Source organism: Methylomicrobium lacus LW14 (assembly GCF_000527095.1).
Classification (GTDB): domain Bacteria; phylum Pseudomonadota; class Gammaproteobacteria; order Methylococcales; family Methylomonadaceae; genus Methylomicrobium; species Methylomicrobium lacus.
In genome coordinates this window covers 633,193-690,863 of the sequence record NZ_AZUN01000001.1, presented here as the reverse complement: position 1 = coordinate 690,863, position 57,671 = coordinate 633,193, and the positions used below count along the sequence as shown (strand labels likewise).

Genomic DNA, 57,671 nt, shown 5'->3' with positions numbered 1-57,671 from the left:
GTCAGCGCGGAAATTGCGCAGGCCAATATCGCACCGTTCCCCACGCCCGTGGGGATGAACCGGCGGCGATAGAAAATTGAACAAAGCGACCCGCCCGTTCCCCACGCCCGTGGGGATGAACCGTCCGATTTTGAATCTCAATTTGCTTTGGTATCCCGTTCCCCACGCCCGTGGGGATGAACCGGCGAGTGCTAACAACGGGAAAAGCAGACCGGCCCGTTCCCCACGCCCGTGGGGATGAACCGTTTGTGTTTCGCTTCCTCTTTTAATTATGGCCCCGTTCCCCACGCCCGTGGGGATGAACCGAATTTTCCGATGCTATCAATCCACCGCTACCGCCGTTCCCCACGCCCGTGGGGATGAACCGTTCGAGGTTAACCGTGATCCTAACGGCAAAATCCGTTCCCCACGCCCGTGGGGATGAACCGAATGGGAGTCGATACAATGCGCGCGATTCGGTCCGTTCCCCACGCCCGTGGGGATGAACCGTCGATCAAGCTGGAAGAGGCTGCCGCGCGCATCCGTTCCCCACGCCCGTGGGGATGAACCGCAGAAACAAAAACAACAAACAGAACGTATAGCCCGTTCCCCACGCCCGTGGGGATGAACCGGCCGGGACTAAATAGCTCGTCGTAAATCTGATCCGTTCCCCACGCCCGTGGGGATGAACCCTGATCGGCGTGAACGAGCGGCATTTTCGCGCCCCGTTCCCCACGCCCGTGGGGATGAACCGAAACCGGACGACAAGAAGCCGGAAGCCACCGACCGTTCCCCACGCCCGTGGGGATGAACCGATCAGGCTGGAATTTACGATGTTATGGACGCACCGTTCCCCACGCCCGTGGGGATGAACCGATACACAGCGGACGGCGGATTCTTTTGGAGCGCCGTTCCCCACGCCCGTGGGGATGAACCGCGGCGGCCTGCAATTCGTGGCCGAGATAATCGCCGTTCCCCACGCCCGTGGGGATGAACCGGACGCCTACGACCAGCACCTGCGCGAGCAATACCGTTCCCCACGCCCGTGGGGATGAACCGCTGATCGCCAAATCGGTAGAGCGCACGCGGCGCCGTTCCCCACGCCCGTGGGGATGAACCGCAAAAAAATGTATCGCATTCAATCAGAGGAAACCGTTCCCCACGCCCGTGGGGATGAACCGTTCACAACGTCAGTTTTTGACGATTTTGTCACCCGTTCCCCACGCCCGTGGGGATGAACCAGTTGCGATCAGGCGCGGGGTGCATACGCTATCCCGTTCCCCACGCCCGTGGGGATGAACCGGTAGTGTACCGACAGAGTAGCGAGATTTGAGACCGTTCCCCACGCCCGTGGGGATGAACCGAAGTTTCTTGTCCCCACGGAAACTGGCGAATTCCGTTCCCCACGCCCGTGGGGATGAACCGCGATATTCGCATACTCGAACGCAACTCGTGAGCCGTTCCCCACGCCCGTGGGGATGAACCCGGAAGACAGCCGTTACGCAAACGACCTGGCCCCCGTTCCCCACGCCCGTGGGGATGAACCGCCCTGGTCGAACGCGGTCGGCGCGCCGGTGCGCCGTTCCCCACGCCCGTGGGGATGAACCGTCGCATCTAATCAGGTTTCAGTCCGTAGCGGCCCGTTCCCCACGCCCGTGGGGATGAACCGATATTTTCGTCGAACATGGCGGTGAAATCCGCCCCGTTCCCCACGCCCGTGGGGATGAACCGAATGACTTCCTTGTCAATGTTCGACCTGTAAACCGTTCCCCACGCCCGTGGGGATGAACCAGCCGCTGAGTCATTTGTTAGATGTTGCAATTTCCGTCCCCCACGCCCGTGGGGATGAACCGGCACAAGGCCCGAGCAAAAATCCCAGTAGATACCGTCTTGTCATCCATTATGCAAGCGCATAATGGATGACAAGACGGTATCTACACTTGCGATTTCGCGTTAAACGGGATGCCGGTTTTTCTTGAAATATTCAGAAGATCGTCCACCACAGGCTTAATCAACGGAATCCCTTCTTGGCTTCGAATCGCTTCCGCTTCTCGCTCAGGATCGCCGGGGATCAGCGGCCCGCTCGTCCCGGGAGCCGGTTTAGTATTGCGGAAGACGTGAATCCAGTCATCGATTTGTTTCTTGAATTCATCCTTGTCGATGAAGCCGTCGATCTGCATGGCGCCGAAAAAATGGCCGATGCCTTTGCCGACGCTGCGCGCGGGAATTTCTTGCCTAATGGTGAAAGGGGGGGCAAAGGGACCCCAGTTGGCGCCGCTCAGGACGCCGCATAAGATATCGACCATCGAGGCGAGACAATAACCTTTGTGCCCGCCTATTTCTCTATCGAAGCCAAGCGGCAATTGCGCGCCGTCATTGATCATGTCCTGTGGGTGGGTGGTGTCGCGACCCTCTTTATCGATGATCCATCCCCTCGGAACTTCAGTTTTCTTGCGCAGCGCGATTTCGATTTTGCCAAAAGAGACGGCACTGGTGGCCATGTCGATGACAATCGGTGGCTCTTTATAGCCCGGAAAGGCGATGGCCATGGGATTTGTGCCCAGCATTCTTTCCGCTCCCCACAAGGGCGCGACCAGCGCCGTGGAATTAGTCATAGCCCAGCCGATGAGATCTCTTTCGAGAGCTTGCAAAGGATAGTAACCCGCGATTCCGAAGTGGTTCGAATTACAGACACCCACCCAACCGGAGCCGTAAGTCTCGGCTTTCTCCATGGCGATCTCATTCGCCGTGGGTCCCACGATAAGGCCCAACCCATTATCGCCGTCGACAGTTGCCACACTCGCTTTTTCCCGGACGATTTTGATGTTGGGCCTGGGGTTGATGCGGCCCAACTCCAGCATATCCACGTAAGTATGCAGCCTCGCCACGCCGTGAGAGTCGATGCCTCTCAAATCGGACCTGGCCAAAACATCCGCAGCTTGCCTCGCCTCCGCCTCGGGGACACCGAAGTGCATGAAAACCTTGACCGAGAAGTCTTTGAGGTAGTCAGCCGGGAAAAGGTATGAGTCTCTCTCGTCTGTCATGACTTTTTAATCCCGGTATAAAGCTGATTACGGAGACATGATAACGAATAATTTGCTTAAAACTCAAGAAACGGCAAAACTGAGCATGATTGATTATGTGGCCTTTTGCAACGGCCGCCGATCACACTCAACTTTAGGCTATCAATTCCCCGTTGAATTCGAACGGGATTTTTTTAGAAACGCCGTCTGAATAGGTGTCCGGTTTTTGTTGACCATTGCAATCCACTATTCCGATTTTAGTGATTTATACAACTCTAACGCCTTGTTCATCTCATCTGTAGCGCCTTTCATATCACCGTCTTTTACTTTGATTTGCGCTTCAATGAGGCTTTCGGTGGCCTTTTGGGTGATGCCAGGATCTCCCGTTACTTTCTCGGATTCCGCGCGCGCCGCTTTTAAATGTTCGCTGGGCGGCACGAAATCGTTATGCATGATTTCGACTTTAGCCTTTTCAATATGCATAATGGCTTGATTTGGGCTGTGAACTGAACTTTTGGCAGCCTCTTCCGCATTAGCAATAACGCTGATTGAGCCTAAAGAGAAAGCCAGTGATAATATTAACGCTGTGTTTTTGATAATACTCATAAAATAAAGCCTCTGCTGTAATTTCCGGATGCTTCCAGTAATAAATTATGGAAAAATAAACGCCTTTACATAACACACTAACAAATCAATCGTTAATGACTTTGAATTATTCAGCTTACAATTTATTTTTATGAAAATTACCATGCCTAAACCAAACACACAATACGTATAAATACCTAATATGTAAAAACATTAAGCGATATATAACACATCAATAATCAATAACTTATTGATTTGTACAACAAGACTTAGCGTGCGTGAAGTTTTAAACCTTTTCCTGAGTCTATCTGCTCAAATTCAGACGGTTACGCGTCATCGTCCCTGCATTTGCCGCAGCGCTTCCATTTCCTCAAGCAAATCCAGCACCAGCGCGATGCCCGGAAGATTCACCCCCAGATCCTGCTGCAAGCGCATCGCAATCTGCAGCCGTTTCAGCGCTTTGGTGTCAAAGCGCCAGCGATGAATCGAATCCCCATCGGGCTCCAGGATGCCTTCCTCGACCATTTCGATCACCTGTTCCTGGCTGGTTTTGGCATACTCGCAAAGCTCCAGCAGCGTAAACTGGATCGTTTCATCCAGCACAATTCCTGTAATCACCCACAATTCTTTTTTCATCCGTCTATCCCCATGTCTTGGCGTGGATTCATCGGCATCAGTTCGGCCATTTTTTGATACAAGGCTTTTGCCTCCGCGCTGACTGCGGGCGGCGTGACGATTTTTAAGGTGATAAACTGATCGCCCGGCGTCGCGGCTGGCAGGCCGCGACCTTTTAAGCGCAACTGCGCGCCCGACTGCGAACCGGGCGGGATTTTGACTTCGACTCTCCCGCCCAGCGTCGGCACCGGCACCGTCGCGCCCAGGGCCGCCTCCCAGGGCGTTACCGGCAGTTCGATAGCAATATCTTTGCCCTTGGCATGAAACAACCGGTGTTTGTTGAACTCGACCTCGAGGTACAAATCGCCGCTCTGTCCGCCCTGCATCCCCGGCATGCCCTGGCCGCTCAGGCGGATGCGCTGGCCGGCCTGAATTCCGCGCGGAATTTTGATGTTCAACGTTTTCCGGTTCGATACGATGCGCCCCTGCGCATCGACCTCCGGCATGTTCAGCGCAATCAGCCGCACGCCGCCGTGATACGCGTCTTCCAGATCGATCAGGATGCGCGCGTGCTGGTCTTCGCCCCGGCCCTGAAAGCCGCGATGAAACACGCCCTCTTGTGAGGCAAAGCCGCCGCCGAATAAGGTCTCGAAAAAGTCGCTGAAACCGGTAGCACGCCCGCCGGCAAAACCCTTGCCGACATCGAATTCGCGCTGCCAGTCGGGCGGCGGCGTAAAGGGCTGGCCTTCCCGCCAGTTCTGACCGATCCGGTCATAAGCCGCGCGTTTTTTCGGGTCTTTCAGCACCTCATAAGCCTCGCCGACTTCCTTGAATTTGGCTTCCGCGTCCCTCTCCTTGCTCACGTCGGGATGGTATTTGCGGGCCAGTTTGCGGTATGCTCTTTTGATCTCCTCCGGTGTCGCCTTGCGATCGACGCCCATGATCTTGTAGTAATCTTTATATTCCATCGGATCGGCACGGGGGTGGGAAATTCGAATTTGTCATGATACCCTAAACTGATAAAACTATATTGCAAACTGATTGTCTTTATCGCAGGATAGCACGCGTTAAATCGGTCTCGGGTAAAATAAACACAGCACCAAAACGCCGTATTCAGTGAATTTAATCATAATGCCCCATTGACTGAGTCATTCTCATGAAAATAACACCGCTCGATCCTTCCCAACTCTACAAGCCTTGTGATATTTCTGATTTGGCCTTCGCCTCGACCGATGAACTGGAGGACATTGACCTCGCGGTCGGCCAGGAACGCGCGATAGAATCGCTGAAGTTCGGTATCCGGATCGCCAAGAAAGGTTATAACGTATTTGCGATGGCCCCCTCCGGCACCGGTAAACTGACCTCGGTATTGCAGTTGGCCGAACACGAAGCCAGCCGGCAACCGATTCCGGCCGATTGGTGTTATGTGAATAATTTCAACCAGCCGTCCAAACCGAGAGCGATCAAGCTCGCTCCCGGACAAGGCCGAATCTTCCAGTCCGACATGGACAAGTTGGTCGACGAACTCAGCATCGCGATACCGGCCGCATTCGACGGCGATGAATACCGTTCCCGGGTCGGCGAACTGGAAAGCAAGTCCCGCCAGCATGAAATCGACCAGCTCAGTCAATTGCGCGACCAAGCCGCCGAGGCGCATATCATCCTGACCGAAACGCCGACCGGTTATGCATTCGTGCCTTCCGACGACAAAGAGCAGGCGATCAGCCCGGAAGAATTCAATAAATTCGACAAGGACAAACAGCACCAGATTCAGGACACGATTTTCGAGTTTCAGGATCGCCTGCAAAACCTGCTGAAAAAATTTCCGCACTGGCGCAAGGAAACCAAGCGCAAACTGCAGGCGCTGAACCGCGAGGTCGCCGAACTCGCGGTCAATCATTCGATCGACGATCTGCTCGCAAAATATGCCAAGCAGGACGCAATCATGGGGTATCTGAAGGATATTAAAAAGGATATCATCGATCATATCCGCGATTTCGTGCCGCATTCCGAGAAAGTGATCTCGTTCATGGAGTTTCCGCAGGAACAGAATCCGTTCAAGCGCTATCAGGTCAATCTGATGATCGATCTGAGCCAAAAGAAGTCCGCGCCGGTCATTTTTGAACAAAATCCGAATTACAGCAATTTGGTCGGGCGGATCGATCATCAGGCCTTTATGGGTTCCCTGGTGACCGACTTTACGATGATCAAACCCGGCGCCTTGCACAAGGCCAACGGCGGATATTTGATTCTGGACACGCAAAAACTGCTGTTCCAGCCCTATGCCTGGGAAAGCCTGAAAAGAACCCTGCAAATGGGCGAAATAAGGATCGAATCGCTCGAACGCGCGCTGAGCCTGATTAGCACCTCGGCGCTCGAACCCGAGCCGATTCCGCTCGACGTCAAAGTGATCCTGATCGGCGAACCGCTGTTTTATTATTTATTGAGTGCCTACGATCCCGACTTTCATGATCTTTTCAAGATCGCGGCCGATTTCGACGATACGGTCTCCAGGGAAACCAAGACGCCCGACTATGTGCGTCTGTTGGCGACGCTCGCGCGCCGCGAAAAACTCAGGCCGCTCAGCCGCCATGCGGTCGCCCGGATTATCGAGCACAGCTCACGCATGACCGGCGATACGGAGAAACTGCTGACCCATTTGCGCAGCATCACCGACCTTTTGACCGAATCCGATTACTGGGCCAGCAGCAACGGCCATACCGAGATCACCAACAGCGACGTGCAGCAGGCGATCGACCACAAGACCAAGCGCCTCGACAAGATACGCGAAAAACTGTACGAAAACATCCTGCGCGGCATCCTGTTAGTCAATACCGAAGGCAGCGTCGTCGGCCAGATCAACGGCCTTTCGGTGCTGCAGATGGGCGATTTCATGTTCGGCCAGCCATCCAGGATCACCGCGACGACGCGCCTCGGCAGCGGCAAAATCGTCGACATCATGCGCGAAACCGAGCTCGGCGGCGCGCTGCATTCGAAAGGCGTGCTGATCCTGTCGAGCTTCATCGCCGCCAAATATGCCAGGAAAAGCCCGTTTTCGATGGCTGCCAGCCTGGTCTTCGAGCAAACCTACGGCGAAGTCGAAGGCGACAGCGCCTCGCTGGCCGAACTCTGCGCGGTTTTGTCCTCGCTGGCGCGGGTGCCGCTCAGGCAGGATCTCGCGATCACCGGTTCGGTCGATCAGCTCGGCCAGGTACAACCGATCGGCGGCGTGAATGAAAAAATCGAAGGCTTTTTCGACATTTGCGCGGCCAAGGGCCTGACCGGCGCGCAAGGCGTGATCATCCCGGCCAGCAACCTAAAACACCTGATGCTGCGTTGGGATGTGGTGCATGCGGCCCAGACCAAACAGTTTTCGATTTATGCGGTAGCGACCGTCGATCAGGCGCTGGAAATATTGACCGGCATCGAAGCCGGTGAAGCCGACGCCGAAGGCCGCTTTCCGCCCGCATCGTTCAATGCAAAGGTCGATGCGCAATTGCAGCAATTTACAACGATCAAAAAAGATTTCAGCAAATCACAAGCGGATGACATCTCAACAGGCGACCAATCCTCGGAGAAGTAAAGTGTCATGAAAGCAAGCGGATTCTTTCGGCCCGACTTGGCCAAAAAACTCGACGGCCTGGCCGAACTGGCCGGAGATTGCAGTTACACCTGGGCGCACGGCGCCGATGAAATCTGGTCCGAACTGGATGACGAGTTATGGAGGCTGACCCGCAATCCCTGGCTGGTATTGCAATCGGTGTCGCATGCGCACCTCGAAACACTCTCCGAGAACCCGGATTTTTGCCAAAAACTGCGCACGATCGTGTCCGCGCACCGGCTCGCCTTGTCTGAAAATCGTTGGTTCCAACACCATTACGAACAGCAAGCCGCGCTGAAGAAGATCGCTTATTTCAGCATGGAGTTCGGTCTTAGCGAAGCGTTGCCGATTTATTCCGGCGGCCTCGGCCTCCTGGCCGGCGATCATTTGAAAGCGGCCAGCGATTTGGGTTTGCCCTTGGTCGGTGTCGGCCTCTTGTATCAAAACGGCTATTTTCGCCAGGATTTCGACGCGGACGGCAATCAGATTGCGCTCTATCCGTCGAGCAATACCAGCGACCTGCCGGTCACGCCGGTGCGCGATGCGAACGGCGAATGGCTGCGCATCAAGCTGTTGACGCCCTACCAGCTGTGGGTCAGGGTCTGGCAGGCGCAAATCGGCCGGATCGAACTGTATTTGCTCGATACGAACGATCCGATCAATCATCCGGTCGATCGCTGCATCACGACCGAGCTCTACGGCGGCGGCTCCAGCCACCGATTGGCGCAGGAAATCCTGCTCGGCATCGGCGGCTGGCGCGTTTTACAGGCACTAGGCATCACACCCGACGTCTGCCATCTGAACGAGGGTCATGCGGCGCTGGTCGTTCTGGAACGCGCCCGTGACCTGATGCGCGAAAAAGACCTCGATTTTGCGACCGCCTTGACGATTACCCGCGCCGGCAATCTGTTTACTACGCATACGCCGGTCGAGGCCGGCTTCGATCGCTTCAGTCCGGACCTGGTCAACAATCAACTGGGCCTGTATGCGAAAGAACTCGATATCAGTGTGGCGGCGCTGCTGAGTCTCGGCCGTGCGCCCGGCTGCACCGATCCTGCCGCGCCGTTCAACATGGCTTATCTGGCGATACACGGCAGCGCGGCGGTCAACGGCGTCAGCCGCCTGCATGCGGAAGTCAGCCGGGACATTTTCAGCCCGCTGTTTCCGAACTGGTCGCGCCATGACATCCCGGTCACCAATGTGACCAACGGCGTGCACGTGCCGGCCTGGGATTCGAAGGATGCGGACGAATTGTGGACACAGCTGTGCGGCAAGGGCCGCTGGTTCTGCGATCCCGAGATGCTCGGCCAGAATTTCAACCGGGTCGCGGACCAGGAGCTTTGGCAGATGCGCGCGAAAAACCGGGCACGGCTGGTTCATTTCGTGCGCGACGAATACAACCGCGAATTGAACATTCACAGCAATTTAACCGAGAAGGAACTCGAAAAACGCGTGCTGCGCGTGTTCGATCCGAATGTGATGACAATCGGCTTCGCGCGCCGTTTCGCGACCTACAAACGCCCTAACCTGCTGTTGACCGATCCCGACCGGCTGGCCCGTATCCTGTGTCATCCGGACAGGCCGGTGCAACTGGTCATTTCCGGCAAGGCGCATCCTGCCGATCAGCCCGGACAACTGCTGATCAAGGCGTGGCACCAGTTCATGCGCCGCCCGGAGATTCGCGACCGGGCAGTGTTTTTGAGCGATTACGACATGATCACCGCGGAATATCTGGTGCAAGGCGTCGATTTATGGATCAATACGCCGAAACGACCCTGGGAAGCCTGCGGCACCAGCGGCATGAAGATTCTGGTCAACGGCGGCCTGAATGTGTCGGAACTGGACGGCTGGTGGGCCGAGGCCTATACCCCCGAAGTCGGCTGGTCCTTGAACGGCAATGAAGATGGGCACAGCGATCAGGAACAGGCGGAGATGCTTTACCGCCTGCTCGAGGAAGACATCGTGCCGGCCTTTTATGAGCGCAACGATAACGGCATTCCCGAACGCTGGACAAAAAAAATGCGCGCCAGCATGACCACGCTGACGCCGTATTTTTCGGCCAACCGAATGGTGCGGGAATATACCGAACGTTTCTACCTGCCCCTGGCCACGCATTACCACGAACGGGCCGCGAAACAGGGCGAACTTGGCAAAGAGCTGACGCAATGGCAGCAGCATCTGCAAGACTTCTGGCCGAAAATCCATGTCGCGCAGGTGCAGGCCGAAGACCAGGGCAAGCAACAACTGTTCAAGCTGCATATTTATCTCGGCGATCTGACCGCCGATGATGTCGAGGTGCAATTGTTCTCGGAGCCGACCGCCGACATTCAGCAAGCCATCCATCCGATCCCGATCGATCACCCGATTCCGGGGGCGGTCAACGGCTATGTGTACAGCCTCACGATTCCGGCAGTCCGTCTGCTCAAGGATTACACCCCCCGCATCATCCCCCGCCATCCTGGCTGTCAGGTGCCGATCGAGACTCAACATATATTATGGATCAAGTGAGTTTGGATACACTCAACCCCGCCGAGGCGCACAACCTCCGCACACGCAAAGCCGTCAACCTGCCCTATTTCGACAATCTGCTGAAACTGCTGCATGAGGGCAATGCGGCGGTCGCACAAGGCTTCGGACGGCACGTGCATTGGGGCTATTGGGAAAATCCGCACCAGGCCGATGCGACCGGAGCCGATTTTGCCGAGGCCGCGGAAAATCTGAGCCAGGAAATCTGCCGGGCGGGTCAGATCAACAACGGTTTACGCGTACTGGACGTCGGCTGCGGCTTCGGCGGCACGATCGCGCATATCAATGAGCATGACACCGGGATGCAGTTGACCGGTTTGAATCTGGACTCGCGCCAGTTGCAACGCGCCCGCACCCAGGTCGTACCGCGTTCCGGCAATCGAATCGAATTCGTCGAGGGCGATGCCTGCAAACTGCCGTTTGCAGACCACAGCTTCGATGTGGTGCTCGCGGTCGAATGTATCTTTCATTTTCCGGACCGCGAATCTTTTTTTCGGGAAGCGCGGCGCGTATTGAAGCCGGGCGGCATGCTGGCATTGTCCGTAAGCGTCCAACCCTACCACATAGCGAGGTTGATGGGGGCGTGATTTAATGTGATTTGCCGAAAGGCAGTAGTTCGTCGATACGGCTGTTAGGCCAGGTAGGCAGTTTTTCGAGGGTGTCTTTTAGCCAGGCCAAAGGATCGAGGCCGTTGAGCTTGGCCGTGCCGAGCAAGGTTTGAATCACAGCCGCGCGTTTTCCGGCGCGTTCCGAGCCTGCAAAGAGCCAGTTCTTTTTACCCAAAGCGATAGGTCGGATGCTGTTTTCAATCGGGTTGTTGTCGATTGGCAGATCGCCGGTTTCAGCATAGCGTGTGAGAGCGATCCAGCGTTTCAAGCTGTAGTCGATGGCTTTAGCGGTCGCGGTATTGGGCGCGGCGTGGGTTCGGGTGCGTTGCAGCCAGTCGTGCAGGCCGGCCAGTGCCGGCCGGCTTTTCTCGGCACGCAGGCGTTGGCGTTCCGCTGAACTCAGGCTTTGGCCTTCGGCTTCAATCGCATACAGCACCGCGATGCGCTGTAAGGCTTCTTGCGCAATCGGGCTCTGGCTGGCCTGGAACAGGTCGAAGAATTTCCGCCGCGCATGCGCCCAACACGCCAGTTCGATACATGGCTCAAGCCGAAGTCGAGTTTCGGGATGGGCGCGGGCGGCCGCAAACAAGGCTTTATAGCCGGCGTAGTCGTCGACCACGAGATGGCCTTGCCAATCGCCTAGAAACTGCCCGGCATGCCGGCCGCTGCGACCGGCTTGATAGTCGAAGACGAGGATCTTGGGCCCCGGTTGTAGGTCATTGCTGCGATACGCCCACAAATAGGCTTTCTTGGTTTTGCCGTTGCCGGGATCCAGTTGCGGCACCGGCGTTTCATCGGCATGAAGACTCGACCGTTGTTGAAGATGCCAGGCCAGGCGATCCGCCAAAGGTTCCAAGGCGACGCCGAGACGTCCGACCCAGTCGGCCAGGGTGGAACGGGACAAGATCACGCCGTCGCGGGCGGCGATCTGCTCCAAGCGGTAGAGCGGCAGATGGTCCTGGAATTTGCTGATCATCACCCAGCTCAACAAGCCGACCGCCGCCAGACCGCCATCGATCACCGCCGGCGGAATCGGCGCCGCCGTCACGGTCTCGCAGCTCCGGCAGGCATATTGCGGGCGGATATGGCGATGGACGAAGAACTTCGCCGGCTCGACATCCAGTTGCTCGGTCACATCTTCGCCGATCTTGACCAACTCCCGGCCGCAGTGCCCGCAGGTGCAGGATTCGGGTTCGTGGCGGTGTTCGATGCGCGGCAAGTGAGACGGTAACGGTTGCCGGCCGGCGCGCAGGCGTTTGGGGCGGACCACCGTGGTACAAGGACTGGCATCTTGCAGTTGCTCGACGTCCGCGTCGATGGCCGAAATATCCGTGTTCCAGGTTTCCTCGAACACATCCCGCTGCAGCGGGGCCAAGGCTTCGCTCTTGGTGCTGAAACGGATGCGCTTGTAATACGCCAACTCGTGGGTCAGCGCGGCGATTTTGACGCCTTTGCTCTGAATGGCTTTGGCATCCCGCTCAGCCTGCTCGATCAGCGCTTGAATCAATGCGGCTACTTCGGTTTTTGCCGAAGGCTCCAGGTTCAACTGATCGAGTTTGGCGAGGGGATTCATGGCCGTTATTATACTGCATAAACCCACTGAACGCCTTGATTTTACTAGGTTTCAATACCGTACCTTACACCCGCCATTCTGTTGACGGTTGTGCCGATAGCCGTTGCCAATCGACACCAGCCACAAGCCACTGCCACTGGGCCTGACTGAGCGCAAAGACCGGGTCAGAGGCTTTGGGCCAAACAAAACTGCCTCGATGCAACCGCCGCTGGCACAGCCAAACCCCATTGCCGTCCCACAGCAACAGGCGCAAGCGGTTGCCGGCACGGTTGCGGAAGATGAAGGCCGATCCGCAGCCAGGCGGGTGCCCCAGGCTTTGCTGGACGATTGCGGTTAAGCCATCCAGGCCGCGCCGCATATCGACCGGCGCCACCGCCAGCCAGATCTGTGCCGGACTCGCAATCAAGCCAGGCATCGCAACAACTCCGCCACCCAGCGCGCTGATACGGTAGCGGACAACTCCAGGCGGTGACCTTGGGCATGCGTGAAGACAATCGCGGCAGGCGCAGACGGCTGAACATGCACCGGTATTAAGGCTGCCGACTCTGGCTGGGGCAATTTGCGATAGTCGCTCAAACGCGCCGTGAAGGTACGGACATTGAGTTGCCGCTCGGCGCAATACGCGGCTTGTGATAGCCCGCTACGTTGCCACGCTTCAATATGCTGACGCCATTTCGCTGTGATAGCCATGCCAAAACTCCTGACAAAAAAAGGACAGGATGCGACAGACGAAAATTATTTTATAGGCGGTACGGTTGAACGCTTACCATTGTCCGATTTCATTCCGGCGCCGATCATCGTGCCATTCGCCAAAATCAGGCTGCCGGAGCGTCTGAGCCGGGGATTTTACGGCAGATGCAATGTGCAATATACGCGCGAGGACTATCGCCGTCTGGCCAATGCTTCCGGCTTCAAGATTCTGGTCGAACGGGATATTACCGTCAATACCCTGCCCACTTACGCGTACATCCGGAAATTGGCGTGGCAGGCCTCATTTTTTAACGGCTTCGCGATGATCGAGACTGCGACGCTGGAACTACTGAGCCGGCTCCGGCTTATCAAATATGAGATTTATGCGTTTCAAAAAAACGAAGGTTAGCCACACTGCATAACTGCATTAGCGCCCTATTCCATTATCTGGTTTTCTTGCCAAACTGTTTCTTGCTCCCCCAATGATCCATCGGTCGCTTGGACCTGATGCTTCTTCGTTAGTGGCGGCCAATGCAGCCCAATATGGCGGTTGAATCTTTAGAAAAAGTAGAACCTGTCTCCCTAAAGTACAAAAAAATCTGCGCTTATACTGTCTCTACCAGTCAGCTCGATCATAAAATCTGCTTGCGCATCGCCATTGACGTCGGCTTCGAGGAAACCATCTGCAAACCGTAACTGGCCTGCTATACTCTCAAATTCCAAGGCACCGATGAAGGTAAAAGCATCATTTTTTGATGTCAGCGTATCGGCATCAATGGCTTTAAGATTGATCTTATCTCCGTATAGTAAGTCAGTAATCGTGTCAAAACTGTCCGGTAACGAATCATCGATACTGGTATAAACGAATTTATTTTTGCCGGCCCCCCCCGTTAGCACATCAGCACCGAGTTTGCCGGTTAAAGTATTGGCTTTATCATTACCAAGCAGTACGTTATCGCCTGCATTGCCGGTTCCTTTAATGGCTCCATTCCCTGTTAGTATCAGTTTTTCAACATGCTCAGGCAGTGTATACGACTTGTTCGAGAGCACCGTATCAACCCCCTCGTCTGCCCTTTCTAGCACAACATCCTTTGCATGATCGACTATATAAGTATCATCTCCTTGACCACCTCTTAGAAAATCAACACCCTTGCCGCCATCAAGAACATCATTACCACCTTCACCAAATAGATCGTCCTTGCCGCCTAAACCGTACAGATTATTATCCTGTGCATCACCAACTAAAGAGTTCGATTTTGACGTGCCGACCTGGTCTGGATCTTCAGGCTCGTCAGGTACCACGGGTACGACAGGTTTATAGGCAAGATCAACCAGGCTTGTGATGCCCGTTAATTGCGCAGCCACCTCCGAGCTGTCGCCGCCAAAATTAAGATCTCCCCAGGCAACCACCCTGCCGTCTGCCAGTAAAGCGGCAAATGCCAGACTCGATGCCGTGAGTTGAATAACATCTACGGAGCCATCCAACTGGGCTTGAATCTCTTCAAGATTCCCCCCTGCAAGTAAGCTGCCCCAAACGATAACCGAACCATCTGCGCGCAGAGCGGCAAACGCGTGATCATTTGATACGATCCTCTCTACCGGAATTGTGCCATCGAGTTTTTGTGCCACGCTCTGGCTATCTCCCCCATAGCCATCGAAACCCCAGGTTACCACGGAGCCGTCTTTGCGCAGCGCCGCAAATGCAGAACTCGTGGCATAGATTCGGTCGACGTTGTGTAGCTGTTCAGTCGCCGCGCTACTGTCGCCGCCCGCTTTAGCATCTCCCCATGTCACCACGGAACCATCCGCGCGCAATGCCGCGAAAGCGGAAAGGGTCGAAGCAACTTGGGTTACGTCGGTATCGCCGTCAATTTCATTGCTGACCGTACTGACATCGGCACCATTGGCGATATTGCCCCACACCACCAGAGAACCGTCGACTCTGTGTGCCGCAAAGACAGCAGAGTTAGCGAAGATAAAATCTACATCCTTCAGATCATCGTTACCGTTCAGCTCGGCGACGACTTTGGTACTGTCACCGCCATCATTAGCATTTCCCCAAGTAACCACCGAGCCATCCGCACGTAACGCCGCGAAAGCAGAGCCTGTAGAAAAAATTTGTTTGACATCAATGTTGCCGTTGATGTCATTGGCGACTTCGCTGCTATCTCCCCCGAAAGAACTATAGCCCCAGGTAATCACCGAACCATCGGCGCGAATTGCCGCGAAGGCCGCCGCAGTTGAACTGACCTGAGTCACGTCCATAGCACCGTTAATCTGACTGGCCACCTCGGTACTGTCTCCTCCCGCCCCCGGAGCGCCCCAGGTTGCGACTGAGCCGTCGACACGCAAGGCGGCAAACGCGCTACTGGTCGAAAAGACCGTCTTAACGTCTACGTTTCCGTTTAATGCCGGTAGCAATGACCCGCTATTCTCCCCCGTGTTACCCCATGTCACCACTGAACCGTCTGCACGCAAGGCGGCAAACGCGGCGGAGTTACTATACAACTGGACGACATCAATAGCGCCATTGAGAAGACCGCTGACTGCGCTGATATCGCCACCATAGTCGGGGTAACCCCAAGTTATCACGGTGCCCTCGGCGTTGATGGCGGCCATGGCATAATCGTTTCTATACTCAGAAAAAGTATGCCCTAGGAATACAGGGCGTTCGTTAATCGCGTTATCGTATAAAGTACTCATTCGCAAAACCTGTTTAATTTAAATGGGGAGACACCGTGTGTGCAGATCAATCGAAACTTCGGCAGAACTTTTGGCCAGGCAACACCCACTAGGCATAGCCCATTCAGCCACACAAGCTGGTTCAAAATCATCACATTTATCCTGCTTAACCCCACCACCAACCATCACCGGTAGCCAGGAATATATCACTAAATCCATTGCTATCCCCCAGGGCAATCGTATCAAGCCAAGTCTTGCGAACCGAGCAATTTTTGTCTATAAGCGTCGCTCCAGCCGGCTTTGAGGCGGCAGTTCTTGACGCCGGTCTTGCGCGTCTTGTCGGAGCGGATCAAATTGAGGGTGATACGGCGCATGATAGAGAAATTCACCGCTGAGTTACCCTCGCACATACGTGCCTGATCTTCGCCGTAGGCCACGTCCAGCGACCAGTGCAGCTTGTTCTCAATGCCCCAGTGCCCGCGCACGGCCTGCCCCATGTACTCGGCTTCGGCTTGGCCCGAGCTGATGTAGTAGCGCCGCTCGACAGTGGTTTTGCCGTTGATTTCGCGAATGGCTTCGACCAAGACCAAGGTCTTGAGCGCCGGCCAATTGGCCAGCCCCGATTGTCCGGCCGGCGGTTCCTCGACGACGCAACGGCGCGTCTCGATGCGCCCGTGACCGCCATCTACCCACTCGGCCCGCGTGTGCACCCCCTCGAACCCGTCGCGTTCCGCCGCCTCGAAGAAGTTCTCCACGGCCGGCCGCCGCCAGTGTCGGCTGGTTGTTCTTCACCATGAGGGCGTAATCGGCGCCCCGTTCGATGATCTTGGTGGCGATGGCCTTTTGGCAACCCATGGCGTCGATCGTAACCAGGCAGCCCTTCAACAGCAGCGCGTCCAGCAGTTCTGGAATGGCGGTGATTTCGTTCGACTTCTCCGCCGTTGGCAGAAACCGTCGCAACCATTCCAACTTCTCCCGCCCCCAATCCGCCATATCCACCCAGTTATCCGCCCCGCTCAGGATGGCGCACAGCGCCACCAGCAAAAGTTCCTGCAAGGGGTGGTCCGGATGCCGCGTGCGGGGGTCTTGCAAATTGCTAAAGTGATCCAAAATCGACGTTTCTGGGGTATCCATGGCTCCGCGGGCTCGCGCAAAAGCTTCCTTTAAGCCATATTGCCGCACCTCTTGTCAAGCCAAACTTCATGCGATAGCCCTGGTTCCGCCGCCATACCAGACAAGCCACTCTCCTTCTGCGGAACCCGGCAGAGCCGGTTCCGCCTTATTACGGGTTAGATACTTGTGAGTGCTCGTCGCGCTTCAATGCGAGCAATAGAAGGGGTCAAGACAAGCAATCCTCCATCCTACGGCTTGCACGGCGGAATCCGGCAGAGCCTATTCCACCTGACAGGCTTGATTCGTTTCACAACCACCAGCCATCCCCAGTTGCCAAGAAGATCCCTGGGATTCCAATGCTGCCTCCCCCTTCCGTTCCGAAGTTATCCGCCTCGGATAAAAAGCTCACATAACGTCCATCGGAACTGATGCTAGGCGCATATGAGTTGCCATTTCCCGAACCATTGGCGCCGGTAGAAATCAAGGTGATGGCGTTTGTCTGGGTATTATATAAAAAGATATCCCTTGTGCCGTTGGTATCGCCCGCCACCAGGTTGTCCGCATCGGACCCAAACACCACATAACGTCCGTCCAAACTGATGCTAGGCGCATATGAGTTGCCATTTCCCGGACCATTGGCGCCGGTAGAAATCAAGGTGATAGCCTTTGTCTGGGTATTATATAAAAAGATATCCCTTGTGCCGTTGGTATCGCCCGCCACCAGGTTGTCCGCATCGGACTCAAACACCACAAAGTGGCCATCCGCGCTGATGGCGGGGTCAAAAGAACCGCCATTTCCCTGGCCATTCACCCCGGTGGAGACCAGGGTAGTGGTGCCGTTCTGGGTATCGCGCAGGAAGATATCTCTTGTGCCGTTGGTATCGCCCGCCACCAGGTTGTCCGTATCGGACTCAAACACCACAGAGTGGCCATCCGCGCTGATGGCGGGGTCAAAAGAAGCACTATCTATCCCCGGACCATTGGCACCGGTGGAGGCCAAGTCAATGGCCTGGGTGGTGGTATTGTATAAAAAGATATCTGGGTGCCCGTCATTGTCTCCGGCTTGTGCAATATCCGAACGGGAAGAAAATGCGACATAATAGGAGCCATCGGCGCGTTTGTCACTGACAGCTGCATTAGAAGTATATTTTAAAACACGATCCTGCAGCGCGGCGCCAGTGGCAATCAAGGTAGTGATGCCGTTCTGGGTATCGCGCAGGAAGACATCGAGAGTTCCATTCGTGTCTTCAGCCCCCAGCAGATTACTCGCCCAGGAGTAAAATACCACATAGCGGCCGTCGGCGCTGATGGAGGGGAACAAGGAGTCGTCGTTCCCTTGGCCGTTGGCGCCAGTGGAGATCAAGTCGATGGACTGAGTGTCGATAGTGTATTTAAAAATATCCGATTTTCCGTTGTTGTCTCCAGCCAGCTTAGCATCGGACGGAAACACGACATAGCGGCCCTTGGCGCTAATAGAGGGAATATTGTCTGAATCAATATTACTTGATCCGGGGGCAATAAAAGTCAACGCGCCGCGATTGTCAATATCCCCCCGCGCCGAAGCCAGCATGTTCCCCCCGGCAATCGCATCGTCCAGTGTCGCATACAGGTCCAGCCAGAAAGTCTCCTCATTCTCAATCTGGGTATCGAGCAAGGTCGCCACGTCCACGGCCTGTTCAGTTTGGCCCGGCTCAAAATGCACGAGTTGGTTCGGGGCAATATAATCTTGGCCGGCTTCGGCGCTGCCGTCACGGAATTTGACATACACGTCCGCCGCTAGGGCGGTGCTGCTGCCGCTGCGGGTCACCGTAAAACTTACCGGAGCGCCTTCGATCGCCGTATCGTCGCCGGTTAACGCATAGTGGGTATCGTCCTCGATCGCGCATTCTGCCGAAGCCAGCACATTGCTCCCGGCAATCGCCTCGTCCAGCGTCGCATACAGGTCCAGCCAGAAAGTCTCCTCATCCTCAAGCTGGGTATCGAGCAAGGTGGCCACGTCCACGACCCGTTGGGTTTCGCCCGGCTCAAAATGCACGCGCATGTTCGGGGCGATATAATCCTGGCTGGCTTCGGCGCTGCCGTCCCGGAATTTGACGTACACGTCCGCCGCCAGGGCGGTGCTGCTGCCGCTGCGGGTTACCGTAAAACTTACCGGAGCGCCTTCGATCGCCGTATCGTCGCCGGTTAACGCATAGTGGGTATCGTCCTCGATCGCGCCTTCTGCCGAAGCCAGCACATTGCTCCCGGCAATCGCCTCGTCCAGCGTCGCATACAGGTCCAGCCAGAAAGCCTCCTCATTCTCAAGCTTGGTATCGAGCAAGGTAGCCACGTCCACGACCCGTTGGGTTTCGCCCGGCTCAAAATGCACGCGCATGTTCGGGGCGATATAATCCTGGCTGTCTTCGGCGCTGCCGTCCCGGAATTTGACGTACACGTCCGCCGCCAGGGCGGTGCTGCTGCCGCTGCGGGTGACGCGAAAGGTTACCGGAGCACCTTCGATCGCCGTATCGTCGCCGGTTAACGCATAGTGGGTATCGTCCTCGATCGCGCCTTCTGCCGAAGCCAGCACATTGCTCCCGGCAATCGCCTCGTCCAGCGTCGCATACAGGTCCAGCCAGAAAGCCTCCTCATTCTCAAGCTGGGTATCGAGCAAGGTAGCCACGTCCACGACCCGTTGGGTTTCGCCCGGCTCAAAATGCACGCGCATGTTCGGGGCGATATAATCCTGGCTGTCTTCGGCGCTGCCGTCCCGGAATTTGACGTACACGTCCACCGCCAGGGCCGTGCTGCTGCCGCTGCGGGTGACGCGAAAGGTTACCGGATCGCCTTCAACCACCGGGTCGTTGCTGGTGCGGGTAACGCTATAGCTGGTATTATCCGTAATAGTGGCTGAGTCCCAGCTCACATAATGATTATTGAGCGCATCTTCATAGGTAGCAAACAAGCCTAGCGAGAAATACTCACTGCTCTCGAGTTCTGTATCTACGTGGGTGGGGATGGTAACCGTTCTGCTGGTTTGATTGGGTGCAAACTCAAACAGCGTTTTATCCAGCCCGGCATAATCACTGCCACTGGTCGCCGTTCCGTCCCAGGTGCTCAGATACACGCCCGCCGCTAAACTACTGCTGCCGCTGCGGGTAATCGTAAATGTCACCGGTTCGCCTTCAACCACAGGGGAATTGCTGATGATGCTATAACTGACGTTGTCCGTAATTGTCGCCGAACCCACGCTCAAGGCATTATTACCGTTCTGGGCATCGGAAGCACTGGCGTATACCCCTAGCGTAAAAGACTCATCGCCCTCCTCTTCCGTATCGGCAGAGGTAGCAATGGTCACGGTTTTTTGGAGTTCGCCATCAGCAAAGTCAAACCGCACATTATCCTGCACGCTGTAATCGCTGCCGTCAGCTGTACCGTTCGTGGTACTCAAATACACGCTCGACGCGGCGCTACTGCTGCCGCTCCGGGTAACGGTAAAGGTCACCGGAGCCCCTTCAACCACGGGGGAGTTGCTGCTGATGCTGTAACTGACCTTGTCCGCAATGGTCGCCGACCCTACGCTCAAGGCATTATTACGGTTCTGGGCATCGGCGGCACTGGCGTATACCCCTAGCGTAAATGACTCATCGCCCTCCACTTCCGTATCGGCAGAGGTGGCAATGGTCACGGTTTTTTGGAGTTCGCCATCAGCAAAGTCAAACCGCACATTATCCTGCACGGCATAATCGCTGCCGCCGGTCGCCGTGCCGTTCACAGTGCTCAGATACACGCTCGACGCAGCGCTACTGCCGCTCCGGGTAACGGTAAAGGTCATCGGAGCCCCTTCAACCACCGGGGAGTTGCTGCTGATGCTGTAACTGACCTTGTCCGCAATAGTCGCCGACTCTACGCTCAAGGCATTATTACGGTTCTGGGCATCGGAAGCACTGGCGTATACCCCTAGCGTAAATGACTCATCGCCCTCCTCTTCCGTATCGGCAGAGGTGGCAATGGTCACGGTTTTTTGGAGTTCGCCATCAGCAAAGTCAAACCGCACATTATCCTGCACGGCATAATCGCTGCCTGTCGCCGTACCATTCCAGGTGCTCAGATACACGCTCGACGCGGCGCTACTGCCGCTCCGGGTAACGGTAAAGGTCACCAGAGCGCCTTCAATCACTGGGGAGTTGCTGCCAGTGATGCTGTAGGTGGATGTGCTGGGGGGGAGTCCGTCCTGAATGGTAATATAACTCTGTGTGTACTCAGTGTAATTGAGGAGATCTTGGTAGCTTCGGTACAGCCCCAAGGCGACGTATTCATTGCCCTCTACCAACTTATCCGAATAAGTGTCGAGCGTTACCGTTTTACTAGCTTTGCCATCTTCAAAGACCACGGACTGGTTTTGCCACTTGGTCTCATCATAATCACTGCCGTCCGCACTACCGTAGGTCTTTAGGTAGACCGTGGACGCTGTTTCCGTGCTGCTGCGAGTAATCGTAAACGTTATCGAATCCCCTTCAACAACGGACGTAACGTTGGTGATGTCATAGTCGTAGTTGACGGGTGGTTTGACGTTTTGCAGGCTAACATGCGCATGTTCAGACACCGTGTAATTGAGTGCATCGGCGTAACTGTCGAATAGCAGCAAATTGAACTCTTCGGTGCCCTCATCGATACTGTCCTGGTAAGTGTCTAGGGTAATCGTTTGGGATCCGGAAGAGTTAAAGGTAATCGCCCTAAAATAGGGCTGCTCAAAATCAAAGGCGTCTGCACTCCCTGAGGCGTGCAGATAAACGGTCGATTCTGAGTCATTGTCACCCGAACGGGTGATGGTCACCGTCAGTGCATCGCCTTCGGATACCGACGCATCTGCGCTGAGGGTATAGCTATAAACGGGGGTTACGTTCTGAATATCGGCGGAACTATGGAGTGCAGGGTTGCTGTCCGCATAATTTCTATAGAGATTGAGCGAAAAACTTTCTTTATCTTCAGTTGTGCTGTCATGGTACGTCTTGACTTTAAAGGGTTTGACCCGTTCATCTGCCTTAAAATCGAGTCGATATTTGTCATAAACGGCAAAATCACTGCTGTCAGCGCTGCTGCCGGAGGTGCTCAGATAAACGGTTGACGGCGTTCCGCTGTCAGAGCGAGTAATGGTAAACGTTATTTCGTCCCCTTCATTAGCCCCCGAACTTGCGTCATGGATAATGGTGTAGTTGTATAACGTCTCGTCCGTTGTATTTAAGTCAACGATGTCACCTTGGGAATCTGTTATGATGTCACTTTCCCTGATACCCCGTATAAAAGCGGGCGCATAGGTTGTATAAATGGCATCTGCACTGGTTTTGTAGAGATCAAGGGTAAAAAACTCATCCTCTTCCAGCAGCCAGTCCTGATTGATCTTGACCGTGACGGTCGCTTTTTGTTGATTGGGCGCAAAGGTAATCGCTTGTTTATTCAGCCCTATGTAGTCGGTTGGGTCAGCCGTACCAAAACTTGTGGAAACATAGACCGTAGATGCGTCTCCGGTACCGCTACGCAGGATCGTGAAAGTCACTTCACCGCCTTCTTTTGCGGCCGCATCGGGTGCGCTGGCGCTAGAGGTAACGAGGTAGGTATAGGTAGATAAGAACTGATCCTGGATATAACCGGTTGCACTGACCGCCTTATCTGTGTCAGTAATGTTTTTATACAGATCCAAGGAGAACGTTTCGGTGTCTTCGCTCAAGCTATCGGTAAGAGTATTAATTCTGACAACCTTACTCTCTTCAAAATCCTCGAATCTCAAGGCTCCCTTCTCAAAACCTTTGTAATCGGCGCCATCCGCGTTGCCATTTATCGTACTCAGATAAACCGTAGAGGAAGAACCCATGCCATTACGGGTAATCGTAAAGATAACCGTGCCGCCTTCCTTGGCCGTGCTTTCCTTGCTATCAATCGTATAACTGTAATCCTGTGTGCTAGCAACATTTTCAATATAGGCTTTTTGAGAGGTAACAGAAGAAGCATCATCATACGATTGATACAGATTAAGATGCAAAGACTCTGTCTCTTCACTGAGGGTATCCGCGTAGGTGTCAACGGTGACCAACTTCGTGGTGTCGGACTTGGAAAATGTTATCGCGACCTTGTTGAAGCCCAAATAATCACTGTTATTGGCAGTATCCTGAACCGTGCTCACATAAATCGTTGACTCTGCGCCGCTGGCGTTGCGTGTAACGGCAAAGGTTAGGTTTCCGCCTTCACTCACCGTATCCGCACCCTGAACACCAATCGTATAACTAAAAACCGGGTCCGCTAAGGTTGAGTCGGAGATAGCCACGACAGCTTTGACATATTTGTTCCAGAAATATTCTATGGGCACTTCAAATTCAGAGTTGTATGAGAGGGTTTGAACCGCCCCGCCCCAAGGATTTCTGAAAATAAATTTATCGGTTTCAGGGTTGTACCCCAGTAACATAAAGGCATGTCCCTGGATAAAGTTGAATACTTTATGGGATCTATCTGTAGTCGCACCATAGGCCGCTAACCAGCCTATTTCCCCAGCATTGAGGGCATCGATCAGTGTTTGTTTGTAAGTTTTAGGGTCTTCCGAATACAACACGCCTGAGTCGCTGTCATCATTTAAACCCTTATCCTTTAAAAAGGAGGAGTAATATTTGTAATTGAGATTGGTAAACTGTTTAATGGCTTGCGCAAATGATCTGCCTATGGCCGTGTAACTATTTTCTTTGGACCATGGCAACTCCGAGTAATCAACATCCTTATTGTCATGAAGACGTAAGAGCCTTACTTCTTGAGCGGAGAATTCCTGGGTATTGAATTGAGAATTAAATTGGGCATAGGCTTTTTCCAACAGAGAAATCCAAAGTTCTCCATTGAGCGTTCTATTCACATCGTCACTCACAAATACCAGTTTGCCGTTCGTTTTGTAAGTAGGTAAACTGAGATTCACTGTAGTGTAAGCGGGTTCGCCATTGGCATACAGTTTCACACCATAGGTGCCGTTACCATTATCGATGAAATCATCGTAAATAAACTGACTTTTTACCCTGGCGATTGAGCCTAAAGCCGACAGCAAATAGCATGTTTGGGCTTGTCCTTGTACGATGTCTTTTTCGCTTGCACCTTCGAAAAACAGATCACCATCAGCAGTTTTATAAACAAAGGCACTGGAGCCGTCCTTGCTCTTTAGTGCCTTCTCTCCGCTAACCGTCAACGGTAAATCTAGCCCCAAAAACCACTTATCAATCAAGCGTACAACCTGCTGCTCAGTAGAGCCGGCTTGTAAATTGCCCAGGGGCTCTGGCTTGGAACCGCCCCACCATGTTTCATTCGCGGGATTGCCGAAGATGACGTTATAGAAAATGGCTTTTAAATAGTCGCGACTTGCTGCATCACCCAAAATGCTTTGATAATTGCTATATATCGTTTTTAGATCGGTCCATTCCGTTTCAGTAACTCCTTGAATAGCCGCCGTCTGGAGCAGATCGAGGAGTTCTTGATAGTTATATTTACCATCAGAAATAGCCTTAGACACTAGGGTGAGTAGATGCTCGTTTTTTAAGCCGACTGTCGTTGTCGCCATTCTCTATATCCTCAGCTTGGATTAACTTCAATGCTGATGACCTGCCTGATTTTAAATAATCAGGCAGGTCAACTTCAAATATGGAAATTATTTTTTTACTGGACGCTTATTAAAACATCATGAATTTAGAATTCCCATCGCACCCCTAAACTAGCAGTGTGAAGCGTATCATAGCGGTGATCCAGCAGGGTTTCATATTGAACAAAAGAAGAGATGCCATGAGTCAAAATCGCACTCATACCAGCTCGAAAGACTAAATAATCGCGATCCGGATTATTAGTTCTTAAAGTAGAGGGAAGATTATTGAAGTCATTGTAATGAACCACAATATCGCGACTATTATTCTTGAACTCGTGCTCCCAATCTAAGTTCAATTGCGGCTGCAAGACGCCAAAAGGCGTGCTATAAGCATAACTGATCTGCCAACCTAAATCAGTAAGGACTGAGTCGTTGAATTGCTTGTCTACGAGCAAGTTATAAGGCGTCTGCCCCTCCTCCGAATAGGCATTAATATTGGTGCGACCGTACTCTGTGCGCGCCCTCAGCCCAACAGTCCAGCTCCCCATCGGCAAGTCATAGCCTGCGCCAAAACTGAAACGATGTTGATCACCTTGAGGCGATGAACTAGCGCTTCCGGTAATCAGACGCCCTTGTTCGTCAGGAAATATTAGCTCTCGTACTGATTCATAGTCGTTGTGAGTATACGTAAACACGCCATCAAAATACAAATTATCCGTTATGTTATAAGAGCCATAGATAGAGCCGCTATAGCCTCTATTGATCAAATGACCTTGATTATGAAAGAATTGAGATTTGTCATCCGTATACCCAAAGGCGGAGCCCAATACAATCCGATCGGTCAATCGATAGTCTGCTCCCAACAGGACGCCGGCATTATCCGTATCGAAGCCTTTTTCCCATTCGGTGCTGATACGATCGCCTTTACTAAAATGGCCGGTGACATAGACACCCAGCCGGTCATCAAGCAAACCTCCCGCTGATACAGTATCACCCGCAGCCCCCCCCAATGCTTGCCCCCTTAACAGCCCATTTGAGCTGACCTTAACTCCATCTGAACTCTCACCTTCTTTTATTTGTTTGCGAATCTCAAGCAAGCGTCGCGACACAATCGAGTTTTGACCACCAGATTGGCTGAAAGAGGAGTTAACCTGACCAGCTATTTGCCCCGGAGTTAATGAGTCAATGACTTCAGAGTTCCCCCCTAGCCCCTCCAAAATATCGGGGGGTAATGTGTTGCCTGCCTCAGCCTTACCCATCAAGCCCAGCGATAGCAGAATAACAGCCAATTTATAGTCTGGCCGCAAAGAAGATGTGCCGTTTTTATTAACTACAACTGAGTGATCCAAAAACATAGTAATTCCCTAGGACATAAAAATGTGATTAGTTTATAATTTTCATGTTAACTATTAATTAAGCGAAGCCTGAATTAGCCAACACTTGTGAGTTACTTTTTCATACCATATCCCATAAAGAATTTTCACAGCACCTGATTTTGTTCAGGCAGCGGCATGGTTCAGTTGCTGCGAAGCCATCTTATGCTATCGGCGGTTAAGAATGCTCTGAGTCTGCGTCATCAGATGGATTTCCAATAGACGCAGGAGCAGAAGGATCGTGGTTTCACCCGGCATGGCGTTTTCGCCCGCAACCTGGCCGACAAGATCACACTGCATCGGAATGTTGTTCACTATGAGGGTGAGATGCTTTATTGCAACTACTTACTGGAGTGCTGTGTTGGCGCAATTACATGGGGTGGAGCATTGGCAGCTACAGCGATTGCCATCAGCAAGTCCTGCTGCCGAAACGACTTTCTCTGCCATGGTCAAAGCGACGTACATTGAAGCCATGTTGGCGCCGTGCCAGCCACCTTCAATAGCTCGACGACTTCAGCGTTTGCCCAGCAGCGAAACTCAATAGTTCTATCCATGAGAACCCGATGCCGTTGCAACAGTTCCAGAAACGGCCAGCCCTTTCTTTGCTAGGTTAGTTTGGCTTTCTTGGATAGCACAAGTCACTGATTTACCTAATACCAATGAGAAGCAGCCCTAGCCAGAAGCCTGAAATGCCTGGGATGATTCCCGACGCATCAAAGTAAAGAAAACCAACGGCAAGTTAGCCCCCTATAAAGCCGAAGTTGATAGCAGTCTGACCGGACTGAATACAACGCTGGTAATAACTAAGAATGTCCTTTGTGACAGGGTCAACATGGGGATTTCTTAACAAGACCGGAATCTCAGTTGCCGCAAACACCTTGTTGGACTTGCTAACCCCAGAGCCGATATAGAACGATACAGATCCAATAGCTTTAGACGCATAGATACCTGACAACGCACGCCATGCAATGAAGCCATTCTCTTTCCATGGAAAAAGGTTGTCGATCGACTTCGCCCAAGCAAGCAGTGTGGGGTATGGTTAACCAGGTGTAGTAATCCTTGCGAGCACCTCCGGCAAGAGCTGTTTTGTTAAAACTTCAGGAGAAGTGCGTTTTAGCTCCTCCAGTTGGTTTGAAGAAAGAACCGGCATAGAGCAGTGTGCCGTTTGCCGGTGCAGCGATCCTCGCTCGAATATGCGGATTTTTCTGTAAGAAGCGTAAAAGCTCTTTTGTAGGCTGTTGCAATGGCATGGCCGCTCTTTTTGGGGCTAATATTTGACGTTAGGAGTCAGCATGGAATGGCTAGTCATCGTTTGCGAGCCTCAAGACTGACCACTTACAACCAGCGTGATGGCGGAGATTCCGTGCTTAATACTTCCTGTTGGAGGATGATGACGTGCAGCGTGGAATTCACCTGAACCGACCAGCGCATTTCGGTCGGACACAAGACGCAAAACAATGGCATCCCAAATCTGCTCTCCTTGTTGCTGCGAGACACTCGTTTCATCCGAAATGGCTGCTACGGCTTGCTCTCGGACCTTTGGATCGGCCAGCACTTGCTCGAACTGTCTCCAATCGCCCGCACCGACTGCCCTATCGAATGCTCTTTCAATCGCAGGTATTCGGCAAACTACTCGGCCAAGTAGGTAACCTGCTCCGCCCGTCACTAGAATCGCGAGCGCATTACCTCCCGTACTAATCGCTCCGACTACAGCACCGAGTCCGGTAGCAGAAATTTGACATGCGGTTTGTCCGGTAATGATTGGCATACTAAGCTCCAACTTCACAACGATGACGATTAAGTGGCGCCCAATTCTGGAGTCAGGCGCCACCATGACGGTCGGCCGGAACGTCCTCTTAAGCCATGCTTACGCAGTACGCCCATAAACTTGCATACGACCAAGTATGTCTGCTCTCTTGATGCCAAGCTGCATAAGTTGCTGATTTGCAATGACGATCTTTCTCTCAAGATCATTAGCGCGTATCGATATCTCTCGGCTTCCGGAGTCAACTAGCTGAATGGCTTGCCAGGCAGCCATGGAGTCCTCCGCTAGGCCAATGAGGATGTTCACGCCTGGAACGAATTCAGTCATGGCCTTACGCTTCAGCTCCTCCGTGATGGCTTGCTTAAGCAAAGACAAGGCTGTCTTTGCCTGTCCATCTAATCGGGTTCCGCTTTTTCCAAACTTCCCATATAGCTGCCGCACTAGAACCTGATAGGCTGTGTTCGCAGCTTTCAGTTCGAACGCATTGACAATGATGTTGAGGGGAATCAATGTGACATTGGACATCACGGCCGCGACACCCCAGGCATCGGCTGCTGCTCGCGCACGAGAAAGATCGATTTGGATCTGCCGCAATAGATCGATTCCTTCCTGGATTGCTAATTGTTTCCTTCCGAGCATTTCGAACTGCTGTACCAAATTCATTGCGAACCACCACCAGTGAGTAAAGGGATAAGGACCTAGCTAAAATTATAGCATTCGCCTCTATTAGACTCATTTAGCCTGAATTAAGGATTTAGTCTTAGGACTTTCACTAGCTAGCGGCATACGCCTGAATTCTGGGATTACGCAACTCAGCCAGCAAATAGTCGGAAAACAAGTCAGCTCTGACCTGATAGAGGGTCTTATTCAGTGGGCTTGCTTTGACTTTCAATGTGATCCACACGTGGTAAGCTCTTAACAAAAAATCGTCTGGTGTTTAGAATGTAAAGATTTATGAAGCCAGCCCAGGAAGGAAATGCGAGTTGTCCGTGTTGAACTGACCGACACCGATCGGGAGTTGCTCGAAATCATCGTCAAAAAAGGCAGCGACTGGCGCGAACGAGAACGTGCCCAAGCGATTTTACTGCTCGCCGAAGGTCATACGACGTTCGAAGTGGCGGAAAAGCAAGGGGTGTTGCCGGAGACGATCCGGGAACGGCGGAGCAAATGGTTCAAAGCCGGTTTTGCCAGCCTCCCCGATCAAGCGCGAAGCGGAGCGCCGAGCAAGTTGAGTGATGAACACCGGGCCCGGTTAAAGGCGTGGGTCGAGGCCGAACCGTTAACCTGCCGGGTCTTGGTCGATCGCCTGGAAACCGAATGCGGCATTCGCCTTAGCGCCAATACCTTGCGTAACGAGTTGAAACGCATGGGGTATGTCTGGAAACGGACGCGCTACAGTTTAAAAAAAAGCGCGACCCCGAGCGCTTCGCACAAGCCCAGCGCGACATAGCCGAGCTCATCGTCCAGGCAAAGGTCGGCACGATCGAGCTGGCTTATGTCGATGAAGCCGGGTTTGCGCCGCAACCGCCCAACCGATCCGCCTGGACGAAAAAGGGCGAAACCCATACCGTCACGGCGAAACGGGGGCGACGACTGAATGTGATTGGGGCCATGCTGTCATCGGGAAAACTGGTGATGGCAAAACTGTGGCAGAGCATCAATGGGTTGTGGTTCTTTGCCTTCTTGATGGCCATGCTGGATAAGGTCAGCAAGCCTTTGGTGGTGATCCTGGACAATGCGTCCATCCACACCGCCAAAAAACTGAAACCTTACTGGGACTTATTGGAAGAAAAAGGCATGCGATTTTATTTCCTGCCGCCTTACAGCCCCGAATTGAACCGGATTGAATTGCTTTGGCACAAGATGAAATATGAATAGCTCAAATTCAAACTGTATACGCCGGATGAGCTGGAACGGGCCATCGACGAAATCGGAGAAGGGTTCGGCAACTTATACAAGCTGACTTTTTGAGGGACGCTTAACAGCACGCGAGGTGATTGCGTTGCGAACGGGCTTTGCGGCATCGGCACTTCTCCGAACCGGTCAATTGTTTTAGTTCTCAGCGACAGCATTGATTGATTAATTGACTGGAACACCTAGATTGTAGGCTACTGGCGATATTTCTTGGCACGTGTTGACGCCTCCCTCGCATACCGTCCAGCAGAAATTGAAAACGGAGATCCCAGTTGCTTTACACAAGCAGATAAATCCCGATTTTCTCCAACAATAAACGTCACTTGTTTGAAGATTCCTGATGGAGTAAAGAAGGCACGTTGATAAAACCTACGCTCATTGTCGAGCCCTACATAGTTGTCGTGTGCAATTGGTCCAATTCTATATTTGGCACCCTTAATCATTTGGAACTTAGTGATACCTTCGAAATTGTTGCCCCATAATGAGGCGTTAAGTTCCATTTCCAAGAGTTCCGCCGTCCAATAACCGATAGGCGCAGATGCTATTGCAGGGGTGAAAAAACAGTTACCTAGTACTCGGGATGTACCACCATAGGCGCGGAAGACCACTTCTCCGCCATTGGCCGTAAGCTCTTCAGGTTGCTCAGAAAATCCTTCATCTTGCCAAAATGTAGGCTTTGGTAGCTTCATAGATATATGTTTACCTCTTGTGGTGTATTTTCAGCCTAATTTTTGGTTAACTCGCATTCGAGCAATAGCCGGCCTTCTTTTCTGCAACGGAGATAAGTTTACGAACTTCATCCTTAAAGCTCTGTTCTGTCATACCGCTTTGCCCTAGGATTTGCTTTACTTGCTCTGCACTTGATCTTCGAGCGATCATGCATGCAGTGGTGCCTCCGACAAAGCCAGCTAGAGCGCCTGCAAGATAGCCGGGCACAGCACCTACTAATGGAATCGTGACAGATGAGACACCGGCTAGAGCTACTGCACCAACTCCTGCCATAGGCACGCCTGCTGTTTGCGCACATCGCTTTGCGAGCTTCATGAGCGTCTCAGACTCCGAATCACCTATGCCAAAATAGTCCTTAGCAAGGTTTCTTACATCATCGTAGGCCTTCTCAACTTGGTCTGACATCTAATCTCCTTTAGTTCTAATGACGAAAAACATTGCGTCATCCAGCTGCCCAATGAACCATAAAAATACAAAATTGCTCTGAATTCATTCATGTACGCGAGAATATTATAACTAGGTAAATACAACACCTTTATAAGCGCATAAGTACATGTGCAAAATAAACCCGGTATTTTTCAGAATGCCTTGCAATATTTTATAATAAAAACAATGATATGCATATAAACTCTGACTGGATATTTATGCATAGGTACTTAACAAAAAATTGGTAGGTATTGTTTTCTGGTCAATCAAACAACAAAAGGTGACAAAGCCACATATACCTGTTGATTTATTGCTAAACTCTTACCCTAATATATATTGGAAAATCACCTAGGGCACAGCTAACGTCAAGGACAAAATTAAACCGCAGCATTATAGCAATAGCGCAGGGCAGAATCATTTAGCCTGAATTAAGGATTTCGTCAAAACAACTTCCTTATGGTAGTTATTATTTTATGAGCATTAATGGATAATAAGCGACGATACCAGTATATTGCGCCGCAAATGTGCAGCAGATTTCATCAAAAACACAAAAATCGTTCCGGACGGGAAGTTAAGTGCCTTGCAAAAAGTTCGCATGCATTAGTTTCTTGGAGATCCAGTAAATCCGGCAACAGTCAGATTTCATGTACCTGCTGACTTGTTGCTAAGCGCTTATAGTTAACAGCATCCTTTGTATTTCAACGCTTCGTTCTAAAAGGCGCGATCGGCAGCATAATCAGAAAGCCGATGCCCGAGCCGAGCGCCAGCCATTTTGCGAGCGTAATAGGAAGGATCTGGCTCCTGTCCTTATATGCGTACAGCAACGCCAAGGCGCTGGTCCAGAATAGCCGTTTAAACAGCGTCTCGAGAACGGATGACCATACCATCGGCCGTGAGACAAAAACCCGCCGTCACTTGCCCATCGGCAAATGCAGCGCCATTTTTCTTAACGCCAGCGCGCCTTCGTAGAGCGCTTCGGACAGCGTCGGGTGCGCATGGATCGTCCTTGCCAGGTCTTCGCTGCTGGCCGAGAACTCCATCGCCAGCACCGCTTCGGCGATCAGTTCGGAAGCCCCCGCGCCGATCATGTGCACGCCGAGAATCCTGTCGGTTTCGGCATGCGCGATGATCTTGACCAGGCCTTCGCTGCGCCCGATGGCCAGCGCCCTGGACGAGGCGCTGAACGGGAAAACGCCGATCTTCAACGGTTCGCCGAGCCCCCGCAGCGTCTGCTCGGTCTGCCCGACCCAGGCAATCTCGGGTTCGGTGTAAATCACGCTCGGCAAGAGATCGTAATTGATCATCGGCTGCAGGCCTGCAATTTCCTCGGCCACGAAAACGCCCTCCTCGATGCCCTTATGCGCAAGCATCGGGCCAAGCAGCGTCAGATCGCCGATCGCATAAACGCCGGGCAGATTGGTGCGGCAATTTTCGTCGACATGCACATAACCCGAATCGTCGAGCAAGAGGTCGGCTTCGGGCGCCGTCAGTCCTTCTGAACTGGGCTTGCGGCCGATCGCGACGATCAGACGGTCAACGCAAAGCGTATGGGAGCCTTCATGATCCTGATATTCGATCATGACTTCCTGATTGCCCTTCTTGGCCGAAATCACGCGCGCGCCGAGACGCATTTCCATGCCCTGCCCGGTGAAAATGGCGTAGGCTTCGCGCGAGATTTGCTGATCCGGCAGGTTCAAGAAGCTTTCCTGCGCTTCGAGCAATATCACCTCGGAACCCAGCCGGTTCCAGATGCTGGCGATTTCGAGCCCCTTGATGCCGGCGCCGATGATCGCCAGGCGTTTCGGCACCGAATCGAGGTTCAACGCGTCGCTGGTATCGATAATGTACTCGTGGTCGATCGGCGCGAAAGGCAATTCCAAGGGCGCGGAACCGGTCGCCAGAATGATGTGCTCGGCAGTCAGACAGGCAGGCGCGCTGCCGTCAGCCGGGACGACTTCGACGTGGCCTGACTGCAGCAATCTGGCCCTGGCGTGAATATGGTCGATATTGTGATGACTGAACAGGCCGGCGATATGGCTGTTAATTTCCGCAACGATCTGATCCTTGCGGCGGACCATCTGCCCGACATCGAGCGCGATATTCTCGGCGCGGATGCCGTGCTGCGCCAAATCGGCGGTCAGCGCATGATACAACTTTGCCGACTCGAGCAGCGCCATCGACGCGACGCAGCCGGCATTCAGATAAGCCCCGCCCAGACTCGGCCGGCCAAATTTGTCGCTCAAACTATCGATGCAGGCCGTTTTCAATCCCAGCTGGCCGCAGCGCACCGCGCTGACGTAACCGGCCGGGCCCGCGCCGATGATGATCACATCGTATTTCGCTAGTGGTTTCGGCATATTAAATGTTCAACAGTAAGTGGGCCGGCGACTCCAGACACTCCTTGATCGTGACTAAAAACTGCACCGCTTCCCTGCCGTCCACCAGACGGTGATCGTAAGACAGCGCCAGATACATGATCGGTCTAATCACGATTTGGCCATTCTCGACGACCGGGCGCTCCTTGATCGCGTGCATGCCGAGAATCGCGCATTGCGGCGGATTCAGAATCGGCGTCGACAGCATCGAGCCGAATATGCCGCCGTTGGTGATCGTAAAGGTGCCGCCTTGCAAATCTTCATAGGTCAAGGTGCCCGAGCGCGCCTTCTCGCCGAAATCGGCGATGGTTTTTTCGATGCCGGCAAAATCGAGTTGATCGGCGTCGCGCAGCACCGGCACGATCAAGCCGCGCGGCGTCGAGACCGCGATGCCGATGTCGTAGTAACCGTGATAGATGATGTCGTTGCCGTCGATCGAGGCATTGATCGCCGGAAATTTCTTCAGTGCCTCGATCGACGCCTTCACGAAGAACGACATGAAGCCGAGTTTGGCATTGTGTTTTTGTTCGAACCGGGTCTTGTACTGGTTGCGCAGATCGATCACGCTCTGCATGTTGACCTCGTTGAACGTGGTTAACATCGCCGCGTTTTGCTGCGCCTGCAACAGACGCTCGGCGACTTTCGCGCGCAGCCGGGTCATCGGCACCCGTTGTTCGGGGCGCAGATTCGAAACGCCAACGCTGCGCTCGGCCGCTTTCGGTTGCGGCGGCTCCGGCGCAACGGGCGCTTTCGGTTCGGCCGGTTCGGGTTCCTGAACGGTTTGCTTTTTCAGATGGTCGAGCACGTCCGATTTGGTGATGCGGCCGCTCTTGCCGGTGCCGGCAATCTCCTGCGGATTCAGCGTCGTTTCATGCAAGAGGCGCCTGACCGACGGACTCAACGGCATCTCCGCCTCATGCTGCGTTTCCGCAGGCTTTGAGGACGTTTGGGCGGGTGCGGCAGCGGCGGCGCTGCCGGCCGCTTCGATCACCGCCAGCAAGTCGCCGGCGATTACCACCGAGCCGTCTTCCTTCAGGATACTGGCCAGCACGCCGGATTCGGGAGCGGGGACTTCGAGCACAACCTTATCGGTTTCCAGATCAACCAGATTTTCATTCCTGACGACCGTGTCGCCAGGCTTCTTGTGCCAATTGATCAAGGTGGCGTCGGCGACCGATTCCGGTAAGTTGGGGACTAAGACTTCAATGCTCATGTTAATTTCCTGCTGGGTTACCGTACAAAGCCGAATCGACGACGGCTTTTTGTTGCTTAATATGAACGTAAAAATTGCCGACCGCCGGCGCCGCGGACGCTTCGCGCCCGCTGTAACTGACGCGGATATGCGGCGCCAGATTGTCATGGAAGTGATGGTTCGATTGATACCAGACGCCCTGATTCTTCGGCTCCTCCTGGCACCAGACAAACTCTTCCAGGTTCGGATACTTGGCCAGCTCCGCCTTGAACTGGTCATTCGGAAACGGGTAAAGCTGTTCGATACGCGCGATCACGACATGTTTCAGATCGGCTTCGCGGCGCGCTTCGAGCAGATCGTAATAAACCTTGCCCGCACAGAGTACGAAACGGGTCACCTGATTCGGATCAATGCCGTCCACTTCGCCGATGATGGTCTGGAAATAGCCGCCGGTCAAATCTTCCAGCGTCGATACCGCGAGCTTGTGCCGAAGCAGGCTTTTCGGGCTCATCACGATCAACGGCTTCCGGTAAGGCCGGACCAACTGGCGGCGCAGCAGATGAAAGATTTGCGCGGGCGTGGTCGGCGTGCAGACCTGCATGTTGTGCTCGGCGCACAGTTGCAAATAACGCTCCAGCCGCGCCGACGAATGTTCGGGACCCTGGCCTTCGAAGCCGTGCGGCAGCAGCAGCACCAGGCCGCACAAACGCCCCCACTTGGTTTCGCCGGAACTGATGAACTGGTCGATCAGCACCTGGGCGCCGTTCGCGAAATCGCCGAATTGCGCCTCCCATATCGTCAGCGTATTCGGCATCGTGGTGCTGTAGCCGTATTCAAAGCCCAACACGCCGGCTTCCGACAACAACGAGTCGTAAATATCGGCGCGCCCCTGATCCTTGTCGAGATGGCGCAGCGGAATATATTCTTCTTTCTTCTGCTGGTTGTGCAGCACCGCATGCCGGTGAACGAAGGTGCCGCGGCCGACGTCCTGTCCGGTCAGACGCACATGATATTTTTCCATCAACAGCGTCGCATAAGCCATATTTTCCGCAAAGCCCCAGTCCAGCGGCAACGCGCCGGCGGCCATCTTGCGGCGGTTATCCATCACCTTGGCGACGCGCGGATGCAGTTCGAAACCGGCCGGCAGACGCAGCATCCGGTCATTGCAATAGCGCAAACGATCGAGCGACACGGCCGTATCGCCCGGCACCTCCCAATCCCGGCCATGAAAATTATTCCACTGATGGGTATAGGAATATTTCGGATTTTGCGACAGCGGCCGCGACACCACCAGCCCTTCGTCGAGCATGCGCTGATAATCCAGTACCATCGCGGCGGCTTTTTCGGCGGTCAATACGCCTTCGGCAATCAATTTCTCCGCATACAAGGTTCTCGTACTTTTGAGGCTGCGGATTTTTTTGTACATCACCGGTTGCGTCGCCGCCGGCTCGTCCGCCTCGTTATGGCCCAGACGCCGGTAGCAGATCAGATCGATCACCACATCCTTCTTAAAGGTCATCCGGTAATCGAGCGCCAGCTTGCTGACGAAGACCACCGCTTCCGGATCGTCGCCGTTCACATGAAATACCGGCGCCTGAATCAAGCTGGCAATGTCGGTGCAATACAGCGTCGAACGCGCGTCTTTCGGATTGCTGGTCGTGAAGCCGATCTGATTATTGATCACGATATGGATCGTGCCGCCGGTTTCAAACGCGCGCGTCTGCGACATGTTCAGCGTTTCCATCACGATGCCCTGCCCCGAAAACGACGCATCGCCATGAATCAACACCGGAATGACCGACTCCTTGCCGTCGATGCCGGCGCGGTCCTGCCTCGCCCTAACCGAACCCTCGACAACCGGATTGATGATCTCCAGATGCGAGGGATTGAAGGCCAGCGTCAAATGCACAGGGCCCGTCGGCGTGTCGATGTCGGACGAAAAGCCCATGTGATATTTGACGTCGCCCGAACTAACGCCAGGCGTGGATGCCCAGTTGCCGGCGAACTCGTCGAACAACTGCGCCGGGCTCTTGCCGAGAATGTTGACCAGCACGTTCAAACGGCCGCGATGCGCCATGCCGATCACGATTTCGCTGACGCCCTTGGTGCTGCATCCCATGATCAGCTCGTCGAGAACCGGGATCAGCGACTCGCCGCCTTCGAGCGAAAAGCGCTTCTGGCCGACGAATTTGTTATGCAGATAGACTTCGATGCCTTCGGCCGCGGTCAGCAGCTTCAAAACCCAGCGCTGTTTTTCAGGGTCCAGGGTCAGGTTGCCCTTCGCATTTTCCATCCGACTGATCAGCCAGCGCCGCGTCGGCGTATCGGCGATGTGCATGTATTCGGAACCGATACTGCCGCAATAAATCTCTTTCAGGTTCGCGATGATCTCGCGCAGCGGCAGGCGATCGACGCCGTGCAAAATGCCGGTATCGAACCAGGTGTCCATATCCGGCTCGGAAAGGCCGTAAAAGGCCGGGTCCAGGTCGGGCGGCGATGGCAGGGTCGTCCCGAGCGGATTATTATTCGCGATTTGATGGCCGCGCACCCGGTAATGATTGATCAGCCGCGCCACGGCCGCTTGTTTCTTGACGCTCTCTTCGGTGAAGCCCTGCAATTGCGCGAGCCGGCCTTGCGATTTCAACGCCAGTTCGGCAAAACGCTCGACGATCGGGCTGTGCGGCGTTTCATAACCGGCGCCGTTCTGCAGCGCGCGAAAACGCTGCCGCCAATCGGGATCGACCGATTCCGGGTCTTTCAAATAACGTTCGTATAAATCTTCGATGAACCAGGCGTTGCTTCCGTACAGCGAGGAAGTTTCCCGGAATTGTTCAAGCAGCGAGGCCATGACGGTGTCCTGATGGGAAGAGCGTAAATGTCTGTCGGTCCAGATAACTATTCGCGCGAGATAGCGTAGTGGTATATTACCAGCATGCGCGGTGTTTGCTAACTAAAAAAGCAAGCGCAGGACCCCGAAAACAGTTTAGCTCAAAGCCCGATCGATAAACCGTATGACAGACTCGAAAAACATCGTAATCAAAGTCAAATACACGCCCCCTAATGCCGGAGCGGAATCTCAGCCGAGAATAATAACAGAATGGAATGTTAAAAGAATAGCCGGCGCGCTAACCATACTGATACTGTTGCTGGGGGCGCTGTACTTTGTTTTGCGCGGCAAATCGCGTGATATGGACAACGTACGGAATGCGGCTCCTTCAAGCCCGATTGAAGCGCCCGTGCCGCCCCCTCCCGCTTCCGCGGCCAAACCGCAGGAGACGCCCGTTGCCGCTTCGACTCCCGATGCCGCCGGCACCACAATCGAGGCCAAGCCATCGCCACCGGAACAAGTCAAAGCGAGTCAGGGCGGCAGAGTGCGCCGGACTGCACTCGCCTACCGCATCGTCGACAAGGAACCCGCCGATTTGATCGGATCGACCGTCAGCGTCAGCCGCACTCAGCCGGTTCTGGTGCATTATTTTACCGAAGTCAGGGGCAAGACGGATCAGACCCTGTTTCATGAATGGCGCAAGGACGGCCAACTGATTCTACGGCACCCCATGACAATCTCCGCGGCAAGATGGCGCACTTCCAGCCAACGCCAACTGGGTCCGGAAGATCAAGGACACTGGTCCGTGCGCGCGGTCGATGATCAAGGCGGCATCATGAATGAAATGCAGTTTACCGTTTCCGCGAAATAAACCTATTCTCCGGTATTGACAATCAAGCGCGTTTTTCTTTTGGAACGGCTATCGAGTGCTGTCCATTGATGCGTTGAAGTATTACGGGTGGCGTTATAAAACCCTGGACTTGGTCATGAATATATTTTCTTAGCATAACAACATTAATGCGCGCTTAAATTATTAAGCCATGCGCCCAATACGAAATCTCGCTTGTCGAATAATAACCCTCCACACTCGCCTCATCCAGCATGACTATTGAACAAAGTAATACCGAAAAGAGTCTTTGGTATTGAGAACGGTCAAGTTTTCCAAATAAATACTGATGACTGGCGTTATTGATAGCCCTAAAATTATAATAGGGTATTTAAAGTCCGTTATTACTTATGTTATAATTCAGCGCTTGTTGAATTTTTATGCCCTATCAAAATTATGAACGATTATCAGAACCTCTCCTTGAACGAATTACAAACCGTTATCGACAATGCCGAGAAGGCATTGAAAAACAAACTTGTGAATCACCGCAAGGAAATTATTGCCCAGATTAAAGAACTGGCAGCCTCGATCGATGTTTCGGTAGAAATTACCGAAATCGATAAGAAATCGCCTCGCAGAGGCGTTAAAGTGCCGGTCAAATATCGCCATCCTAATGATCCCGATAAAATCTGGACCGGCCGCGGCATGATGCCGAAATGGCTGCGCGCCCTGATCGACCAGGGCCACGACAGCTCCGAGTTTAAAGTTTAACGGTATTCGTTAACTTGATCCTATTGAGGCGGCCTCAGGCCGCCTCAATATCCGTCTGCGCTCGATTAGTTTCGAGTTCGCGCACATAAATCGTCGCACCAATCACCGCCGCCGGCGCCACGACGATATTAATCAGCGGCAATGCCAGCCCTGCCGCCGCCAGCCCGCCAAAACTCAAAGCCCCCCAGCGGACACTGCCGATCAACTTGCGTTGCTCGGAAAACAAGATACCGGCATTCTCCAGCGGATAAGCCATATATTCCAATGCCATGCCCCAGGCGCCGAATAATGCCCACAATACCGGCGCAAGCACATTAATACCCGGAATAATCGACAATATCACCAGCGGTATGGCACGACTTCCCAAATAGGCCGCTCGTTTCAATTCGGCCTTGATCACCTTTGGCCAGGGCGCTTCGGTAATCGTTGCCGACTCTCCGCTGAGTATCGCCAACGCGGCCGCCGACAGCATGCCGTAAAAAGGCGCCGCGATTAAATTGGCCAGCACCGTAAAGGTAAAGAATCCGCCGATAAAGAAACTGATAAAAAACAGCGGCCATAATATCCAGCGCAGCCATTGCAGCCAGCCCGGAATGAATTGGTCGATGATATCGGCAAGATAGTAATAACCGAGCGCGAAGGCGACGCCATACACTAAAAAATTAATCAAAACCGGAATTAGGACAAATTTTCGCAATTTCGGATTACCCAGCAGGCCGACTCCCTGCGCGAAAGATTTGATCGCCAGTAACGGATTATTTCCTCGTTGAACGAATGCCATCAGCAATACCCCCAAGATTTAAATTGCGCATTAGACTATTTTCAACCGCGCCATGCTTTCGGCGGTCGGATTCAATACCACGCCGCTTTCGGTCACGATCGCGCTGATCAAGTCCGCCGGCGTCACGTCGAAGACCGGATTCCAGGCATTGACCAGCGTTTCCTGCTCGCGGTAACAGGCCGGCAACAGCTCCGCCGGGTCGCGCTCTTCGATCTCGATGCAGCTGCCGTCCGCTATCGTCCAGTCGATCGTCGAGTTCGGCGCGACCACCATGAACTTGACGCCGTGCTGCCTGGCCAACACCGCCAACGCATACGTGCCGATCTTGTTCGCCGCATCGCCGTTCGCCGCGATTCGGTCCGCGCCGACGATGACCCAGTCGATCGCGCCGGAGCGCATCAGCCAGGCCGCCGCCGAATCGGCGATCAGGGTCGCAGGGATCCCGTCCTGCGACAATTCCCAGACGGTCAGGCGCGCGCCTTGCAGCCAGGGCCGCGTTTCGCCGGCAAAGACCTTGAGCGCCTGACGGGCGTACAGGCTACGGATCACGCTCAGCGCGGTGCCGTAGCCGCCGGTCGCCAGGGCGCCGGCATTGCAGTGCGTCAAAACACCTTTGACGCCGCCGATCAGATCCGCGCCGCGCTCGCCCATCGCCCGGTTCGCGGCGATGTCGTCCGCATGGATAAGCTCGGCCTCGGCCACAACCGCCGCCAACGGTTCGGCGGGAGACGCATCGAGCACCGCCTTCATCCGGTTCAACGCCCAAAACAAATTGACCGCGGTCGGCCGCGATTTGGCCAGCATGTCGATATCGGCATCGACCCTGGCCCGCCAATCCGGCGCCTTTTCACCGGTATGCCGCAGCACCGACAACACCACGCCATAGGCCGCGGCAATGCCGATCGCCGGGGCGCCGCGCACGCGCATCGAGGCGATCGCCTCGCTGACGCCTGCTGCCGTGTCAAAATCCTGATAAACGATCTGTTCAGGCACTTTTCTTTGATCCAGAACCTGCAATTTAGCGCCGGCCCATTTCAAGGCTTCGACAGATAATCTCATTTGTTTCGTCATTATTTGGTCAAATAGGTTGGTAAAAAGTTATAATTCCCGGCTTGATTCAAGGAACACTCATGCAAGTCGATACCCTGATCCACGCGCGCTGGATTATACCCGTTGAACCCGAATCCGTAACCTACGAACACCACAGCCTGGCGATCGACGGCGGCAGGATTGTCGACCTGTTGCCGACCGAACTGGCCAGGCAAAAATACACCGCAACTCATGTCGAAGAGCTCGCCGATCATGCGCTGCTACCGGGTCTGATCAACTGCCATACGCACGCCGCGATGACGCTGCTGCGCGGCATCGCGGACGATCTGCATCTGATGGACTGGCTGCAGCATCATATCTGGCCGCTCGAACAGCGCTGGGTCAGCGAAGCCTTCGTCAGGGACGGAACGGAGCTCGCGATCGCCGAAATGATCCGCGGCGGCACGACCTGTTTCCAGGACATGTATTTCTTCCCGGAAGTCGCGGCGCAACAGGCGATCCTGCACGGCATCCGCGCCAGCATCGGCCTGATCGTGGTCGATTTTCCGACCGTCTGGGCCGAAAACGGCGACGCCTATATCGAAAAAGGCCTCGCACTGCACGATCAATTACGCCACGAACCGTTGATCACGACCGCGTTCGCGCCGCATGCGCCTTACACGGTTTCGGACGGGCCGCTCAAGAAAATCCGCATGTTCGCGGACGAACTGGAATTGCCGGTGCACATGCATGTGCATGAAACCCGCCACGAAGTCGAACAGGAACAGGCCAAAACCGGCATGCGGCCGCTGCAGCGCCTGAATGAACTGGGCCTGGTCACGCCGTCGCTGATGGCGGTGCACATGACGCAACTGACCGGCGAAGAAATGGACCTGCTCCGGGACAGCGGCGCGCATGTCGTGCATTGCCCCGAGTCGAACCTGAAACTGGCCAGCGGCTTCTGTCCGGTCGCGGAGCTTCTCGCCCGCGACGTCAACGTCGCGCTCGGCACCGACGGCGCGGCCAGTAACAACGATCTCGATCTATTCGGCGAAATGCGCACCGCCGCGCTGCTCGCGAAAGCGGTCGCGAACGATGCGAGCGCCCTGCCCGCGATGACGGCCTTGAAGATGGCGACGATCAATGGCGCCAAGGCGATCGGCATCGACCGGGAAACCGGCTCGCTCGAAATCGGCAAGGCGGCCGACGTGATCGCGGTCGACTTGAGCGAACTCGAAACCCAGCCCCTGTATTGCCCGATCTCGCAGATCGTCTATGCGGCCAGCCGCCGTCAGGTCAGCGATGTCTGGGTCGCCGGCAAACGCCTGCTGAAACACCGCGAGCTGACCACGATCGATCTCGCCGCATTGACCGAAAAAATCGGTCAGTGGCGGCAGCGGCTAAGCGCTTGATTTATTCTGTCGTGAGGTAAGTCAATGGTGGGAGCGACGCCCACGTCGCGATTAGAGCCAAGTCGCGACGTAGGCGTCGCTCCCACCTAAGAATTGATTTGCCCAAAATTATTAACCTAGTAAAATACTAAACTATAGCCATCATCCGACCGTTTATGACTGCTTCAACTAACGTGCATCTGCACGAAATCAACAAATTCGGCTCGAAAGCCGAGCGCTGGTGGGACACGCAGGGCGAATTCAAGACCCTGCACGACATCAATCCGCTGCGTATCCAGTTCATCCGGAACTTTATCAACATTGCCGGCGCGCACATCGTCGATATCGGCTGCGGCGGCGGCATTCTGACCGAAGGCCTGGCCAAAGAAGGCGCGGACGCACTCGGCATCGATCTGAGCGAAGAATTGATCGACATCGCCGACCTGCATGGGCTGGAATCCGGCGTGCGCGCGCAGTACCGGAAAATCAGCGCCGAAGATCTGGCCGCGCAGCAGCCGGCCGGCTTCGACCATGTGACCTGCATGGAAATGCTCGAACACGTGCCCGATCCCGGCTCTATCATCAACGCCTGCGCGACCCTGGTCAAACCGGGCGGCATGGTGTTTTTCTCGACCCTGAACCGCAAGCCGAAAGCCTATCTGCTGGCGATCTTTGCCGCCGAACATGTGCTGAACATGCTGCCGAAAGGCACGCACGACTACAAGACCTTCATCAAGCCGTCCGAGTTGTGCCAGTCGGCGCGCCACGCGGGCCTCGAACTGCAAGGCATGGTCGGCATCGAATACAGTCCGTTCAGCAAGCGCTTCAGTCTCGGCAAGGACATCGACGTGAACTATATCGCCGCCTTCCGGCGTCCCGAGTAAGCGGCAATGGGACTTCGCTGCGTCATGTTCGATCTGGACGGCACCCTGGTCGATACCGCGCCGGACCTGCTGCACTGCCTGAATAGCGCCCTGCTTCAGCATGGTTTTGCGGAGGCCAGCCAGAGCGAGGTCAAGCCGTTCATTTCGTTCGGCGCCCGCGCGATGATCGCGGCCAGCCTGACCGAAGCGGTCGATCAGCGCACCGAGGAAGCATTGCTCGCCACGATGCTCGATTGCTATGAAAACCACATCGCCGATCACTCGGTGTTTTTTGACGGCATTGAAGACACCCTGAACAAGATCGAGGCGCAGGGATTGAAATGGGGCGTGGTGACGAACAAGCGCCAGCGCTTCACGACTCCTTTGATGGCGGCATTGAGGCTGACCGGCCGGGCCGCCTGCATCGTCAGCGGCGATACGACCGCTTTCGAAAAACCGCACCCCGAACCGATGCTGGCCGCCTGCAGGCAGGCCGGCGTCGCCCCCGAGCGCTGCGTCTATATCGGCGATGCCAGCCACGACATCGCGGCCAGCAAAAACGCGAACATGAAAACGCTGGCCGCGCGCTACGGCTACCTGAAACCCGGCGACCTGCCGGAAACCTGGGGCGCGGACGCGGTGATCGAATCGCCCCTGCAAATTACCGACTGGATAGGAGCGCATCTATGCCGCTGAGCAAACAAGTGATTTTGATTACCGGCGCAGGCGGCGGTCTCGGCGCGACCGCCGCGTTGGCCCTGGCCAAGCACGGCGCGCATGTGATCCTGCTCGACAACAAGATTCCGAAACTCGAAGCGGTTTATGACAAGATTGTCGAGGCCGGCGCGCCCGAGCCGATCCTGTACCCGTTCGACCTGGCCGGCGCGACTGAAAATGATTTTCAGGAACTGGCGGATCGGATCGAGGAAAAATACGGCGCGCTGCAAGGCATTCTGCATTCGGCGGTCGAATTCAGCGGTTTCACCCCGCTGTCGCTGCTCGGCACCAAGGAATGGGGCCATGCCTTGAATGTAAACCTGAACGGCCCGTTCCTGCTCTGCCGGGTGTTGTTGCCGGTGCTGCAAAAAAGCGAGCACGCCTCGATCGTGTTCACCTCCGACTCGTCCGCCCGCAACACCCCGGCCTATTCCGGCGCCTACGGCGTGTCCAAATGCGCGCTGGAAGGACTGGCGCACATCTTGGCCGAGGAAGTCGAAACCTTCGGCAAAATCCGGGTCAATATCATGGTGCCCGGCCCCGTCGATTCGCCGCTGCACAAAAAAGCCTATCCGGGCGTGGACAACAGCAGGTTTCCTTCCATGGAGTCTCTTGCGCCGGTTTACCTTTATCTTTTCGGCTCGCAAAGCATCGGCGTGAACGGCCAAATCATCGATGCGCGCACCTTTCATCTCTAACCACCTTTATGTCTGAACGAGAAGCCTTTGTCCTAACCCGCGACGTCAACATCATTACGATACCGGACGGCGTTCCCGACACCCTGAAAAAGGGCGAAACGGTCGTGATTCATCAGTCGCTCGGCAACAATTACACGGTCGTGACCCAGTTCGGCCACATGGTGCGGATCGCCGGCAGCGACGCCGACGCGCTCGGCAAGGAAACCCACGAGCTGCATACGCTGGTTTCCGACACCAGTCCCGAGGCGGTCGAGAAAAACTGCTGGGAAGTGATGAAGACGGTTTACGATCCGGAAATCCCGGTCAACATCGTCGATCTCGGTCTGGTGTATTCCTGCAAGGTCACCCCGGTCGATGACCACTTGAACGACGTGCACGTCCGCATGACCTTGACCGCGCCCGGCTGCGGCATGGGCCCGGTGATCCAGAGCGATGTCGAAAAGTGCATCCGCGCCCTGCCCGGCGTCGATCATGTGATCGTCGAAGTCGTGCTCGATCCGCCTTGGTCGCGCGAGATGATGTCGGAGGTCGCACAGTTGCAGTTAGGACTGTATTAATCCAGACAGTATTATCGCATCGCTCCCAGTTGTGCGCGCTTAGCGTGCGATCGTCATCTTTGCTAAGCGATGACTTGAAACGATACGGACGGGTTTACAAAACCAGTCCGGCAAAGAAGTCGGCCGCGCTGGCGCTTTTATGAATAATTAGGCCATTAAGATTTCGATGCCCTTGGTTTTGGCCAATCGCAGAAGTTTTAACGCAGTTCCGCTTGGTTTTTTGGCGCCAATTTCCCATTTTTGAACTGTGGGCGTTTTGATGTTCAGCATCGATGCAAACACAGCTTGGCTAAGCTTGAATGATTCACGAAGCTGTTTGATTTCTTCCGGTGAAAGGGTGTCCACTGGCGGTATACAAAGTTGGTCAAACTCGCGCATGGTGACTTTATCCATAACGCCAGCATCATGCAGCCCTTTTGCTGTTTCATGAACGGCCTCCAGAATCATTGACTTTGTTTTTCTCATTACACTCCACCTCAATTAGTTGACTTGCCTTTTGGGCTTTTTCAATGGCTACTGGCGTATAAGACAGTAGCTCATCGGCAAGTTTTTTTAATGCCTTTTCTTCGTCTTTGTCGATATTACTACGGCGTTTTTGGGGAAACCAAAAATAAAAAACCAGCGGTCTCCTCTGTTTGTGGCCACCAGGGTTCTAAACCCGCCGCTTTTGCCTTTTCCCTTCCCGGCGACACGCTTTTTAAAAAGTCCGCTACCAAGATCAGCATCAAACAGGCCGCTGGACATTTCATTAACAGCGCTGCAAAGTGCTTGATCGCTCAAGCCTTCTTTGTTTGCCCATTTATCGAAAAATTTAGTTTTGTAAACCCTCATGCCTAAAACTCCGTTTTAAGATGGCTACATAAAGATCCATTTTAATTTATTATGGTACTTAGTACTACATAAAGCAATAGCCTATAAGTAAGGTGTGGCTGAAAATGGCGTTGAAGTTTTGCCAGTTTTTGAACAAAAATGGCATGCAATTTTTTCTATGATACTACTTAAGTATTTGTTATAAAATGGATTTGTAAAATTACCATCACGCCAAGTATTGGAAAATTTTTAACGTCCGTTCATCCCCTCGGGCGTGGGGAACGGAGGCTAACATAGGTCAACTATTCATACATCGTCATATTTCTAAGCTGCCTGCGCGGCAGCGAACGGTATGATCGCGTTGACGCGGTTGACGTCGCTTTTCTAAGCTGCCTGCACGGCAGCGAACCCGGACGGCGCGGTGACTGCCTCCAGCGCGTTTTTCTAAGCTGCCTGCACGGCAGCGAACGGCGCGGCACGTTCATGGGGATCGACCAGATGTTTCTAAGCTGCCTGCACGGCAGCGAACATAGACCACCTTATGCGCCTGGCCGATCCGGTTTTCTAAGCTGCCTGCACGGCAGCGAACGGGCTGAACTGGGATCTGTACAACACGCGATCTTTCTAAGCTGCCTGCACGGCAGCGAACGCTCGGATGCGGTGTCGTTCCATCGGATCATTTTTCTAAGCTGCCTGCACGGCAGCGAACGGTTCTCCTGATGTAACATTGCCCGCATCAGATTTCTAAGCTGCCTGCACGGCAGCGAACGCAGCGTGAGCGCCTTTCCGAATATCGAGACTTTTCTAAGCTGCCTGCGCGGCAGCGAACTTCGCCGAACGATTTGGAACGGTCAGGTAGGCTTTCTAAGCTGCCTGCGCGGCAGCGAACAAGGTTAACGCATGGACTTTGCCTATGGGTAATTTCTAAGCTGCCTGCGCGGCAGCGAACGACTCATCTAGCATTTGCTGCATGCGCAGATTTTTCTAAGCTGCCTGCGCGGCAGCGAACCACCGGCAGACTCGATCACCTCGGCAAAGATTTTTCTAAGCTGCCTGCGCGGCAGCGAACGGCCCGATGCCGGCATTCCTGAGCATGATGTATTTCTAAGCTGCCTGCGCGGCAGCGAACTTCCAGCGGCACGGCCCGCACATTGTAAACAGTTTCTAAGCTGCCTGCGCGGCAGCGAACCCGAGCACGTTTTCGCTGGATGATCCGATCCATTTCTAAGCTGCCTGCGCGGCAGCGAACATACAATGTCGCTGACCGACTCTGCCGGGAATTTTCTAAGCTGCCTGCGCGGCAGCGAACATCATTCTGTTAAGCATGGTCTTCTCTACTGTTTTCTAAGCTGCCTGCGCGGCAGCGAACTTGCTGCCAGAGTATTAACGGCGCTAGGCATATTTCTAAGCTGCCTGCGCGGCAGCGAACGGGCGCTTCAATCCTTACCGTGGTGAGCTGGTTTTCTAAGCTGCCTGCGCGGCAGCGAACTCCTTCGGATACGCTAGCAATACGCTCGGAAATTTCTAAGCTGCCTGCGCGGCAGCGAACTTGGTCGTATGCGGGGTATTTTGTTTTTCTTTTTTCTAAGCTGCCTGCGCGGCAGCGAACGAAAATCCGCTGGCCGAAGTGGATTTCATCAATTTCTAAGCTGCCTGCGCGGCAGCGAACTGGAGCGATGGCGTCAATATTTATGATCTGCTTTTCTAAGCTGCCTGCGCGGCAGCGAACTTCCACTTCCCGACCTCGGAAATTTACGCGATTTTCTAAGCTGCCTGCGCGGCAGCGAACAGGAACAACCAAGATTTAATAAACCACCATCATTTCTAAGCTGCCTGCGCGGCAGCGAACGAGAAGACCAAGCCTGATTGAGAAACGCGCTTATTTCTAAGCTGCCTGCGCGGCAGCGAACTAGCTCATTCTGCCTGCAAAGATGCTCGTGGCTTTCTAAGCTGCCTGCGCGGCAGCGAACGTGCGTGTCCTGCTGGCACCACATTTTATAATTTTCTAAGCTGCCTGCGCGGCAGCGAACAGGAACAACCAAGATTTAATAAACCACCATCATTTCTAAGCTGCCTGCGCGGCAGCGAACTCAAATAATCAGTCGTATCTCGATTCTGTTGCTTTCTAAGCTGCCTGCGCGGCAGCGAACGAGAAGACCAAGCCTGATTGAGAAACGCGCTTATTTCTAAGCTGCCTGCGCGGCAGCGAACTAGCTCATTCTGCCTGCAAAGATGCTCGTGGCTTTCTAAGCTGCCTGCGCGGCAGCGAACGTGCGTGTCCTGCTGGCACCACATTTTATAATTTTCTAAGCTGCCTGCGCGGCAGCGAACCGATGAATTTGCGTCACCCGACGCTGAAGGATTTTCTAAGCTGCCTGCGCGGCAGCGAACGTCGGCAAAACGGTGCCGTTTATCCGTGATGTTTTCTAAGCTGCCTGCGCGGCAGCGAACCCAGAGATTGTCGAGGTTAACGCTCAGACTGTTTTCTAAGCTGCCTGCGCGGCAGCGAACGTTGTCCGTAATGCGGTACGCGGCGGCTTCCATTTCTAAGCTGCCTGCGCGGCAGCGAACGAATTCAACCGCGAGCCGCACGAATTGATCCATTTCTAAGCTGCCTGCGCGGCAGCGAACATCGACAAACCGTTTAGCCTGGCCGACTACATTTTCTAAGCTGCCTGCGCGGCAGCGAACAAAGCAACGGATTCGGCTTTATCTGTCATAATTTTCTAAGCTGCCTGCGCGGCAGCGAACTAATATGGGCGAGTCTCGCTTCTATTTTATGTTTTCTAAGCTGCCTGCGCGGCAGCGAACGATGTCGCCGGCGGCAGGCATCGCCTCGATCCTTTCTAAGCTGCCTGCGCGGCAGCGAACGCTGGCCGTGTGCTTGCCGGTGGCAGTGGATTTTTCTAAGCTGCCTGCGCGGCAGCGAACCGATAGAGCTGGTAATGCGCGCTGCTTTGGTATTTCTAAGCTGCCTGCGCGGCAGCGAACGCAACGACAAATACGCCGTCTGGCAACAAACATTTCTAAGCTGCCTGCGCGGCAGCGAACCTCGACCGGCAGATTGCGCAGCAGCTCGGAAATTTCTAAGCTGCCTGCGCGGCAGCGAACAATTTTCGATGGCAACCATTAAACAGATAGTCTTTCTAAGCTGCCTGCGCGGCAGCGAACTCAACGTTTTACACCAAACAATTGGCCCCAATTTTCTAAGCTGCCTGCGCGGCAGCGAACCGATTCGCTATTCCAATCTATTTTTAGCTTGTTTTCTAAGCTGCCTGCGCGGCAGCGAACAACCACCCGGCCCGCCTCGGTTCGCCGCTGATTTTCTAAGCTGCCTGCGCGGCAGCGAACGCGAAACCCGACGCCGAACCCTTCATGCTGATTTTCTAAGCTGCCTGCGCGGCAGCGAACTTCCTGACTGCAATAAAAATACATCTGTTGGCTTTCTAAGCTGCCTGCGCGGCAGCGAACTGTGGATAAGGTTGTGATGAAAACAGCTAGAATTTCTAAGCTGCCTGCGCGGCAGCGAACGATCCGGCTGAGGTACTGATAGCGGCGGCAATTTTCTAAGCTGCCTGCGCGGCAGCGAACGAGAAGTGCAAGTAACACTCACACTTTAGTATTTTCTAAGCTGCCTGCGCGGCAGCGAACAAATGGTAAATTGGCATATTCAACGCCCGGTTTTTCTAAGCTGCCTGCGCGGCAGCGAACTAAATTCCGAATGAAGAACTGAAACCGTGTAATTTCTAAGCTGCCTGCGCGGCAGCGAACGGCTATACCGTCGAAATCGTGAAGAACCAAGGTTTCTAAGCTGCCTGCGCGGCAGCGAACTCCGTGACGCGACATTAACTCTCTACGATAGTTTTCTAAGCTGCCTGCGCGGCAGCGAACAAACAATGGGCGTTTCAGACGCAACATTCTGGATTTCTAAGCTGCCTGCGCGGCAGCGAACAACCAGCGGTTTTTTGCTCTTTGGTGTGATGGTTTCTAAGCTGCCTGCGCGGCAGCGAACTGATTATAAAAAACTTCGAAGCCAGTTGCGTAGCGGTTTTAAGAAGATTTAACCCGATTTACCCATCCCGAAAACTGCATCACGCAACTGACTGACTTTTATCACATTTTTAAAGAACGCAAAAAATTGGGTCAAAATTCCGGGACAGCAGTCGTGGCGCTTAGGCCGTAACTGCTGAAACAGGTTCCCGAGGATTCCGAGACCAAGGTTTTTTTAATCCACAAACAAAAGGTTTGCTCGCTGCTCAAGCTTTTCAGACGAATAAATGGCGTGGGAATGCGAATCGGAGCCATGTCGCCATAGTGCCGCAAAGCCTCGTCGTAGCTGACCTTATGCCGAACCGCATAACGTCGAGCCAAACGCTCTTTGTTGGTTTTGGGTTGCTGGCGTTGGTAAATCGCGTAACCCGCAAGCTTCTCCGGCACCGGGCGAATGCGCGTGCAATGCACGTAATCGCTCAGCCGATCCAGCCACTTTGCGGCGTCAAACCGATCCAGCGTGGTTTCGTCTTGAGCAAACAGCCGGCACTTGCCGCCCAGCGCGCTATTTTTTTCACCTGTCACATATTCGGGAAAGCTAATCCCAATCGGCACCTGCTTACGGTCATCCTGCATTTCCACGAGTCCCAAGTGGATTTGTTGGAAGACTTTGGACCAGAGGAAGTTGAGATTGACCTCGGGGTTTGGCAGTAACGTAATTTCACAATAAAAGCGCATAGCCTAATCCTTGCCGCTTTGCCCGAATACTCCGCCGCGTACTAACACCGCCATGACGTAGTGTTCCTGGTTTTTGTCTGCCAGTTTTTCACCCAAGGCAAAACGATCAAATAGCGTGTAAAAATCGGCTTTTTCTTTTGGGGTGCGGAAGGCTTTTCCTAAATTGGTCACTGCACCGTAAGGCTCTATGGCAATTGGGCCAATTTCCGCTTCGTCAAAATCGGGATACCAGGTGTCGATGGTACGAAGGGCATTGCCGATTTTTTGCGAATGCATGGCGGCAACGTCGTTTACGTGATACAAAATTTTGCTTTTGTCGCCCTTGCCTTTATCCAACACCAATTCTTCGCTGGGATAGACTTCTTGGGCTTTACCGACCAAGGCGTAGGCATCCACCGTAATGAGCAAATACGCTAATTTACCGCTAAGGGCATCGGCGATTTTATTTGTCAGGGTTTGCAGTTCCGGATTGGAAGAGTCGAAGTTACGTAACGAAAATTGTTTCGCATCGAAGGTTAAGGGCGTGTCATCACCGGTATTCACAATGACTTCAATTTTTTCCGCCCCGACGCGGTTACGCCACAAATAGCGGCCATTGGCAATGTTGCTGGCGTAGCGTTTTGCCAGTTCGTTAAAGCCTTCTTGTTCGATATACGCTTGCGCCACTTTCGGATAGGATTCGTTAAAATTGGGGCCGTTGCTGGCAGAAGGTTTATCGACGCCGCCTAATACTTTAAGCGTGAAAGAAAGGCGCAGCGTGTCTTGACCCTCACCGAGGGCACACGCATCCACTTTTTGCAGATTGGGTTTTTCGACTTCGGCGTTTAGTTTCAACGGGTCATTTTGGACAGCCGGTTTCAAGCGATTTGAAATCGTGCCGCGAACCGATTTTTCAATCAGTTTTAGGGGCATTGAATTGGATGTGCTGCGTTCATTCCAGTTAGTACCGTATAAGTAACCGTCCGAAGGCACTAATTTTTTCTCGAAAGCCAATACGGTTGCATCGTTTTTAATCGCCATTTGTTAATCTCCGAGGATATTTGAGGTTGTAAGGGTTTGGCAAAGGTACAAATTCTGTTCGGCGTCGACACGGTATTGCCAAAGCATGTCGTCCAAGGCCTTGATGCGGTAAGGCATAACAAATTCTCCAAGCGTGACCACGCTTTCGGCAAAGCGGTGCGGCGTTTGGGTATCGCGTTGATGCTTGGCGGTTCCAAGCTCAGAAATGCCCTGAAATCCAGTAGCAATCGGCACCAACCAACCCGTCGTTTTGCGGGCACTCGTCCATGTCACCTTGCCATCATCATCCTGACTGGCTCGGTGCATGACTTTCAGGTGATCGAGCAAGGCGTCCAATGCGTCTTTGCCCTCCTCCTGCATGGTTTGCATCATCAAATCGCGCCGCTCGATCAGCACATGACCTAACATCAGCTTTGTTATTACTTTCTTGATGTCTTGATCGTTGTCTTCATCGACCGCAAGCGTCTCAACCGGTTTAGCGGATAACACATCGCCCCCGGCGAATTTCATGCGCAGCAATTGGGTATTGACCTCGTTATTAAACTGGTCCAAGTCGTCGCTATCGAGCCCTTGGTATTCGACCAACAGCGATACTTCCAAGTGGCAACGGGCTTCTTCGATAAACGCTGGCCGGCTGCCGTCTTTATCTAGCGGATTCGCAGTACCGACGATGGAATGGACAAAATCGCCTGAACCTTTGTAGGTCTGTAAATCGAACTGATGGCAGCTCACCGCCACGCCGGTAAGCTGGACATCACGCAAACCGTGTTGATGCAAATGCCGCTGCAACGCATGCACCGCGCCAAGCCATGCGGTCATGGCCGGAAAGCCGATGGTGTAGGGACTGCTCATGGCGTTGGCGTTGTGGATTTTGATGTGCGGCAGTAATAAAAATCGTCTCATTTGAAAAACTCCCGGTCGCTGGCGACGGCTTGTTCCACGATCCCCCTAATCTCGCGCAACTCGTGGTCGCTCAGTTTGATATAGGTTTCTTTGAAAAGATATTCGTAGGTATCGAGTATCCAGCGCGTAAAACTACCGACCACATCTTCAAGCCAGTCGTCCTGGTTTTCCCGCTGACCTATATAGGCATCGTCCAGCCAAATACGCTGGGCAAGCGGTAATGATTGGTAGTGTTCTGTGGATGACCAACCTGTGCCGTATGCCCTCACTCTAAAAGCGCGTTGCAAAACTTGGTCGATGATGTATTTAAGGCAATTCTGGATGCCTTCACGGACATGAACGTTGTTTACGCCGGTTCTAATGAGTTTATCTAACGGCTGAAAATAATCCTTGAACAGCCTGATACCCAAACTGTTCCGGAAAAAACTCCGGGTAGGCAAACGAATCTGACGCTGTTTGATTGTTGGTGGAGCGCTTGTCAGCAAATAGGCTCGACCTGCATTTTGGCTATTTAACACACTGACGTTTTGCGGCTGCGTGCCGCCGAATGCGGTAATTGTCAAATCGAATAAGTCATCGTATCCCGTCGCATCGTATTCGTTCTTTCTGCGGCAGTCCTTAGCTTGTTTGGTTTGTTCGGAAAAACGTATCGCATCGATGCGGCTTTTAACCTGGGTTAGCAAGCCGGAAGGAGTTAATAGCGAAAGCAGGTGGTAATCGTCGCCTACAGGGAAATACACCTGCTTGACTAAATGATCGGTTTTATTCGAATCATCCAGTTGTTTAATACTGGTTAAACCTAGTTTTAAACTTTCATAGCTTGCTGTCGGCAAGGTGAATATCGATTTGATCGCCGCACTATCTTCCTCCAAGTGCGTTAAAACAGTTTTGCCGTCATCCAATAATAAACTGAGAAATTTATACACATCCATTGCCGCCGCATTGCCGAAAACGTCTAATTCATAGTCGACATTGCCACTACGCAAATACCCGTCATCAGCTTGGCTGCTTTTGGCAATAACCGAAGAGGTTTTGGCGCTGGGATGGCTGAATTTGCTGGGATGGCTGACCATCGTGAGCTGGCCAGCCCGCTTTGCCGCATCGGGCAGCCAATTGGCTAGGGCAAATTTTTCTTTCGCTTCTTGCTGGAGTTGAGCTTGCTCTTCCGCAGTTATGGATGGCTTTAACTTGGCCTTGAGCCAAGTTGCTTTTCGATCAGCGAAAAAATCAGAGATGTTTTGATTCATAAACTATGTCTTCCATATAGTGATTATGCGATTCGGTTAAATAGCCCAAACTGATCCGAATAAACCAGTGATTGACTTTCTCGGTCAGGCACAGTGATTTCGCCAAATCGCCTTGATTTTATTTCCATCATTTTCTCCTCTTGAATTTCTTCGTTACCGTTATCCAGTAGCTGACGAAGGCCGGCTTCATAGCTTCTTTCCAGCCATAACTTGCGGCGCAACGCCTCTGCGATTGGCTCTGCCAGCTGAATGTTGTTGATCTGCTCGCGCGGAATAAACGCGCCTCTCTCGTTTTTTTCACAAAATACCGCCTTGCCATCCTGCCAAACCAAATACAGCGTTATATCGGGATTGCTTTCACGGAAACGGTTTAACTGTTGCGGCACAGCCGTTAGCCACCAACATTCACTTAGCCATGCTTGTAAACCTTGCGGGCCCTTGCCTTGGTATTGGGTCAGGCTGATATGCATGGCCTGATGCTCCAGGTCTGCCAATTGCTGTTTGGGCCGTAGGTTTTCGGGTTGCTGTATCCGTGGAATGGCGTTGATAGCGGCGTTTAACGCCGCCTCATCGACCAACTGACGCAAATCGTGCGAAACCAGCCTTAAGCTATTAACTTCATAGCCTGGACGGCAATAAGCCGGCTTGCCTTCGTGACGTAACGCTCTCAGGTTATATTGCATGATCGCGATATTGTGCCGCTCGACGCCGGTTTGCCGGTGACGGCGTACCCGACCTGCAAGCTGGATAATCGAACGATAGGAGGACGGCTCGATAACTGCCCAATCAAAATCATGGTCTCGCCCTACTTCTTCGACCGGCGTTGCTATCAGGATGAATAGCACATGCTGGGCTGCCGTTGTGGCAAGATGCTCTCGAATCACCGGATTGTTGAATGCAGCCGGCATTACGCCAGGTTGTTCTTTGCGCTTTAGCACCGCATCCAAATGTTGTTCTTGCTGATGACGCAACAGCAGCACTTGACGACTGTGGTAAGCCATGATTTTGGGCGCAATCGCCTCGTCCCAGTCGGCCTGAAGTAAAAAATGGCTTAGTTGGATGCAGGGCGGGATATTGGCCATGCGTATGACGCCGAACGACACCTGCTTGCCGGTTTTTTCGTCAACCGTATAGTGTTGTTGGTGTAGCTCGATAGCCGTTTGTTTTATCTTTTCAAAATAGTGCAGTTGTAGAGAGGCTTGATCGGTTTTCTCTGCTAACAAATCGTCGCAACGGACGATGTAGGCTTTGCGCTTGACGGATTGTTTTTGTAAATTGGCTACCCTCTGTCCGATGAATTGTCGATGAAGCTCCCGATAGCTTTGGCAGCGTGTTATTGCGTCGTTTTTCTCCAGGCTGTGAACCTCGGTACCAAATTCATCGACCCAGGCACAGGCGATATGGGGATGAGCTTCCTTAAAATGGCTGTGTAGTGTCCAGCCTGCCTGGTAGGCGTTGAAAAAACCTTCGGCTAATGCCGGCGGAATTGTGGCAGATGAAATCATCACTTTGCGCCCCAACATGCCGGCCAGATGAATCAAGCGGCCAATGGCGATTAAATCCTTGCCGTCAAAATCATCGACTTCATCAATCACCAAGTCGGAAGACAGCAAGCGCAAACAGGGCAAAATGTATTTGCCTCCGCGGATGGTTTCTGTTGCCGCAATGATATGGTCTATGGTGCAAGCTAAAACCGGCTTGTACAGAAAGGCTTTGTTTTTCTCGGCCAGTTTGGGGTTATGTTTCGGAATCACCGCATCCAAAAATTCGGCGGTGGGAGCCTCGGCGTAATCCAAATCTTCTTCCAACAATGTTTCCATCGACTCGGAGCCGGATTCTTCATAGGTCGGCAGCTCTTCGTGTTGCTGCCTGGCTTTTTCGTGCAACTCCTTAACGGCTGACGAACCGATTAAAACCGCCAGTTCGTCGCTTTTCAGGCCGATACGATCACGGTATTCATCTCCAGTTTGCAAGGTCAAGGTACGCAAGCCCAACGCCAAGATAAAGCGTAAACTTTCACCATCGCTGGATAACGCCCTCATGATTTTGGCGTTGGCAACGGTTTTTCCGCATCCGGTGCTGGCCATATTGACCACAAACCAACCATAGCCTTTATCGTTGAATGCCTGCTGCTCGTTTTTAAAGCCGGTGATTTTTTCGACGGCTTTGTCTTGCCATTCGTAGCCTTTTGGGCTTTTCTGTTTTAGATTTTTTATGTCGTAAGCCGCAGCCATATCGGTAGTGAACCGCGACAGTGTTTGGCTGATATGTAAGGCATGATCGCTGACATGAACCAAATGCTCATCCAGCTTTTGCTTGAGATTGTGTTGCTTGTCGGTGTTAGCGAAGAGCGAAATCTCGCTTTTCCAGCTCTTATCGGCATCGCAAGAGGAATAGTAATGATCGCCCAGCATCAGGCTGAGTCGGGCATGATGCAGCAGCAGTCGGTAAGCGCCGTTATCCAATAGCTGCTGGATTTGCGGCTGGGTTTGCAGTAATTTAGTCGACCATTTTTTGAGTTGCTTGAGCCATGGCGTTGACTGGCTAAGTAGGCCTTCGGGAAACTCGAAACAGGCTTTTAGTCTTTTTTCATCATCGTTTTTATTTTGATAATTCCAAGCCGAAGTGATGCTTTTCAGCATTCTTTGCCGGCTTTCTCTAGTTTGTCCTGCGTCCTCCTTTGGATTATCCCGATAAGGCAAACGGTGGTGGGTCAGAATAAGCCAACCCACCAGCTGAGCAATAGGAGGTAAAGCGTCTAATGGCTTGGGGTTGTTACCAATAACAACTTGTTTTAGTGCTTGCTCGTTGAGTTCTCCGCCAGCCAATAACTGCAACCAGCCTTCATCCGTGTCTCCGGCATGTTGAACCAGAGCGTTTAATAGCAAACAGGAAATCCATTCATGGCGTAATGGATCACCCAGTTTGGTAGAGGCTTTAAGCTTGCTTTGAAAGAGTGCCGTAGCTTTGCCCCAATCATGCAGCAATGCCGCAATCGCCACCAAGGCTTTGATAGCAGGCAAATATTGCCAATCATTCTCCCATTGGCTATTCATCAAGTTTTTCTGGGTGCTATTCACCGGCACTATCCCTTCGGCATTAAACCGCCTCCGATTCCCCACAATCCAAACCAACTCACTCCTGCTCCTTGACCGTATCCAATGACAGGCCACGGCGGTATTTTTGGTCGCGGTCTTACGTAGCAGGGTTTTGACGGCGATCAGGCCGTCTTCGGTAATCACGGTTTGCCAAGTGTTGTCGCCGATGCGGTTGGCGAAGGCGTCGAGTACGCGGCGGGTGCGGTTTAGGGCTTTTTTCTGGCATTGGCTGACGAAGGTCACCATCATGGTTGGGTTTCCCGCAGCGCTTGTTGTTTAACTTGCTCGAACATGAAATCCAGCGCCTTGTGTTCGGTGAACTTTTGCAGGCATTGCTGGCGAAACTCCTGTTCGCTGGTCTTTTCCTTGGCGCTGATAAACGCCCAGGGCAGGATGATGGCATCTTTGACCAGGTCGGCGACATCGAACACCAGGGCACCGCGCCGGGTTTTGCCGTGCATGACCGCAAAGCCGTGCGGGATACCCAGCACCCACAGCGTGGTGGCGGCCAGGCCATAGGCCAGGTAGTTGCCGTGATTCAAAAAGCCGTTGGCAAGATCGGTGGCTTGATGGTCGCGGGTAAACTCGCTTTGCTGGGTGGTTTTGGCGGCGTAGCGGTAGAGTTGTTTGGCCAGCAGGGCTTCGCGTTGCAGCAGATCGCCGACTTTTTCGGCGCTTTCGATGTTGTTGGCATAACTGTCCAAGGCGTTAGCGATGGCGCTATCGTCGATGAAGATATTCTCCGCTTTGAGTTCTCGGTCTTTGTCCCAGACGCGCCGGATGTATTCAATGCGGGCTTGTTGAAAGGCTTTGCCGACAGCCAGGCGTTGGGCGTCGTCGAACCAGAATTTAAGCCAGCCCTGGATATATTCGGTGGGCCGGTATTCGCTTTGCGGCGTTAGCCATTCGATTTCGCAGCCGGAGAACAACGGCGTGCCGCCGCCTCCGCAAAAGCCGACCAGTACGCCGGCGCTGGCCAGCATGCGCATCGCCGCTTGGGTGATGGAGGTGCCGGTGCCGAGCAGGATGACCGTGGTATTGGCTATGGGGA

The 57,671-nt window shown here is 53.6% G+C and carries 41 protein-coding genes, 2 pseudogenes and 2 CRISPR repeat arrays (2 of these 45 only partly in view); of the genes and pseudogenes, 13 read left to right on the top strand and 30 right to left on the bottom strand.

Going from position 1 to position 57,671, the window contains the following annotated elements:
- A CRISPR array of direct repeats spans positions 1-1,832; the repeat unit is 29 nt; unit sequence CCGTTCCCCACGCCCGTGGGGATGAACCG (it extends 821 nt beyond the left edge of the window).
- A gap of 81 nt (positions 1,833-1,913) precedes the next feature.
- The 4 genes from METLA_RS0103005 to METLA_RS0102990 all read right to left on the bottom strand — a co-directional run bounded on the left by METLA_RS0103005 (position 1,914) and on the right by METLA_RS0102990 (position 5,170).
- Positions 1,914-3,023, bottom strand: coding sequence for an Ldh family oxidoreductase (locus METLA_RS0103005; protein ID WP_024297141.1), 1,110 nt, complete (start codon positions 3,021-3,023; stop codon positions 1,914-1,916).
- A 225-nt stretch (positions 3,024-3,248) separates the two neighbouring features.
- Positions 3,249-3,608, bottom strand: a complete 360-nt coding sequence (locus tag METLA_RS0103000) for a hypothetical protein (RefSeq protein WP_024297140.1) — start codon at positions 3,606-3,608, stop codon at positions 3,249-3,251.
- A 312-nt stretch (positions 3,609-3,920) separates the two neighbouring features.
- A complete protein-coding gene (locus METLA_RS0102995) occupies positions 3,921-4,223 on the bottom strand; it encodes a chaperone modulator CbpM (protein WP_024297139.1) in 303 nt (100 codons plus the stop codon).
- Positions 4,220-5,170, bottom strand: a complete 951-nt coding sequence (locus METLA_RS0102990) for a DnaJ C-terminal domain-containing protein (protein WP_024297138.1) — start codon at positions 5,168-5,170, stop codon at positions 4,220-4,222. The genes METLA_RS0102995 and METLA_RS0102990 overlap by 4 nt, the downstream gene beginning before the upstream one ends.
- 188 nt (positions 5,171-5,358) lie before the next feature.
- On the opposite strand from METLA_RS0102990, the gene METLA_RS0102985 reads away from it, so the two are divergent.
- The 3 genes from METLA_RS0102985 to METLA_RS0102975 are packed head-to-tail and all read left to right on the top strand — an operon-like array spanning position 5,359 to position 10,916.
- Positions 5,359-7,785 (top strand): Lon protease family protein, encoded by a 2,427-nt coding sequence (locus METLA_RS0102985; RefSeq protein WP_024297137.1) that lies wholly within the window; start codon positions 5,359-5,361, stop codon positions 7,783-7,785.
- A gap of 6 nt (positions 7,786-7,791) precedes the next feature.
- Positions 7,792-10,311 (top strand): alpha-glucan family phosphorylase, encoded by a 2,520-nt coding sequence (glgP, locus tag METLA_RS0102980; RefSeq protein WP_024297136.1) that lies wholly within the window; start codon positions 7,792-7,794, stop codon positions 10,309-10,311.
- A gap of 2 nt (positions 10,312-10,313) precedes the next feature.
- Positions 10,314-10,916 (top strand): class I SAM-dependent methyltransferase, encoded by a 603-nt coding sequence (locus METLA_RS0102975; protein ID WP_245598718.1) that lies wholly within the window; start codon positions 10,314-10,316, stop codon positions 10,914-10,916.
- Position 10,917: 1 nt separating this feature from the next.
- Here METLA_RS0102975 and tnpC read toward each other — a convergent pair whose 3' ends face one another.
- From tnpC to tnpA, 3 genes are all read right to left on the bottom strand, one after another.
- Positions 10,918-12,510 carry an IS66 family transposase gene (tnpC, locus tag METLA_RS0102970; protein ID WP_024297134.1) on the bottom strand — a complete coding sequence of 531 codons (1,593 nt, stop codon included), beginning with the start codon at positions 12,508-12,510 and terminating at the stop codon, positions 10,918-10,920.
- Between the two features lie 64 nt (positions 12,511-12,574).
- Positions 12,575-12,925: an IS66 family insertion sequence element accessory protein TnpB gene (tnpB, locus tag METLA_RS0102965; RefSeq protein WP_024296659.1), complete on the bottom strand. Its 351-nt coding sequence runs from the start codon at positions 12,923-12,925 to the stop codon at positions 12,575-12,577.
- The gene (gene tnpA, locus METLA_RS0102960) at positions 12,913-13,200 is read right to left on the bottom strand and encodes an IS66 family insertion sequence element accessory protein TnpA (protein WP_024297133.1); all 288 of its coding nucleotides are present in this window, start codon (positions 13,198-13,200) and stop codon (positions 12,913-12,915) included. Before tnpA ends, tnpB begins: the two co-directional genes overlap by 13 nt.
- Here tnpA and METLA_RS0102955 point away from each other — a divergent pair.
- Complete coding sequence (locus tag METLA_RS0102955) at positions 13,199-13,609, top strand: hypothetical protein (RefSeq protein WP_024297132.1); 411 nt, start codon at positions 13,199-13,201, stop codon at positions 13,607-13,609. The two genes, tnpA and METLA_RS0102955, sit on opposite strands and share 2 nt — an antisense overlap.
- A gap of 173 nt (positions 13,610-13,782) precedes the next feature.
- Here the strand turns inward: METLA_RS0102955 and METLA_RS0102950 are convergent, their stop codons facing one another.
- The 7 genes and pseudogenes from METLA_RS0102950 to METLA_RS0102920 all read right to left on the bottom strand — a co-directional run bounded on the left by METLA_RS0102950 (position 13,783) and on the right by METLA_RS0102920 (position 28,381).
- Positions 13,783-15,903 carry a M10 family metallopeptidase C-terminal domain-containing protein gene (locus tag METLA_RS0102950; protein ID WP_024297131.1) on the bottom strand — a complete coding sequence of 707 codons (2,121 nt, stop codon included), beginning with the start codon at positions 15,901-15,903 and terminating at the stop codon, positions 13,783-13,785.
- A gap of 221 nt (positions 15,904-16,124) precedes the next feature.
- Positions 16,125-17,016: pseudogene (locus METLA_RS21710) on the bottom strand (ISAs1 family transposase).
- 286 nt (positions 17,017-17,302) lie between these two features.
- On the bottom strand, positions 17,303-24,562 hold the full coding sequence (locus METLA_RS20480; protein WP_024297130.1) for a Calx-beta domain-containing protein: 7,260 nt from the start codon (positions 24,560-24,562) through the stop codon (positions 17,303-17,305).
- A 125-nt stretch (positions 24,563-24,687) separates the two neighbouring features.
- Positions 24,688-25,935, bottom strand: coding sequence for an autotransporter outer membrane beta-barrel domain-containing protein (locus METLA_RS0102935; RefSeq protein ID WP_084480047.1), 1,248 nt, complete (start codon positions 25,933-25,935; stop codon positions 24,688-24,690).
- 1,115 nt (positions 25,936-27,050) lie between these two features.
- Complete coding sequence (locus METLA_RS22875) at positions 27,051-27,203, bottom strand: hypothetical protein (protein ID WP_161635377.1); 153 nt, start codon at positions 27,201-27,203, stop codon at positions 27,051-27,053.
- Between the two features lie 71 nt (positions 27,204-27,274).
- On the bottom strand, positions 27,275-27,721 hold the full coding sequence (locus METLA_RS0102925; protein ID WP_152539359.1) for a hypothetical protein: 447 nt from the start codon (positions 27,719-27,721) through the stop codon (positions 27,275-27,277).
- A 99-nt stretch (positions 27,722-27,820) separates the two neighbouring features.
- Positions 27,821-28,381, bottom strand: a complete 561-nt coding sequence (locus METLA_RS0102920; RefSeq protein ID WP_024297127.1) for a hypothetical protein — start codon at positions 28,379-28,381, stop codon at positions 27,821-27,823.
- Positions 28,382-28,694: 313 nt separating this feature from the next.
- Here METLA_RS0102920 and METLA_RS0102915 point away from each other — a divergent pair, with 313 nt between their 5' ends.
- Positions 28,695-29,168 carry a helix-turn-helix domain-containing protein gene (locus METLA_RS0102915; protein WP_024297126.1) on the top strand — a complete coding sequence of 158 codons (474 nt, stop codon included), beginning with the start codon at positions 28,695-28,697 and terminating at the stop codon, positions 29,166-29,168.
- Positions 29,096-29,596 (top strand): IS630 family transposase, encoded by a 501-nt coding sequence (locus METLA_RS21705; protein ID WP_152539358.1) that lies wholly within the window; start codon positions 29,096-29,098, stop codon positions 29,594-29,596. The genes METLA_RS0102915 and METLA_RS21705 overlap by 73 nt, the downstream gene beginning before the upstream one ends.
- A 230-nt stretch (positions 29,597-29,826) precedes the next feature.
- Here METLA_RS21705 and METLA_RS0102905 read toward each other — a convergent pair whose 3' ends face one another.
- From METLA_RS0102905 to METLA_RS0102880, 6 genes are all read right to left on the bottom strand, one after another.
- The gene (locus tag METLA_RS0102905; RefSeq protein ID WP_024297125.1) at positions 29,827-30,321 is read right to left on the bottom strand and encodes a hypothetical protein; all 495 of its coding nucleotides are present in this window, start codon (positions 30,319-30,321) and stop codon (positions 29,827-29,829) included.
- 46 nt (positions 30,322-30,367) lie between these two features.
- Positions 30,368-30,766 (bottom strand): hypothetical protein, encoded by a 399-nt coding sequence (locus METLA_RS0102900; RefSeq protein WP_024297124.1) that lies wholly within the window; start codon positions 30,764-30,766, stop codon positions 30,368-30,370.
- Positions 30,767-31,485: 719 nt separating this feature from the next.
- Positions 31,486-31,674 carry a hypothetical protein gene (locus tag METLA_RS23115; protein ID WP_024297123.1) on the bottom strand — a complete coding sequence of 63 codons (189 nt, stop codon included), beginning with the start codon at positions 31,672-31,674 and terminating at the stop codon, positions 31,486-31,488.
- 24 nt (positions 31,675-31,698) lie between these two features.
- Positions 31,699-33,144, bottom strand: coding sequence for a dihydrolipoyl dehydrogenase (gene lpdA / locus METLA_RS0102890; RefSeq protein WP_024297122.1), 1,446 nt, complete (start codon positions 33,142-33,144; stop codon positions 31,699-31,701).
- 1 nt (position 33,145) lies between these two features.
- Complete coding sequence (gene odhB, locus METLA_RS0102885) at positions 33,146-34,375, bottom strand: 2-oxoglutarate dehydrogenase complex dihydrolipoyllysine-residue succinyltransferase (RefSeq protein WP_024297121.1); 1,230 nt, start codon at positions 34,373-34,375, stop codon at positions 33,146-33,148.
- 1 nt (position 34,376) lies between these two features.
- Positions 34,377-37,202: a 2-oxoglutarate dehydrogenase E1 component gene (locus METLA_RS0102880; protein WP_024297120.1), complete on the bottom strand. Its 2,826-nt coding sequence runs from the start codon at positions 37,200-37,202 to the stop codon at positions 34,377-34,379.
- A gap of 163 nt (positions 37,203-37,365) precedes the next feature.
- Between METLA_RS0102880 and METLA_RS0102875 the strand changes: the two genes are divergently transcribed.
- Both METLA_RS0102875 and METLA_RS0102870 read left to right on the top strand, forming a co-directional pair.
- Positions 37,366-38,052, top strand: coding sequence for a DUF2914 domain-containing protein (locus METLA_RS0102875; RefSeq protein WP_084480046.1), 687 nt, complete (start codon positions 37,366-37,368; stop codon positions 38,050-38,052).
- Positions 38,053-38,463: 411 nt separating this feature from the next.
- On the top strand, positions 38,464-38,778 hold the full coding sequence (locus METLA_RS0102870) for an H-NS histone family protein (protein ID WP_024297118.1): 315 nt from the start codon (positions 38,464-38,466) through the stop codon (positions 38,776-38,778).
- Positions 38,779-38,812: 34 nt separating this feature from the next.
- Here METLA_RS0102870 and cysZ read toward each other — a convergent pair whose 3' ends face one another.
- Positions 38,813-39,559 (bottom strand): sulfate transporter CysZ, encoded by a 747-nt coding sequence (gene cysZ, locus METLA_RS0102865; RefSeq protein ID WP_024297117.1) that lies wholly within the window; start codon positions 39,557-39,559, stop codon positions 38,813-38,815.
- 30 nt (positions 39,560-39,589) lie between these two features.
- Positions 39,590-40,630, bottom strand: coding sequence for an S-methyl-5-thioribose-1-phosphate isomerase (gene mtnA / locus METLA_RS0102860; protein WP_024297116.1), 1,041 nt, complete (start codon positions 40,628-40,630; stop codon positions 39,590-39,592).
- A gap of 59 nt (positions 40,631-40,689) precedes the next feature.
- On the opposite strand from mtnA, the gene METLA_RS0102855 reads away from it, so the two are divergent.
- The 5 genes from METLA_RS0102855 to sufT all read left to right on the top strand — a co-directional run bounded on the left by METLA_RS0102855 (position 40,690) and on the right by sufT (position 44,814).
- Entirely contained in the window at positions 40,690-42,000 is a 1,311-nt protein-coding gene (locus METLA_RS0102855) for a TRZ/ATZ family hydrolase (protein ID WP_024297115.1), read from the top strand.
- 155 nt (positions 42,001-42,155) lie between these two features.
- On the top strand, positions 42,156-42,863 hold the full coding sequence (gene ubiG, locus METLA_RS0102850) for a bifunctional 2-polyprenyl-6-hydroxyphenol methylase/3-demethylubiquinol 3-O-methyltransferase UbiG (protein WP_024297114.1): 708 nt from the start codon (positions 42,156-42,158) through the stop codon (positions 42,861-42,863).
- Positions 42,864-42,869: 6 nt separating this feature from the next.
- Positions 42,870-43,538 carry an HAD family hydrolase gene (locus METLA_RS0102845; RefSeq protein WP_024297113.1) on the top strand — a complete coding sequence of 223 codons (669 nt, stop codon included), beginning with the start codon at positions 42,870-42,872 and terminating at the stop codon, positions 43,536-43,538.
- Positions 43,529-44,257, top strand: a complete 729-nt coding sequence (locus METLA_RS0102840) for an SDR family NAD(P)-dependent oxidoreductase (protein WP_024297112.1) — start codon at positions 43,529-43,531, stop codon at positions 44,255-44,257. The genes METLA_RS0102845 and METLA_RS0102840 overlap by 10 nt, the downstream gene beginning before the upstream one ends.
- A gap of 8 nt (positions 44,258-44,265) precedes the next feature.
- Entirely contained in the window at positions 44,266-44,814 is a 549-nt protein-coding gene (gene sufT, locus METLA_RS0102835) for a putative Fe-S cluster assembly protein SufT (protein ID WP_024297111.1), read from the top strand.
- Positions 44,815-44,961: 147 nt separating this feature from the next.
- Here the strand turns inward: sufT and METLA_RS0102830 are convergent, their stop codons facing one another.
- The 8 genes and pseudogenes from METLA_RS0102830 to cas1f form a co-directional block, all read right to left on the bottom strand.
- Positions 44,962-45,279, bottom strand: a complete 318-nt coding sequence (locus tag METLA_RS0102830) for a helix-turn-helix domain-containing protein (protein WP_024297110.1) — start codon at positions 45,277-45,279, stop codon at positions 44,962-44,964.
- Positions 45,239-45,645 (bottom strand): annotated as a pseudogene (locus METLA_RS20470) (type II toxin-antitoxin system RelE/ParE family toxin). The gene METLA_RS0102830 and the pseudogene METLA_RS20470 overlap by 41 nt, the downstream one beginning before the upstream one ends.
- Positions 45,646-45,945: 300 nt before the next feature.
- A CRISPR array of direct repeats spans positions 45,946-49,636; the repeat unit is 28 nt; unit sequence TTTCTAAGCTGCCTGCGCGGCAGCGAAC.
- A 131-nt stretch (positions 49,637-49,767) separates the two neighbouring features.
- On the bottom strand, positions 49,768-50,352 hold the full coding sequence (gene cas6f / locus METLA_RS0102820; RefSeq protein ID WP_024297109.1) for a type I-F CRISPR-associated endoribonuclease Cas6/Csy4: 585 nt from the start codon (positions 50,350-50,352) through the stop codon (positions 49,768-49,770).
- 3 nt (positions 50,353-50,355) lie between these two features.
- Positions 50,356-51,372, bottom strand: a complete 1,017-nt coding sequence (gene csy3, locus METLA_RS0102815) for a type I-F CRISPR-associated protein Csy3 (RefSeq protein ID WP_024297108.1) — start codon at positions 51,370-51,372, stop codon at positions 50,356-50,358.
- Between the two features lie 3 nt (positions 51,373-51,375).
- A complete protein-coding gene (gene csy2, locus METLA_RS0102810) occupies positions 51,376-52,275 on the bottom strand; it encodes a type I-F CRISPR-associated protein Csy2 (protein ID WP_024297107.1) in 900 nt (299 codons plus the stop codon).
- On the bottom strand, positions 52,272-53,522 hold the full coding sequence (gene csy1 / locus METLA_RS0102805; protein WP_024297106.1) for a type I-F CRISPR-associated protein Csy1: 1,251 nt from the start codon (positions 53,520-53,522) through the stop codon (positions 52,272-52,274). The genes csy2 and csy1 overlap by 4 nt, the downstream gene beginning before the upstream one ends.
- Positions 53,523-53,545: 23 nt before the next feature.
- Entirely contained in the window at positions 53,546-56,869 is a 3,324-nt protein-coding gene (gene cas3f, locus METLA_RS0102800; RefSeq protein ID WP_024297105.1) for a type I-F CRISPR-associated helicase Cas3f, read from the bottom strand.
- Positions 56,866-57,671: the 3' portion of a type I-F CRISPR-associated endonuclease Cas1f gene (cas1f, locus tag METLA_RS0102795; RefSeq protein WP_245598717.1), read on the bottom strand. The gene runs 64 nt beyond the window's last position; only the last 806 of its 870 coding nucleotides appear in the window; the start codon falls outside the window, past its right edge — the gene reads right to left on this strand; the stop codon is at positions 56,866-56,868. Before cas1f ends, cas3f begins: the two co-directional genes overlap by 4 nt.

What these genes read in the sequence shown, in the direction of transcription:
- METLA_RS23115 (WP_024297123.1), bottom strand. Translation starts at nt 31,674, where the DNA reads ATGGTATGGTCATCCGTTCTCGAGACGCTGTTTAAACGGCTATTCTGG.
- METLA_RS0102875 (WP_084480046.1), top strand. Translation starts at nt 37,366, where the DNA reads ATGACAGACTCGAAAAACATCGTAATCAAAGTCAAATACACGCCCCCT.
- METLA_RS0102985 (WP_024297137.1), top strand. Translation starts at nt 5,359, where the DNA reads ATGAAAATAACACCGCTCGATCCTTCCCAACTCTACAAGCCTTGTGAT.
- cas6f (WP_024297109.1), bottom strand. Translation starts at nt 50,352, where the DNA reads ATGCGCTTTTATTGTGAAATTACGTTACTGCCAAACCCCGAGGTCAAT.
- cas3f (WP_024297105.1), bottom strand. Translation starts at nt 56,869, where the DNA reads ATGATGGTGACCTTCGTCAGCCAATGCCAGAAAAAAGCCCTAAACCGC.
- METLA_RS0102995 (WP_024297139.1), bottom strand. Translation starts at nt 4,223, where the DNA reads ATGAAAAAAGAATTGTGGGTGATTACAGGAATTGTGCTGGATGAAACG.
- METLA_RS0103005 (WP_024297141.1), bottom strand. Translation starts at nt 3,023, where the DNA reads ATGACAGACGAGAGAGACTCATACCTTTTCCCGGCTGACTACCTCAAA.
- sufT (WP_024297111.1), top strand. Translation starts at nt 44,266, where the DNA reads ATGTCTGAACGAGAAGCCTTTGTCCTAACCCGCGACGTCAACATCATT.
- METLA_RS0102935 (WP_084480047.1), bottom strand. Translation starts at nt 25,935, where the DNA reads ATGTTTTTGGATCACTCAGTTGTAGTTAATAAAAACGGCACATCTTCT.
- METLA_RS0102925 (WP_152539359.1), bottom strand. Translation starts at nt 27,721, where the DNA reads ATGCCAATCATTACCGGACAAACCGCATGTCAAATTTCTGCTACCGGA.
- odhB (WP_024297121.1), bottom strand. Translation starts at nt 34,375, where the DNA reads ATGAGCATTGAAGTCTTAGTCCCCAACTTACCGGAATCGGTCGCCGAC.
- cysZ (WP_024297117.1), bottom strand. Translation starts at nt 39,559, where the DNA reads ATGGCATTCGTTCAACGAGGAAATAATCCGTTACTGGCGATCAAATCT.
- csy3 (WP_024297108.1), bottom strand. Translation starts at nt 51,372, where the DNA reads ATGGCGATTAAAAACGATGCAACCGTATTGGCTTTCGAGAAAAAATTA.
- glgP (WP_024297136.1), top strand. Translation starts at nt 7,792, where the DNA reads ATGAAAGCAAGCGGATTCTTTCGGCCCGACTTGGCCAAAAAACTCGAC.
- tnpC (WP_024297134.1), bottom strand. Translation starts at nt 12,510, where the DNA reads ATGAATCCCCTCGCCAAACTCGATCAGTTGAACCTGGAGCCTTCGGCA.
- METLA_RS0102840 (WP_024297112.1), top strand. Translation starts at nt 43,529, where the DNA reads ATGCCGCTGAGCAAACAAGTGATTTTGATTACCGGCGCAGGCGGCGGT.
- METLA_RS0102955 (WP_024297132.1), top strand. Translation starts at nt 13,199, where the DNA reads ATGCCAAAACTCCTGACAAAAAAAGGACAGGATGCGACAGACGAAAAT.
- lpdA (WP_024297122.1), bottom strand. Translation starts at nt 33,144, where the DNA reads ATGCCGAAACCACTAGCGAAATACGATGTGATCATCATCGGCGCGGGC.
- METLA_RS0102990 (WP_024297138.1), bottom strand. Translation starts at nt 5,170, where the DNA reads ATGGAATATAAAGATTACTACAAGATCATGGGCGTCGATCGCAAGGCG.
- mtnA (WP_024297116.1), bottom strand. Translation starts at nt 40,630, where the DNA reads ATGACGAAACAAATGAGATTATCTGTCGAAGCCTTGAAATGGGCCGGC.
- METLA_RS0102915 (WP_024297126.1), top strand. Translation starts at nt 28,695, where the DNA reads ATGCGAGTTGTCCGTGTTGAACTGACCGACACCGATCGGGAGTTGCTC.
- ubiG (WP_024297114.1), top strand. Translation starts at nt 42,156, where the DNA reads ATGACTGCTTCAACTAACGTGCATCTGCACGAAATCAACAAATTCGGC.
- METLA_RS0102830 (WP_024297110.1), bottom strand. Translation starts at nt 45,279, where the DNA reads ATGAGAAAAACAAAGTCAATGATTCTGGAGGCCGTTCATGAAACAGCA.
- METLA_RS0102870 (WP_024297118.1), top strand. Translation starts at nt 38,464, where the DNA reads ATGAACGATTATCAGAACCTCTCCTTGAACGAATTACAAACCGTTATC.
- METLA_RS0102905 (WP_024297125.1), bottom strand. Translation starts at nt 30,321, where the DNA reads ATGAAGCTACCAAAGCCTACATTTTGGCAAGATGAAGGATTTTCTGAG.
- csy2 (WP_024297107.1), bottom strand. Translation starts at nt 52,275, where the DNA reads ATGAGACGATTTTTATTACTGCCGCACATCAAAATCCACAACGCCAAC.
- METLA_RS0103000 (WP_024297140.1), bottom strand. Translation starts at nt 3,608, where the DNA reads ATGAGTATTATCAAAAACACAGCGTTAATATTATCACTGGCTTTCTCT.
- METLA_RS0102855 (WP_024297115.1), top strand. Translation starts at nt 40,690, where the DNA reads ATGCAAGTCGATACCCTGATCCACGCGCGCTGGATTATACCCGTTGAA.
- METLA_RS22875 (WP_161635377.1), bottom strand. Translation starts at nt 27,203, where the DNA reads ATGCCATTGCAACAGCCTACAAAAGAGCTTTTACGCTTCTTACAGAAA.
- METLA_RS0102880 (WP_024297120.1), bottom strand. Translation starts at nt 37,202, where the DNA reads ATGGCCTCGCTGCTTGAACAATTCCGGGAAACTTCCTCGCTGTACGGA.
- METLA_RS0102950 (WP_024297131.1), bottom strand. Translation starts at nt 15,903, where the DNA reads ATGAGTACTTTATACGATAACGCGATTAACGAACGCCCTGTATTCCTA.
- tnpB (WP_024296659.1), bottom strand. Translation starts at nt 12,925, where the DNA reads ATGCCTGGCTTGATTGCGAGTCCGGCACAGATCTGGCTGGCGGTGGCG.
- tnpA (WP_024297133.1), bottom strand. Translation starts at nt 13,200, where the DNA reads ATGGCTATCACAGCGAAATGGCGTCAGCATATTGAAGCGTGGCAACGT.
- METLA_RS20480 (WP_024297130.1), bottom strand. Translation starts at nt 24,562, where the DNA reads ATGGCGACAACGACAGTCGGCTTAAAAAACGAGCATCTACTCACCCTA.
- METLA_RS0102900 (WP_024297124.1), bottom strand. Translation starts at nt 30,766, where the DNA reads ATGTCAGACCAAGTTGAGAAGGCCTACGATGATGTAAGAAACCTTGCT.
- METLA_RS0102845 (WP_024297113.1), top strand. Translation starts at nt 42,870, where the DNA reads ATGGGACTTCGCTGCGTCATGTTCGATCTGGACGGCACCCTGGTCGAT.
- csy1 (WP_024297106.1), bottom strand. Translation starts at nt 53,522, where the DNA reads ATGAATCAAAACATCTCTGATTTTTTCGCTGATCGAAAAGCAACTTGG.
- METLA_RS0102920 (WP_024297127.1), bottom strand. Translation starts at nt 28,381, where the DNA reads ATGAATTTGGTACAGCAGTTCGAAATGCTCGGAAGGAAACAATTAGCA.